This window comes from Companilactobacillus sp. FL22-3 (genome assembly GCF_054881455.1).
Window position 1 is genome coordinate 57672 of the sequence record NZ_JBTYYZ010000009.1, and the last position, 57671, is coordinate 115342.

Genomic DNA, 57671 nt, shown 5'->3' on the forward strand with positions numbered 1-57671 from the left:
GGAATCAAAGTTCGAGTATCTTTATTCTCATAATATTGAGCTGACTCTTGAAATACTGCCAACATCGAACGTTCACCTTCGGCAAGATGCTTACCGTCAGATCCGTTCTCACGAATGGCCGTTAGGGTTTGCTGCAACAATACAAACTGATATGGTACGAATGGATAAACACTTGCAAACGCTTGAGCGTCATCATACTTTTTGCGCTCGACATCCCCATCAAAATCAATCAAATTATTAATAGAATGTCGTTCGTCATTATATGTTTTTTCCAAAAGATTTTGACTTTCATTTGTTTTAGCTAAAAGTCGCTTTTTAATAACTTCATCAACGTTAGCTGATGACATTGAAATTCTAGTATGAAAACGTCCTTGAATTTTTGAGAAATCTTGGCCATTGATATTATTAGTTACTTTATCAATTGCTTGTTGACTTGTTACAATCACCCACGCCTTACCTTGAGTATAAGTACCTAAGTCCTCAACAATACTTTGTAAATTCAACATTCTTTGCTGTGAATCACCAATGTATTGACCAATTTCATCGACTAAAAAGATCATATGATAATCATTAGATTGTTTCTTAATATACTGATTAACCATTTTAGCAAATTCTTCAACACTGATTGAATAATCTGAAGAAAGACTATCAACGAATCCCTGAGCATCGGCATCTGACATGTAATCAATATTAACTAAAGTTTCTTTAATAGTCCCCTTCATAAAGGCAAAGCCATTTCTTGTTTCAATCCACTCCTTATGATCATCATTAAGTCGTTTAAATTCTGCTTGAAAGTCCTCATAACGGCCATCATTAATCATTCGTCTTTCTAAATCGGCCAACCAAAAACTTTCTCCAGATAACCCTAACTGTTCGTTAAAGACTTGTAGAAAGACATTCAGAATTGCATTTCTTTGTTCCTTATTGTTATCCCGGGCTTTGGAATCAATATTGAATAGCATGACTTCATTATCAATTCCTGTAGCTTTCTTCATATTACTGATAGTTTCCGTATCGGTTATTTTATTATCATCGGTAAAATAATCGAGTGCTCTTTTACCTTTGACTTCACGGTTTTCTAAGAGATATGAAAGAATCTTCAAGAAGTGAGATTTACCTGATCCGAAGAAACCAGATATCCAAACCCCCATATTTGTGGTGTTATTACCAATACTATTGGCATATGCCTCGAAAAAATCCTTGAAATGCCCTTTTAGTTCTCTTGTAACAACATATTCCTCAAGTTCCTGCTTAATATTATTATCTTTTTCATCACCAATCGTGATAACACCTTTAATGTTACGATCAATTGGTTTAGCAAATATATCTCTGATAATCATTATTATTTTCCCCTAATTTATTTGAAATGCACGATAATAGTTGTCTTCTTTTAGTTCTCCAAACATACTCAAACTCAAACTATCATATTTTCCTGGGTAAAATAATACCACAGGTACATCTGAAATAATTTGATGCATAGTATTTAATATTTTATGTGCCCTTATTAATGGATAGATTTGACCTATTCCCGTCAAAAAGACTATTGTATCAGCATTTATTTGTTCCTTAATATACTTAACTAGCTCATTGTCAGAACTAGTCATTCTCAAAACATTATTTATTTGTTCAGAGAGATATTCAATTCCGTCATCTTTTTCCATTTTAAAAACAGCTTCTTTAATACCTCTCTTTTCAAGTAATTCCCACATAATGCGATAAAGATTAAATTCTTTAATCTCATGGCCGATAGTTTCCACGTTATAATCTCGTTCAATACTATCGATCTCCCTACGCAAGATTGGATAATCTTTAGGATCATATGCCAATATATAATAAGACACTTCATTTGATAGTCCTTGACTATGTTGAAAATCCTTATTTTTTAACTTATTTCGTAAATGTTCTAACTTGGTTACTGTTGAGCTCATTTTTATCTCCCTAAAAAGATGGCTAATATCTTATTGTCATTATTAGACGTCATTAAATCTTCCAATCGATAATCCATGATTGGACGGATCACTTCATCATATTCACCTTGATCTTTCATTAGATCGGCTTCACGAATAAATGTTTTAAAAATCCCGGTCAATCTTTTAATTGTTTGATCGGTCCAATTTGCTATTTGTACACTTTCTTGCTGCTTGCGATTGAAAAATCCAGCAACTTCATAATCATAGAGTTTTGCATCCCCTACAATTAATTCATCTCGATATGTTTCGTACATAAAATCTTCGAATAGCGGGTTCAATTTAAGAATCGACATTAAATTGATTAGCTTCTTGTCAGCCAACAGTAATGAAGGATAAATTTCAATATAACTCGAATCTAATTTTGCAATTCTTCTTTTTAAAACATTGTTCAAGTCCCTCGATCTGGCTTCACTTGTTTGATGAAAATAGTTATCATTAATACTCTTATTTCTTATTTCATCAGCGGTTAAGCCATTATTTAACAAATCAATATATTGAGAAAATTCATCTTGCCAAAAAGAATGCGACACCATTCCGGCACTGTACTTTTTCATTCGTCCACTCTTTCTAAAACAAATTTCGAAGCTATACTCCTTAGTATATATTATAAATTGCTTATTTAGACATAAGAAAAGCCACTCCGTCGAGTTTCTGCAACGTGAGTGGCTTAAATTTATACAATTCTTTTCTTAAAACAACCCTATAACTGCAATCGCCACAATAGGTACCAACAAAGCCGGCAACAAATTCAAAACTTTGATTTTCTTAATATTCAACAGTCCTAATCCTGAGGCAAAAATCAAAATTCCACCGACAATCGTCAATTCCGTGATCATGTTGTTATTGATTGAATTTTGTAACAACATAGCTATCAAATAAATACTACCTTGCCAAGCAAATACTGCGATTGCTGCTAGAGCCATTCCAAAACCAAACGTTGAGGCCAACACGATTGAAGTAATTCCATCGAGCATCCCATTAGTGAACAAAAAAGTGTAGTCCTTATTCAAGGCTGCTTGAATCGGCCCTAAGATCGACAATGAACCAATACAATACAACAAGACGGCAGTTGCTAACCCTTCAGCTAAATTTGCTTCTCCATTTGCAGAAGGTTTAGAAAACTTCGCAACTAAATTATCAAAATGTTTTTCCAGATCAAGCCACTGACCAAACAGTCCTCCCACGGCCAGACTAACAATAAACAATACGGGATAGTGACTTTTAGGCATATATTGAACGACCGCATTTATACCAACGGCTATAGCAACAAGTCCCAGGGCCTGTGTCAAAATGGCATTATATTCTGCTTTGATACCTTTTTTAAAATAGCTTCCTAAAAAACTCCCAATTAAAATCATTCCCACATTAAAAAATGTACCTATCATAAGATCCTCCATATTTAAAATTATGTTGTTAATTAAAAATTATAAACTCTCAAACTACTAGAGGGTCAAAAAAATTATTACTCATTTGTACAGTTACTCTTGTTTCGGTAGCATACTTGGTTAGATCCATCCGTAATACCATACCAAATCAATTCAAAATGATAGCATCTGCATCCCCAACCTGAGCAATTTGCACATTTGTCCGTTCAAATTATTCAGTTGAATAACATCGGTAATTATTATCTGAGTTAATCTTTGCTGGCTTCAACAAGCCTATCTCATCGTAATAGCAGATGATAAGTATTCTTATTCGAAAAAAACTCGATACCTGTGCAATTGTGATAATTTCTCGATTCTATACCTCTCTGAATCTTATTGGGAATATTATGTTCAATTTTAGATAAAAAAACAATTAATTATCGATACATTATTTTATTTGTTATGAGGTATAATATACTTGTTAATTGAATATTTAGCATCATTTTATATTTCTAGGGGGGAGGAGTATTAAATGTTGAACTCTTACAAATGTATCCAAAAATTCTTTGGTATATTTTTTATAGCATTATTTTGTTTCCTAGTTTTTAATAATAATTCACTTACCGTTAAAGCTGTTTCGGAGAGTGATGTTATTAATAACCTCGGTTATTACGTTGATGACGGCGTAACTAACTGGAGCCCTGTTTATAAAAATATAATTGGATCTATCCCTATCAGTGACAATGTCTCATTGGACTATACTTTTGGATCAGCGCGTGACAGTTCCGGTAATGTTATGAGTGGTGACCCAACCGTCACTACAACCAATACCAACCTAAATTCTGGTTATGGTGCTGGATATAGTTATTATTCAAAAATAAATGTTTTCATAAATTATAACGGTAAATATTATAGTATCGTACATCAAGGTAAAAATTCCTACATTTCTTCAAATCCTGAAAGAGCATCTGACACTTCAATAGACTTTAGCCTCCCCTATGGGCAATCAGATTCATATATTTCAAGTTCAGTATTGCTCAACTTAAGTCCTAAGGTTTTATTCTCCGGTACAGAAAATGGTCGCAGAGTATTGAAAATAGGTGGCTATTTACAAAAGCAAGGGGTCTATGCAGAGGTTCTTTTACGCCCCTCTGCTACTGGCGCCCCAATAGTTCAAAGAGAACTTTATGTATATAAAGCTGATAATTCTAAAACTACTCAGTTTCAAACTTTCTTTGGTGAAGATACTGCAATGACTTCTGACAGTTCAATCTATGACAATGTTCAAAACCCTACAGATTTCACTAATGGTGACGATGTACCATTATACGCTATTGGTGGTGGACAAGGATTATACATAAATAGTTCCGCATCCAGTAATGGCATTAAATCAAAGCTATTTGTTACTAATAATGTAGCGGATGGATTCAAAGATTTTATGGGATTAGCTTTTGCCAATCCTTATAGATGGTATGAAAAAGGTAAACAATCTAAATCATCAGGTGGCGGATTTATTTCCCATCCTACCCTGAAAGTCGGAGATCATGATCCTGATGATCCGGATAAAAATGGTGATACCGATAAAGTAGCTGGTACTCCTTTGCTTTATGGTCAAACTTCTGCTAACAGTGCAATCTTCCCAGTTGTTGATGAGAATGGAAAACAAAATTCCGCCTACCTTTTAAGATGGCCAGCTGTAAATGGTATGGCGTCCGGAGAAACTATGCATTTTTCATCAACCATAGGTTCAACGATTTCTCCATATGCTATACCAGTTGTAAGTAAAACTTATACCAATACCAAACAACAAAATGGACTCAATCATGTTGGTGATACCCTTCACTTTAAACTAAAGGTCAATAATCAAGGCTTAAATTCAAATTGGTCTTTTAATAATCTAGTTGATAATTTACCCGCTGGACTACAGTTAGATACAAGTTCTGTTAAATTTAGTTCAACTTACTTCTCTGGAACTACAGGTTCGGGTGATAATCAGCATGATATTATGAAAGATGGTCCTTCTGGTTCATTTATTAACGATTCAACAAGTCAGTTGAATATTACCCCAAATGCGATAATCCATGATAAAGGGACATATACAGTAACTTTCGATGCTACAGTTACCCTAGATGCTCTCAGCAATTTGACCAATGGCGCTTTGACCAACACCGCAACTTTCACCGGTAACAATAAGAATACTAATGGAACTAATGTTGATAATAATAGAAATTATACCGATAGCGTTAAGATTCCAATTGCTTCTTCTACTTACGTTCCAAAGTTTATAAAAACTTTACGTAATAACACAACTAATCCTAATGGTTCTTTTACTACTGCAGCTACTGCTAAAAAAGGCGATGTTATTGATTACAGAATTCAACTCTCAAATACTGGTACTGATAGTTTAAAGAGTGCCACCTTTAGTGATACTTTGCCAGAAAGTCTTAAATTAAATGATGGATCAATTAAAGTAACTAATAACGGTATTGTTACTCAAACTCCAAGTTCATTATCATTCAATTTAAGCTCATATAGTTCTCCTATTACCATCGATTTTCAAGCTACAGTCACGAGTGTCAAAAAAACAACCTTTTCTAATATTGCGGTCCTAGACAATATCAAAACTAGTTCTGGCTTATCATACAATAATTATGAATCAAAGGCTGCAGTGTTAAATATCACTGAAACTGCACCAACTATGTCAATTGACGATTTTCCGTCATCCATTGATTTTGGTAGTATCAATTCGGATGGGCCAAAAAGAATGTTATCAAACATAAAAACTAACGGTAGGTTAGTGGTCACTCATACCAGTGACACACCATTCCAAATCACTGTAGGTTATGACAATGATGGCAGTGCGGCTATAGCTACCCATGATTCCAATGGTGATATCATACAGAAACTTGTTCAAACTAATAACGATGCTCTATATTTCAATCAAAACAGAAATAACTATGAAGAAAATTGGACTCCAATTTCCACTACTGGTATTCCAATTAAATCTGATGGTTTCTCAGGCTCGGTTAATCAAGAAGATTTAACCCAATATATCGATACTGGTAAATGGAAATTACTAGTTCCAGCTGGAACTAGTGCGGGACAGTACAATGGTACAATTACATGGGGGATTGCTGACTCGCTTTAAAAATAAAAGGGCCTAAATCAAATCGTGTTGATGAGAACCATTTCTAAGAATCATGCCTTAATTGATATGATTCTTTTTTTTCGCCCTTATAAATTGAATTCATATAAAAAATGTCTTCGACTCTTAAACTCAAAATGACCACGCTTTAGTAACTTGCTTTTTCTATTGATTCTTTAAAAAAATATTGTACAGAGCTGGTACCCCCCTTACTTTTCTTGGCTGTTAAGTAATTGTACCTACTATATTTTTTATTCAATTATGTTTTGAACTTCGATCGTAACTTTGTGGTAAAAAAAAACGTGTCGATAAAATAATCTACCAACACGATAAAGTGTAAACCAATTTTTAGTTTGCCTGTTTCACCATATCAACATTAATTTCAGCTTCAGAAGAAATCAAGTTGATGACATATTCAATCGTCTCACTATCATCCCAATCAGCAGAAAGGTCAAGATAAGCCTCTCGTCCATCCTGCAAAGATACATCTAAATAATAAGGTGTTGGTAAATGAAACATAATTTTAGTTGGAGCATTGAACGATCCGCCAAGAATATTAGCCGGCGCATTCATCTCCTGACCCACAACCACTGTTGCGCTTTTAATATCAGTTAATTTGAAGCTTTCCTGACTCTCACTAAAGGGGAATAAAACTGACTGCAATCTAACGCTATAATTTTGATAATTGAAACTACGGATCTCTTCCTCATTGATATCCCAATATCCGTAATAATCGACCATACTACGTGCATACAGCGACGCCACGATAACTACTGCTGCAGCACCTAAAATCACGGCTAAGAGCATTAATTTGGTAAATATGAACACTACGATTCCTATTATTAATCCGATAGCTAAACTAACTATCATTGGTACATTATTGATCTTTCGACCAAAGGCAATCCTATCCATTAATAATTCTCTCTTCTAATAATTGTTTGCTAAAGTATAATTTTATACTTTTCAAAGCTCGATTGGAAATATAAAAATGCCAATTTAGATATAATAGAAAGATAATTTAAGTTAAAGGTGGCAATCGCATGCGCTCAATTTTAATTTTCCCCGAAATGTATAACTACGAAGCAATTCAAAAAGTCAGACAGCAATTTGATCCGTTATCCGAAAATATTCATCCCCATATCACGTTAGTCTTTCCTCTTGAAAGTAATTTAACTAATGAAGACCTCGCTCAAATCGTAACTCAACGAATAAAAGGCACAAAATCATTTCCAGTTACTTTTGACAAGTTAGGTTCTGATGGCAATGGTTATATCTGGTTGGAGGCTAGTCACGGTCAAGAACGTTTAATTAAATTACATGACTTACTCTATCAAGATGATAATTTGAAACCATTTTTACAGACTGACTTAAAATACATCCCTCACATCACCTTGGGAAAAGTTGATCCACTTCAAAGTGCCCAAATACTCGCTAATTTAGCAATCAAAGAATTAACCTTCTCTACTTATATCGACCAAGTAGAAATCGAAACTATTTTAGATAACAATGATTCCAAAATCATTTTTCGCCAATCGCTAAAAGATTGAACATACTTGATATTAATCAATTAATAACTCTCCAAGTTACTTTATACTCAGTTTATCAATTAAAAGCGAGGTAAAGGACATGTCACAAATCAAAGATTACTTAACCGAAAACAAAGATCAATTGGATACATTTACATCAGCAATCACTCGAGCTCATGGTAAGAATCATCCGGAAGTCTTCGAAGTGAGAGATATCTTCGTCAACATCGAACAAAAAATTGCTCACGGCGATGAAAACTTAACCGCTGACTTCAATCGCTTAACTGATGTCACAAATAACTTTGCCATACCTAATGATGTTTGCCCTGTATTTCAGGCAACCTACCAAATGCTTTCAGAAATGAACCATCTGGTTGCATAAAAAACTAAAAGAGCAGTCGATAATTTCCAATCTGGATTTTATCGACTGCTCTTTACTATTGATATTTATTTTAAAGGGAACGAATTACATCATTCCGCCCATACCACCAGCAGCTGGGTTAGCAGCAGGTGCAGCAGGTGCATTTTCGTCAGGTTTGTCAGCAACAACAGCTTCAGTTGTCAACAATAATGAAGCAACACTGGCTGCGTTTTGTAAGGCTGAACGTGTAACCTTAGTTGGGTCAATGATTCCGGCATCAACCATGTTTTCCCACTTGTTCGTAGCGGCATTGTAACCAATTTCGTTCTTTTCATTCTTGATATGTTCAACGATAACTGAACCTTCCATACCGGCATTTTCAGCGATTTGGCGAAGTGGTTCTTCAAGAGCACGGGCAACGATGTTGATACCTGTTTGAACGTCTCCTTCTTCGCTAAGAGCGTTAACCTTGTCCAAAACGTTCATCAAAGCTGTACCACCACCAGCAACGTAGCCTTCTTCAACAGCGGCACGTGTAGCGTTTAGGGCATCTTCAATTCTGTACTTACGTTCTTTCAATTCCGTTTCAGTAGCAGCACCAACTTTAACAACGGCCACACCACCAGCTAATTTAGCTAGACGTTCTTGAAGCTTTTCTTTGTCAAAGTCTGAAGTTGTTTCACTGATTTGTTTCTTGATCAATTCAACACGTTCACTGATAGCATCTTTGTCACCAGAACCTTCAACAATAGTTGTGTTGTCCTTTGTAACTGTAACTTTACCAGCTTGACCTAATTGGTCCATAGTTGTGTCTTTTAGTTCAAGGCCAAGATCAGAAGTAATAACTGTACCACCAGTCAATGTAGCGATATCTTCTAGTTGAGCCTTACGACGGTCACCAAAACCAGGAGCCTTAACAGCAACAACGTTGAAAGTACCACGAATCTTGTTCAATACAAGTGTTGGCAAAGCTTCACCTTCAATATCATCAGCAATGATCAAAAGTGCTTTACCTTGTTGAACAATCTTTTGTAGCAATGGCAAGATATCTTGGATATTTGAAATCTTCTTGTCAGTAATCAAGATATAAGGGTTATCAAGGTCAGCTTCCATCTTATCGTTGTCTGTAACCATGTATTGTGAAATGTATCCACGATCGAATTGCATACCTTCAACAACGTCAAGTGTTGTATCAATACCTTTTGATTCTTCAATTGTGATAACACCATCGTTACCAACTTTTTCCATAGCGTCGGCAATCAAATTACCAACTTCTGGGTCAGCTGAAGAAACTGAAGCTACTTGAGCAATATCTTTCTTACCTGAAACTTTGTGTGAAATATTGTGAAGTTCGTCAACAGCGGCGTTTGTAGCCTTTTCGATACCTGTTCTGATACCAACAGGGTTAGCACCGGCTGTAACGTTCTTCATACCTTCTTTAACGATTGCTTGTGTTAAAACAGTAGCTGTAGTAGTACCGTCACCAGCAATATCGTTAGTCTTTGAAGCTACTTCGGAAACTAACTTAGCACCCATGTTTTCGAAGTGGTCTTCCAATTCAATACTCTTAGCGATTGTTACACCATCATTTGTGATTTCTGGTGAACCATAGCTCTTTTCAAGAACAACGTTTCTACCTTTAGGTCCGATTGTTGTCTTAACTGTGTCAGCTAGTTTGTTAACACCATCTAGCATCTTTGAACGTGCATCTTCTGAAAATTTAATTTCTTTAGCCATTAATTTTCACACTCCATAATTTAAAATATATTTTTTCTTGTTTAATTTCGATTAATCAACGATTGCCATGATATCTTTTTCATGAAGGATCAAATATTCGTTATCTTCGTATTTAACTGTTGAGCCTGAGTACTTGTCAAAAAGAACTTTGTCACCCTTTTTAACGTTCATTGGCAACTTAGTACCATTATCAGCAACTAAGCCTTCACCAACGGCAACAACCTCTGCTGTTTGAGGCTTTTCTTTAGCGTTGTTTGCTAAAACAATGCCACCGACTGTCTTTTCTTCTTCTTTATCGACTGTTACAATGACTCTATCTCCAAGTGGTTTTAACAATTTAAATACCTCCAATATATTACCTTAATGTTTTTTTAGCACTCAACTATCTGTTGTGCTAATCACAAGTTTTATATTAACATTATATTGTGAAGTTGCAAGTATTTACCTTTAAAAAAATGGAGGAAATTATGTCCTATCGTACAAATCAGTTTTTCACATTGCTGGCCTATATTTTGTTGCTGTCAGTTGGTAGTTTTTTATCGATCCTCAAAATAACTGGCACAGCATATTTTGCCACAATCACCGTTGCGGCTTTGGTCGTTACTGGAATCATGATGTATTTGGTCAAACAAAGTGGTCCATTAGAGTTTGAGAAAAAAACTGACCTGAATCATGCTCTCCAATGGATAATTATCGGAACCTTGGGGGCATTGGTCGTTCAATTTGGAATTGGCTTTGCGGATAAATTAATTTTTCACGTCAGTACAGAATCACAAAATACGCTCAACTTGTTATTGATGGTCAAAGCTTATCCATATTACTTTCTTTACGTTATGATTGCCGCCCCTATCATGGAGGAGATCATCTTCCGGCGCGTCTTCTTTGCTAACTTGATCAAACCAACTAATATTTACGTTGCTGCGATTATCGCTGCGTTTCTCTTTGCTTTTATGCATCAAGACACTCGGTTCTTAGTATATGTCTGTATGGGACTTTGGTTCTCATATGTTTACTACAAATCTCAAAATATTTATATCAGTGCCGGCAGCCATATCGTTATGAATGCAATTGTTTTAACTTTGCAGATCATCTAAAAAAAAGCCTACCGATTTTTCTCGGCGGGCTTTTTGTGTGTGTTTAAATTGTTTCTAACTACACGGAGTTTTCTCATCAGTCCCCACGTGTATAAGCTGCAACGTACTTGGCACGTTTTTCTTCGTCAAATTCCTTCTCACTTTTGGCAATAATGACGGTCGCAAGTGAATTTCCGACAACGTTAACGGCAGTACGTCCCATATCTACGAGACGGTCGATACCCGCAATGAAGGTCAAACCTTGCATTGGTACACCGATAGTCGATACTGTGGCTAGGAGTACAACAAACGATGCTCCAGGAACTCCGGCCATCCCCTTAGATGTTAACATCAATACCACCACAAGGGTAATTTGTTGCCCTAAAGAAAGGTGAATATTATACGCTTGAGCTAAGAATAAAGCGGCTAAAGATTGATAGATAGCAGAACCATCTAAATTAAAAGTATATCCGGTCGGAATAACGAAAGATACGATTCCCTTTGATGATCCATAGTCTTGCATCTTTTTCATCATCTTTGGTAAAGCAGCTTCCGAACTGGCAGTAGTAAAAGCTAACATAACTTCATTTTCGATGATCCTAAATAATTCATAAAATCTTACGTGGAATAAGTGTCCTACGGCAGCCATTATCACAAAGACAAAGAATGCCATCGTTGCGTAAGCTATCACGATAAAAAGTGCCAAAGGTTTCAAAGAATTGAAGCCCATTTCTCCAACTGTAACTCCAATCAAAGCACAGACACCAATCGGTGCTAAACGCATTACCCAGTTAGTAACTTTAAACATAACATTGGCAACGGCATTCAGCGTATCGGTGATAATTTGACCTTGCTTGCCGATTGAAGCTGTTCCTAATCCAAACAGAACTGAGAAGAAAATAATTGGTAACATGTCACCCTTACCGAGTGATGCAAAAATATTGGTTGGGATAATACTCATGAGAATCGACCAAATTCCCGAATGTTTAGCTGTTTTGGCAGTAGCAGCATATTGACTAATATCCGAACCTTTTAGGCTGTGAATATCAATATATGTACCAGGATGCGTAACATTAGCAACTAAAATACCAATAATGATCGCTAATGTTGTCATAATCTCAAAATAAACTAAAGTCTTTAAACCGATCCGACCTAATTTTTTGATATCGCCCATATTGGCAATACCCACGGTCAAACAGGAGATAACAATTGGCAAAACAATCATTTGAATCATTGAGATAAACATAGTCCCAATGTTCTGCATTACTTGAATGGCGGCTTTATTTTGATAAAAAATTTGTCCTAAGACAATTCCCAAGATCAGGCCAATAATAATTTGCCACCCTAAACTGACTCGAAAAAATCGTTGTTTCTGCAATTTTAAGTCCCCTTTTTTGAAATCTTAATTTTAATTATAGATGACTTTTTAAAGAATGGGGAATTGTTAACGGTTCCAAATTAAATATTTTTTTATTTTATTAAAATGTACGAACTAAATAAATAGTCTTTACCAAGATAGTTCTACTTTTGCTTAAATTTTCATTAAAAAAATACAGAATATACGGATTTATTTTTCCGCTATTCTGTATTGATGAACGATTTTTAGTTTTTTTCTTAAAATTGAGTTTACTTTTCGCCAGATTCTGAAGCGATGATATCCAAGTCACCTGACAAAGTCCAAGCATCAACTGTGGCTGGAACAATCAAGTGGATACCCTTCTTCAAATCATAATCTTGGCCATCAACTGTAATCTTACCAGTACCATTTAGAACTGAGATCAAAGTGTATTTGCCAATTTGATGGTGAAGCTCAACAGGTTCTTTGATCTCCCAGTGATAAACTGAGAAGAATGGTGAAATTGGTGGTTGAACAAAGGTTGTGAACTTGTTTTGGCCGACTTGTTTGGATTCAATATCAAGTTGAGGATCTTTATGAGGCACGGTAATAGTATCCTCAGATTGTTTGATATGTAGATCACGTTTCTTTCCAGTAGTCTTATCAACCCGATCATAGTCATACAAACGATATGTTGTATCACTGCTTTGTTGGGTTTCTAAGACCATGATCCCCTTATTTAAGGCATGAACCGTTCCACTTGGTACATAGTAGAATTCGCCCGCCTTAACTGGGACTTTTCTCAAAAGATGATCCCAATCGCCTGATTCGATCATTTGGTCAAGTTCAGCTTTATTCTTAGCATTGTGACCATAGATCAAATATGAATTAGGCTCAGCATCGATGATATACCAGCATTCTGTCTTACCTAATTCATGTTCATGCTCAGCTGCATAGGCATTGTCTGGATGAACTTGAACTGAAAGACTGGCTTCAGCATCTAAGATCTTAGTTAACAAAGGAAAAACTTTGCCTTCTGGATTACCAAATAATTCGCTGTGATTTTTCCAAAGGTCATCAACATATTGTCCAGCAAATTCGCCATTTTCGACTTGTGATCTACCATGTGGATGTCCAGAAATTGCCCAACATTCACCAATCGTGCCATCAGGAATATCATAGCCAAACTTAGTTGCTAATTTTCTGCCACCCCAGATTTTTTCGTGGAAGACAGGTTTCAAGAATAATGGTTCACTCATTATAATTCCCCCCAAAGGATTTTAATTTGTTTCTTCTGTCATTGACTTATCACGGTCTAAGAAGAAGATCAACGTCTGCAATTCATTTGCCAAATCGACATAATGAACGCGGATACTACTTGGTACATTGATAATAACCGGTGTAAAGTTTAAGATACCGCGAACGCCAGCCTCGGCTAACTGATCAGCGGTCGTTTGGGCAGCGTTAGATGAAACTGTCAAAATGCAGACATCGATCTGTTGCAAGTTAAGTTGTTCTTTCAGTTCGCTAATATAGTAAACTGGTACGCCACTCTTAACTGTACCGACAATTTCCTTATTGATATCAAAAGCTGCCGCAATTCGCACATTATTAGTCCGAGAAAAGTTATAATTTAGTAAGGCGTTACCTAAATTACCAACTCCCACTAATGCGACGTTGGTTCGTTTATCTTGATTCAAGAGCTTCTTAAAGAAAGCCACTAAATCGTTTACATCGTAACCGTAGCCACGTTTCCCAAGTGCACCTAGATATGAGAAGTCACGTCTAATTGTAGCACTATCTATCTTGACCCCTTCTGATAATTCGCCAGAGGAGATTTTTTTTGTGCCTTCATCCTTGAGAAATTGAAAGTAACGATAATAAATTGGTAAACGCTTTATTGTTGCGTTTGGAACTGTTGTTTTTGTCATAATTTACCACCATATGTGTGTCATTTCACTAACATTTATAGTAAATAAAAATCCAAAAAAACGCAATACGTTAAACCTATAAAGGCACAAATTATTAATTAATGATAAAATTGTGAAGACATAAAGGAGTTATATTTTGATTTTATTACAAGCACAGAACATTACGAAAAATTTTGGTACCAAAAAACTTTTTTCCAATGTCAGTTTTGAAATCCAAGACAATAGCCGAATCGGTTTAGTTGGACGTAACGGCGTTGGAAAATCTACTTTGCTGAAGATCATTTCAGATCAAGAAAGTTATAACAGCGGCAATATTGCGTTGAAAAAAGACACCAATATTGGCTATTTAGCACAGGATTCAGGTCTGAACAGCGATAATCAAATTTTCTTAGAATTGGAAAAGGTATTTGACTACCTCAAAGAACAAGAAAAAAGGATGCACGCACTTGAAGAAAAATTAGCTGATCCTAATGCTGATGATTACGAAGATATCTTAAAACAATATGATCAACTACAAAATACTTTTCGCCAAGAAAATGGTTACGGTTATCAATCAGAAATCCGCAGTGTCCTAAAGGGCTTCGGTTTTGAGGAAGAAGTTTGGCAAAATAAAGTCTCGACGCTTTCTGGTGGTGAAAGGTCACGTTTAGCGATGGCTAAAATGCTCTTGGAACACCACGATATCTTACTCTTGGATGAACCGACCAACCATTTGGATATCAACACGGTTGAATGGCTAGAAAATTATTTAAAGGGCTATCGAGGTGCTCTAGTCATCGTCTCTCATGACCAGTACTTCTTAGATAAGGTCGCCAATGAGATCGTCGAGATCAATCAGCATTCCTCAACTCACTATTCCGGCAATTATAGTTTCTACCTGCAAGAAAAGAAAAAGAATCAAGACATTGCTTGGAAACATTATGAAGAGCAACAGGCTGAAATCAAGAAGGCCGAAGAGTACATTCAAAAAAATATCGTTCGTGCATCAACTACTAAGATGGCTCAAAGTCGTCGTAAAAAGTTGGAACATATGGATGTTTTGGAAAAACCTGGCAGTGACCAAGGCTCAGTCCACTTCTCATTCAATATCGATAAAGAAAGTGGTAATGACGTGCTTTTGGTTAAAGATGCAGCCATTGGCTATGATGATCAGATCATGTCTGAGCCAATCAATCTGGATGTAAAAAAAGGTGAACGAGTTGGTATCATTGGTCCTAACGGAATCGGCAAGTCAACTTTTCTCAAATCAATTTTGAATAAGATACCTTTAATCAAGGGTACTAGCCAATTCGGCGCCAACGTTCAAGTCGGTTACTACGATCAAAATTTGAAGGGCCTAGATCCTAAAAAAGACGTGTTGCACGAAATCTGGGATCAATACCCACGTCTCGATGAACAAGTTATCCGCAATAAATTAGGTGCCTTTCTATTCAGTGGCGACGATGTCTTGAAACCTGTCGCGGGACTATCTGGTGGTGAAAAAGCACGTTTGACGCTCACTAAGTTGTCGATGGAAAACAATAATTTCTTGATTATGGATGAGCCAACTAACCACTTAGATATTGATAGCAAGGAAGTGCTTGAAGATGCCTTAAAGAGCTTCCCTGGCACCGTCCTCTTCGTTTCACATGATCGTTACCTCTTGAACACTTTAGCCAACAGGATCGTCGATATTAGCCCTCACGGCAGTACAATTTATCTGGGTGATTATGATTATTATCTGGAAAAAACGACTGAACAAGCTGCTCCAACTCAAACAGCTCAAGCTTCCAACAACGTTAGTGAGAAAAAAATTGAGTATCAACAATCAAAAGAGCAACAAAAACAAGAACGGAAGTTGCGTCGACAAGTTGACGATTTGGAACAACAATTAACTGAACTAGAAGATAAAACTAAAGCTATTCAGGCCGAAATGACTAAAGAAGAAAATATCACTTCGTACAGTAAATTAGCTGATCTGCAAAAAGAGTTGGATGAAGTCTCGGCTAAACAAGATCAGATTGAAGAAGAATGGACTGAAAAGTCGATTGAATTGGAAGATTTCAAAGATCAAGAATAAATTACAATCATTACCAACAAATAAATTCTTTGAACGATGACTTTTATTTGCTATAACAATTTTAATTTGATATTGTGAATAAAATTATATTAATAAAGAGGACCTATGAAAACAAAACGAGATAACTTTATCATTCGCTTTTTTAAGGGTGTGATCATCGCTTTAGGATTCATTCTTCCGGGGGTTTCTGGGGGCGCTTTAGCCGCAATTTTAGGAGTTTATGAACGGATGCTGACCTTTATGGCTCATGTCCGCGACAACTTCAGACGAGATTTTCTCTACTTCGTTCCTATTGGTATCGGTGGAATCGTCGGTATCGGCCTATTATCAAATCCTTTAGAATATTTATTAGAGAATCACCAAATGGTTGTTCTCTGGGCTTTTGCCGGGATCATCTTTGGAACCTTGCCAACCTTGGTAATTGAATCAACTTCACGGACTAAACGAGACCGAATCGATCTGCTTTGGTTCTTCTCCATGCTGATTGGTGGCGGAATATTCTTATTCTTCATTAGTGAGATCTTAGGCACAATTCCTGCCAATTTCTTCGGTTTTATCGTTGCTGGGGCTCTGATTGCTTTAGGAGTATTAGTGCCCGGATTAAGTTCTTCCAACCTTCTTCTGATTATTGGGTTATATGGACCAATGTTAAAAGGCTTTAAGAACTTTGACTTGGGAGTCTTTTTACCAATCGCCATTGGTGGAGCGATTACCGTTTTGACCTTTTCCAAAGCTATGGAAAGTATTATCCGCCATCATCACTCACGGGTATACCATTTTATCCTTGGTATCGTCATCGCTAGTACGATTTTAATTTTGGTACCTAATCCTTATATCAATGGTGGTATATCCTATCAAAATACCTCGTTGATCGATTGGACCATTGGCCTAGTTTTATTCTTGATTGGAATCATCTTAGGTTTATTGATGAGCCGTTTTGAAAATATGGCTAAAAGCTAATCAAAGCAAAAGCACTGTATTTACTCGAGTTTTCGAATAAACGCAGTGCTTTTTTAATTGCCTAAGTTTCCCGGTATTCCTAATGAGATTCTCGCATACCGGCTCATCATTGAAATATCCCAGACTGGATACCACACTAGTTCCACTACACACTTATCGATACCATCGACTGATTCACTGGCCTCTTTGATCGCATCATCTAACATGTCACTCAAGGGACAACCCATTGTCGTCAAGGTCATGGTTACAGTTGCCTTGTTTCCTTCAACTTTTACACCATAGATCAACCCTAAATTAACTAGGTCAATTCCTAGTTCCGGGTCGATCACATCTTCCAGTGCTTCCATGACCAGTTTTTCTTTTTCTGTCATTTTCTCTGTCATAATAATATCCTCTAGCCGATCGAACCTTCCATTTCATAACTGATCAAACGGTTCAATTCTACGGCATATTCCATTGGCAGTTTTTTGGTGAATGGTTCCACAAAGCCCATCACGATCATCTCGGTAGCTTTAGCTTCCGAAATACCACGGCTCATCAGATAATAAAGCTGTTCCTCTGAGATCTTCGAGACTCTAGCTTCGTGCTCCATCGAAACATTCGCATTATCGATTTCATTATAAGGGATCGTATCAGATGATGACTGATCATCCATGATGATCGTATCGCATTCAACGTGAGCTTTGGAGCCATCAGAATGTTTCCCAAAACGCACTGTTCCACGATAATCGACTGAACCTCCAGTTTTAGCGATTGACTTGGAAACAATCGAACTAGAAGTATTCTTGGCATTATGAATCATTCTAGCTCCAGAATCTTGATGGATACCGTTACTAGCTACGGCGATTGAAAGCATCGTTCCTCGGGCATTTTCACCATTCAAATAAACACTGGGATACTTCATCGTGACTTTGGAACCTAAGTTACCATCGACCCACTCCATGGTGGCGTTCTCTTCGGCTGCGGCTCGTTTAGTCTCTAGACTATAAACATTATCCGACCAGTTTTGAATCGTCGTATAACGGCAATAAGCGTCCTTTTGAACATTAACTTCTACTACTGCCGCATGCAAGCTATCCGAAGAATAGTTAGGAGCAGTACAGCCTTCAACGTAATCGACTTTAGCTCCCTCATCAACGATGATCAACGTCCGTTCAAATTGTCCAGAGTTCTCTGAATTCAAGCGGAAATACGACTGGATTGGGATATCAGTTCTAACGCCTTTTGGCACATAGATAAAGGAACCACCAGACCAAACAGCACCGTTTAAGGCCGCAAATTTATTATCTGTCGGTTGGACTAATTTACCGAACCATTTCTTGAATAACTCTGGGTACTCTTTTAGAGCAGTATCAGTATCGGTGAAGATGATCCCTAATTTGGCAAATTCTTCACGCATGTTGTGATAGACAACTTCTGATTCATACTGGGCAGAAGAGCCGCCTAGATACTTCCGTTCAGCTTCAGGGACCCCTAAGCGGTCAAAAGTTTCTTTCATCTTGTCAGGTACATCGTCCCAATCACGATATTTTTTATCGGTCATCTTTTGATAATAAAGCATATTCTCAAGGTCTAAATCCGATAGATCTGGTCCAAACGGTGGCATGGCCATCTTTTGATAGGCCGCAAATGACTTCAAGCGATAATCTAACATCCACTGAGGTTCATTTTTAGCGGCTGAGATCTCTCTGACTGTCTCTTCTCTTAAACCACGACCAGTTGAGAATTTAGGCTTGATATCATCATGAAAACCATATTCATAATCAGAATCATTTAGATCAATCATCGCTCTCATCTCCTAACGCTTTTCGTAAAGCCCACCAACACAAAGTGGCACATTTGATTCGGGCGGGGAATTGCATGATGCTCGAAAGGATCGCCGCATCACCTAGTTTATCTAATTCAGCTTGTGAGTGTTCTTTGCCCATGACCATATCGGAAAAAATATGGGCCATCTCCAAACTCTGTGCCTTAGTTTTATTCAAGACTGCATCAGTCATCATACTAGCTGAAGATTGACTGATCGTGCAGCCTTCACCAGTAAAGCCAATATCGGTGATCGTGTCATCGGTAACTTTTAATTCTAAGTTGATCACGTCTCCACAAGTTGGATTTTTCAAAGTTATTTTATTAGTCGCTTCAGGTAAGCTCTGTTTGTGATGAGGATGTTCTGAGTGGTCCAAAATAACTTCTCGATATAAATTATTCAAACCTTTTAAACTCATACTTTAAAGAACTCCTTTGTCTCACAGATTGCCCGAACTAATGTGTCCGCATCCTGCTTATTATTATAAATATAAAAACTAGCTCTAGCCGTGGCCGTCACATCCAGATACTTCATCAAAGGCTGAGCACAATGATGGCCAGCTCGAATGGCTACTCCCTCCATATCTAACGCTGTGGCTAGATCATGTGGGTGCAGATCAGCTAGGTTAAAGGAAATAACGCCACTGTGTAATTGAGGATCATGTGGGCCATAGACGGTTAAACCATCGATATTCAACAGTTTAGGTAAAACGTAACTGACTAACTCTTGTTCATAGTCGACGATCTTGTCCATACCGATTGCTTCCAGATAGTCAATGGCCTGTCCTAAACCGATCGCACCAGCCACATTTTGAGTTCCCGCTTCAAATTTCCAAGGGATATCGGCCCAGGAACTCTGAAATTTCTCGACGAAATTGATCATCTCACCACCGTATTGATAAGGCGGCATCGCGTTTAGAAGTTGAGCTTTGCCATATAAGACACCAATACCCATCGGTGCTAACATCTTATGTCCAGAGAAAGCATAGAAATCAGCGTCTAGTGCTTGAACATCTACTGGCAAATGGGGAACTGCTTGAGCACCATCTACGACTATCACCCCACCATTTTCATGCGTTAGAGCGGCCAATTGCTTGATATCATTTGTGACACCTAAAACATTACTAGCATGGGCAACGGCAACGATCTTCGTCTTAGTAGTGATCTTATCTTTTGCATCGTTCATATCTAACTGTCCATCGGCAGTCAGTTTGATATATTTCAACACCGCTTTTTTACGTTTTGCCAGCTGTTGCCATGGAATTAAATTACTGTGATGTTCCATATAGGTGATCACGATCTCATCGCCAGCGTGGATATTTTCTTGTCCGTAAGTACTAGCGACTAAATTCAAACTATCAGTGGCACCTTTAGTAAAAATAATTTCTTTACTCTCTTTGGCATTGATAAACTTTTGGACTTTTTTTCGAGCTAATTCAAATGCTTCAGTTGCTCTTTGTCCTAGAGTATGAACGCCTCGATGAGTGTTGGCATTGTCATTTTTATAATAGTGCATCAATTCATCGAGCACTTGATTTGGTTTTTGACTGGTCGCAGCACTATCTAAGTAAACTAATGGTTCATCGTTTACGGTTTGATCAAGAATTGGGAAATCACTTCGTATTGTCTGAAATTGTTTGTCCATCAGCTAATTTCCTCTCAATCGTTTCAATTAATTGTTCCCGAATAGTCTGGGAAGGGATCGACATTAAGACATCTCCTAAGAAGCCTCGAATGACCATCCGTTTGGCCGTATTCCGATCGATCCCCCGACTCATCAAATAGTAGAGCTGCTTTTGATCAACTTGACCGACACTAGCGGCATGACCAGCTAAAACATCATTTTCATCGATCAATAAGATTGGATTAGCATCACCGTGAGCTTTGGATGACATCATCATCACTCGATTTTGTTGTTCGGCGTTAGCACCAGAAGCACCCTTGATAATATGGCCGATCCCATTGAAGATCAGTCTGGAACGATCCATGATCACGCCCCGTTGATTGATATTGCCGATTGAATGTTTGCCATAGTTAGTCACACGAGTATTTACGCCCTCTTGTTGGCGACCAGTTGTGATATCAACAACTTTGATCTCTGAATGAGCACCTTCGCCATACAGATCCGTATCAAAGTCAGCCACCGTATCGCCTGAATTCATCAAACCAATCGACCAGTCAACATAGGCATCACGATCGACATAAGCTCTACGGCTAATAACGGAAGTCACATTCTCACCAAGTTCATCGACTGCCGCATATTTAACGATACTATTAGGCATGGCCATGATCTCAACGATACTATTGGTGACACTCTTAGTTTCGCCACGAGTAGTTGTCTTTTGGATGAAAGAAAACTTCGAATTTTCACCAGCAATTATCAAAACATGTGCGACATTGGTCCGATCAGAATCTTGTTGTAAATTGACCTCGATCGGTTGTTCAACCACGGTATCCTTTGGTACATAGAGAAAGATACCTTGATTCAAATAAGCGGTATGGTAAGCAGTCAGTTTATTTTCATCAAACTTGACGACTTTTTCCATGTAATATTGCTTGATCAAATCTGGATAAACTAAAAGTGCTTCGAAGAGATCCATCAAAACATAATCTTGGTGGTCAGATGAAACTTTTGTAGCAATCTGACCGTTAGTTTCAGGCGTCAATTGCCAATTACGAAAATTGAATCGTTGAATTTGAGGCATGGGTAATTGCTCGATCAAAGCTTTTGCGGACTGTCTTTTTTGAGCAAACCAAGCCGGTTCATTACTTGTCATTGTCATAATATCCCCTTAATCATCGATCAAATTAACATCTAGTCCTAATTCATCTCGCAAACCAGCATAACCTTCATCTTCCAGCTTCTCGGCCAATGTGGCATCACCAGTTTTAACGATCTGACCATCCATCATTACATGTACGACGTCAGGTTTGATGTAATTCAATAATCGTTGATAATGCGTGATGATCAAAGCTCCAAAGTCACTGCCCCGCATCGAATTGACCCCTTTTGAGACAACTTTTAGAGCATCGATATCAAGTCCTGAATCGATCTCGTCTAGTAAAGCAAAACTAGGTTTGATCATCAGTAATTGTAAGATCTCATTACGCTTTTTCTCGCCACCAGAAAATCCTTCATTGAGATAACGTTCCGTCATCGCTTCACTCATATCTAATAAGGCCAAATTCTTATCGAGTTCTTTAAGAAAATCCATCACCGAGATCTTGTCATTTTCTGGTCTGCGGGCATTGATCGCTGCCCGTAAAAATTCGGCATTAGTGACACCAGGTATCTCAGCTGGATATTGCATCGCTAAGAAAAGCCCTTTTCGAGCACGTTGGTCGACAGGCATATCCAAAATACTTTCACCGTTCAAAATAATATCGCCCTGAGTGACGTGATAGTTTTTTTGACCCATGATCGTTTCGGAAAGCGTCGATTTACCAGTACCGTTTGGACCCATGATCGCATGGATCTGGCCCGTCTTCATCGACAGATTGACCCCTTTTAAGATCTCTTTACTAGTTTTTTTCTCTTCATCGATAACTTCAACGTGAAGATTTTTGATCAATAATTCGCCCATTTTTGTTCTCCTATTAGTAAGTCGTCATATAAATATTCTATTACAAACGCTTAGCTTAAAATAGCCATGAATAAACCATTCTAGATTTATTCATGACTATTTATTTTTGTAAAAAACTATTTTTAATTTTATAGGAAGTAGTTAACCGATTGTCGTCAATTATTTGAATTGAACGCGAATACTGACTTTCAAACGTTGCGTTGTTACCAGCCTTCAGCGTCTCCATCCCTAATAGGTCCTGATAGTGAAATACTTGTTTCATCGTAAATTGATTGCCTGACATTAATCCCAGAATAGGAAAATCATCCGTTTGATTGAAGATAAAGTGCATGACATTATTGAAAGTTATTTCATCGCTATTTTTAGGATTTGCGACAAAATCATTCACAGACACATCGGGAAACTTAAAATCAGTCGGATCAGTCAAGCCGCTGCCCCAATTCAATTCCCAGAACTTCAATTGACGATCGTACTTCACACGATGCCAAGATTCATAATTCAACGATGAAAAAGCATCCTGCGTTGATTCAAAAATTACCGCCACGTAATTATAAATTATCGAATCTTTGGAAAATGACACCTTAACAAAAGGAATAAAAATATGATTGGCATCAATAAAAGTATCAAAATCAACGATTTTTTCTAACAAGTAAGTTTTAATATCCGAAAGCTTTGCATCACGTTTTTGAATAAAATTAAACGCTGGAATTTCATAAACATGATGCTCATTGTTAGAAGTCTTGGTATAAATATTATCAGTTTGATCGTCATACTTCAAAATTACGTAAGAAATTTTCGTACTTGTTTTCATGAATACACCTACCACATATTAAACGATTCGCTATATATTTGAAACACACTCATTGGAATTATAATTCTTTGAAAATGAAAAAACTATTCCTGAGGAAAAATTAGTTAGAATCTTAATAGTTAGAAAATAAAAAAACCAAAGTTGTTATAACTTTGGATAGGTGGATTAGATGTTTTTATCGATTGGAATTATCTTACTTGGATGTTTGTATATTTACTTAAATCGTACGAAGGGCGATACTTAGGTATTTTGTAATGGCTTTGAGTTTTACTGTTTCTAAATCTTTGAAGGTACAAAAACAGGAACAACGAATAGTTAGCCAGCACAATCGTTTTACTGTTTCTTAATCTTTGAAGGTACAAAAACACTTCGATGGCTCGATCATTAAAACAGTCCGTTTTACTGTTTCTAAATCTTTGAAGGTACAAAAACCTCTCGTTCTTTTCAGATTCAGACTCAATCGTTTTACTGTTTCTAAATCTTTGAAGGTACAAAAACGGGGCTGGCGTCCAATCAGTATTAATATTTGTTTTACTGTTTCTAAATCTTTGAAGGTACAAAAACTAATAGATACTGATACTGCTAATGCTCATGGTTTTACTGTTTCTAAATCTTTGAAGGTACAAAAACGAAAGTTTGGAATTTAAGCCTTCATGTAACGTTTTACTGTTTCTAAATCTTTGAAGGTACAAAAACTTGTTTCGAATCGCTGATTATCGAAAAAGTGTTTTACTGTTTCTAAATCTTTGAAGGTACAAAAACCAAGCAAAAGTACGCTTAGTCATTCGCCCTGTTTTACTGTTTCTAAATCTTTGAAGGTACAAAAACAGCGACACTGGATAAATTGTCTTCAGCTGAGGTTTTACTGTTTCTAAATCTTTGAAGGTACAAAAACATTCGCTGTTATAAACTCGTAAGGCACTGTGTTTTACTGTTTCTAAATCTTTGAAGGTACAAAAACAATTGCTAGCACATTCGCTAGTTCATACATGTTTTACTGTTTCTAAATCTTTGAAGGTACAAAAACACGACAAATAATTCAACGACACTATTTGATGTTTTACTGTTTCTAAATCTTTGAAGGTACAAAAACAAGGAACGAAGCAAATTAGCACACGACAATATTTTACTGTTTCTAAATCTTTGAAGGTACAAAAACGTTTCTGGATCTGTAAAATTATAATCAGTAGTTTTACTGTTTCTAAATCTTTGAAGGTACAAAAACGCACCATTGATAAAATCATCAGCAGTGAATGTTTTACTGTTTCTAAATCTTTGAAGGTACAAAAACCTCTCGTTCTTTTCAGATTCAGACTCAATCGTTTTACTGTTTCTAAATCTTTGAAGGTACAAAAACGGGGCTGGCGTCCAATCAGTATTAATATTTGTTTTACTGTTTCTAAATCTTTGAAGGTACAAAAACATGGACATGTCGGCAGTAGAAGACATATCAGTTTTACTGTTTCTAAATCTTTGAAGGTACAAAAACCAGCAAACGATTATTAAAATGCTTGCATTAGTTTTACTGTTTCTAAATCTTTGAAGGTACAAAAACATCGGACCTTCCAGATGGAGACGTTGGAAAGTTTTACTGTTTCTAAATCTTTGAAGGTACAAAAACCTTGTCAGTTTTGAAGCTAACCCATTTTCTGTTTTACTGTTTCTAAATCTTTGAAGGTACAAAAACAGGTCTTTATTATCAGTTGCAAATAATGCTGTTTTACTGTTTCTAAATCTTTGAAGGTACAAAAACAAAAACCATTTTCTTATTTTGTCTAACTCTGTTTTACTGTTTCTAAATCTTTGAAGGTACAAAAACTCGGCTTGTATCTCATGCAGCGCATTGATTGGTTTTACTGTTTCTAAATCTTTGAAGGTACAAAAACTTACTGACGGTTACTTGACCATCAGACTTTGTTTTACTGTTTCTAAATCTTTGAAGGTACAAAAACTAGGCGACCGTTATAAAGACTTGGCAATTGGTTTTACTGTTTCTAAATCTTTGAAGGTACAAAAACATGCTTGTCTATCAAGATGAGGACAGTAACGTTTTACTGTTTCTAAATCTTTGAAGGTACAAAAACTGTATGGACTAACTGGTCATATTGGCATAAGTTTTACTGTTTCTAAATCTTTGAAGGTACAAAAACCTATAGGTTTAAAACTCGTGCTACTTGCTCGTTTTACTGTTTCTAAATCTTTGAAGGTACAAAAACCTCAAATTAAAAAAATCAACAAAATCAATCCTTCAAATATTTAGTTTCTGCATCAGAAATCAACTGTGAATCTAGGTCATACGACGTCTCGTAACCTAAAATTTCATTGATCACCTTTAATAATACCAAATCTTTATTAGAAATAAACACTTGGTTATCTTTTCCTACGAATGGCACTATTCTTTTCATAGATTTAACAAATTGATTTTCTGTTTGCAACAATTCATTAGGATAATGCATTTTAACAGAATTAAATAATTCTGGATTGGGTAATAATTGATGAAAATCTTTACTAGCAATTACCACTTTTTCAAGATCACTAGCTCCAATCGGTACTGAGTCCAAATTGTTGCCAAGATAAACAACTTTTAAATCATATTGATCAACCAAGTTTTGAATACGTTTCATAAAATCGAATTGGGCTGACTTTGAAATAAAACTATCCATATTATATAAAATCAACCAAACTGGTGTCCCATTATCCTGTAATTTGAACTTCAAAAAATTGAGAAATTCATCTAATAACACTTCGGTATCCATTAATTCCAATGGATAACTGGCAGATTTAGTTTCATAACTAATCAACAAATTATTTTTTAAGAATTCCAAATATGTATTGTTCTTAAACTCAATTCTCAGGTTATTAGAATATGTTTCTAACAATTTTTGTACAGCTATTTCCAATTTAAGTTGTTGGTTATTAATATTTTCAATTGAATAATCAACTTCTAGATTGCTATCAAGGCTATTCAAAAGATCAAACAATAATGACTCTTTCTTATAAATCATCTGATGATAAATGCTTTCTCTATTGTTTAAGAAATAAACAGTGTTGTTCTTCTTTGAAATTGGCTGTTCATCTACGAGTAATTCAATAGAATTTTCTCCATAAACATTTTCCAATAACTGTGGATCCTTATTGAAATAATAATAAAAGCTACGAAAGACTCGCCATAACTTTAACTGATCCATTCCAACGATATAAATGATGTCATCAAAATCAATATCCAGAAAATGACCATCTTCCAATTCAATTTTTAATCTCATATACTAACCAGCTCCTTATTTCCAACAAGGACCTCTTGCTTACTTCGACTTCCAACCAATATCTGCATATCATTGAATTGTTTTTCGCTTACTGCTATTAATCTGACTTCACCATGAACTGGAAGAAATTGTTTTAGATTTCTTTCATACTTTTTACTGGCTGCCCGATTTTGAATGGCTCGATAATAAACAGAATACTGCAACATTGTGAAACCACTTCTGATGAGTTCTTTTCTAAAGATTCGATACTGTCTTCTTTCATTTGGTGTATCAACAGGTAAATCAAACATACATAGCATTCTCATATTTTGATATTTCAACTTCTTTCACCCACAAAATTATTCAAATCAATTTTAATTAAAAGTTCTGGATCGTGTTCCTCCATTGATTCAATGAAACTTGCAACATATTCTTGCATTGAATTATCAATTGTCATTTTTTTATTCTGAATCTTAATTTTTTGATTCATAAATTCGATGATCTTTAGTCTCGACTCATAACTCAAATAATCTTGATCAGTAATTACAAATTCATTGATCCAATAATCCATTAACGGACGATACGGTTCCATCAAGTCATCCACTAAATTAAAACTATTAAATTCATTTCGATGAAAAATTCCTAACATGGTGACTAAGCCATTTCCAACCACGATTCTAGCCATGCAGGACCTAACAATCGCATAGCCAAAATTCATAGCAGCATTAATCACATTGTCATCATCCCTGGTAAACGATTTCCCATACAATGAGTCAAAATAAACTTTTGCGACATGACCTTCACGATTACTTGTATCTCCAACTAAAAGATCCTTGATTAAATCTTCCATCAAAAGTAATCTGCTCGCTTCAACTCCTGAATATCTCGCATAGTCAACCTGATTGTTCATTTTTTGTTCAATTACTTTTTGCCAAATCATTCCTTTTAAATCTGCGGTCCAACTTGCCTGCTTAATTACACGCTTAGAATAATGGTGATATTGTCCATAAGGTAAATATATTCCTACTGGCAAATATTTATCATCACAGATTACTAAACCAACATTATTTTGGCTCAAACTAGATAATAGCTTGGTCGTAATCAAGGTGCGATTTCCTTCCAAAACAATCATTGTAATATCGGACAAAGGAATATATACCTTAGTTTCTTTCTTTCTAACTTCCAGGTTATCTAGGCGCAACCTTAAAATATCTCCTTCTTTTACATGAACTATTCTCCATCCCAAAGCAATCACCTCCAGATTTTTTCGAAAAAAAAACCATCTATTTTTTCAAATAGATGGTAAATTCGGAATAAATCCTTATTTTTGTAGATCTTCAAAGATTTAGAAACAGTAAAACTAAATCTAAGTCGAATGAACGTTCAAACATATAAGGCGTCCCTTACGCCAATAATATTATCAATTTTAAAACAATTAATCAAGGATATCTTTAGGATTTTCGGACTCTTTCTCAAGATAATATGGATCACCTAAAATATTCGTATTAATTTTCCAAATTTTACAATTTTTAGGAACTAATCTTTTCTGAATCTGTTTTTTTGCATTTCCATATACTGGCCAATTTGTATCCTCATTATCCATCCGATCCACAGGTTTTAATTCGGCGTAGCCCTTTTGAGCGTCCTTTGTACGTGACCAGAACAGTAACTCAACTGCTTCACCTGTTTCCATATTCTCAACTTTAATCCGATCCTTACGATATAAGCTGAACATAAATTCTGAATCATCAGAGACTTTTTCATGTCTCTTAATGGATAGGTACTTATTCTTCTTGATGCCATATCCTTCATGACTATTGAATTTAAGGTCTGAATATTTAATACCCATTATTTCATATTCATTAGTTGCATGATTAAAGTATACGTCCGTTCGCCAAGGTTTTAATGATTGTAAAACAACATGTTTGCCTCTAGCATTTTCAGGTGTGATATCAATGTGAGAGCCTAATTTTTTATCTAGGTACTTGAGTTGCTTTATCACGGGGCCGTTACCATGTTTGGAATACTTTTTTAATAATCCATGATTTTGTCGATACAATTCAAATGGACTTATGTCTACCGATTTGACCTTGCCATTTTGCTGGGTTTGATCAATTTTTTCTGGATAATCAACTAGAATCTGTTCTATCATTTCAAAAGTTCTGGGATCATATTTAGCGAGCAAGAACTTTGTTTTATCTTTGTCGTAAACTTTCTTGAAATTCTTAAATCCATCCACCGAATAGATATCTTTTACTTTGGAGACAATATATTCTGCCGATTTTTTATCCTTAGAAAGTTGTCCCATTCTAGTGGAATAAATCGTTGCATCACTGACTTTACGATTCATTTTTTTATCAACTTGATGTGAAAACTTGATACGTTCATCAGCTGTCATAATTTCAGAAACAAAACCGTTATATGGCTGCTCATACATTGCCTTATCAAACTCTTCATCATCTAGTATTTCTCCAGTTTCAATATCGATTGATTTTTCTCCAACTTTAACTGGAAAAATGCTGGCACCTTTTTTCCACATTCTCAAGAATGGAGTCGCAGCAATTATTGAAGCATCAATAGCATGATGATGGAAAGTTTCTCTTGTCTTATCAATATGCCAATGTTTACGCATATTAGAAGTAAATTTTCCTCTAATCACGGTAACCTTAGTTTCTTCATTCTTCTCATTAAAGAATTCTTGCAAACTATTCAGTACAACCCTGGAGGAATAACGAGTATCGACTAAATTTCTAGCTATAAATCGCTTTCTGGTCTCGATATCACTAACATTCTCATTAAACAAATAGTTATGACGTTTATTTTTATCAAATCGAGGATTACCCGAAACAATCGCTTTAAATTTATCAAAACCAACACCATGACCTTCATTGAGAAATTCAAACGGAGTCTTTTGACCCTTGATTTGATTCATTGAGGAGAAACATAAAGTTTTATTGCTCAGACTATCATCAAAAGATATCGATTGTGGAATAATATGGTCAATCTCAAATTTGTCTGGATTATCGATCATTTCAACTGGATTGATTGTTTCTCCATTGTAAGGATCAATTTCATCTTGTTGATACCACAATCGAATAGAAGTTTGTAGCTTTCTACTCTTACTCAAAGCTATCTTAACTTTTCTCTCATCACCAACAGCAGATACGAAAGCTTCATATGCCTTATCTTTGGCAACTCGATTATTTTTTGGAATGTCTCAATTTGCTTTTTCGCATCGTCTAAATTCTTATCCCTAGGCATTTCGACAACCAAATAGTCTATGTGACCATATTTTTTCAAAACCGCATTTACTATTTTTAAAGCCTCTCTAACAGCCTTAGCAGCCACAGGATTATAAATATCACGAGCAATTTGTCGATAAGGTAAATACTTATTTGCAGCAAATTTCTTTGTATCTTTTTTAACTAATCCCAATTCATTTAATAGCGTCATTTGTTCAACTGGTCGTGACAGCATCGTTGGAATCAGCTCATTCATTGTCTTCAATGAGAAACGATGCCATTTATTATTCGTAGTAACATCAAAACTAGCTTTATTATCAACAATAAGTTGAACCAAATTCTCATCCAAAAAGTCATATTTTGAAACTAATTCTTGATTGATTCGTTTACGAATTTCTGCATTTTCTGTATTCAAAGTCAAAATAGGACTAAGTTCATCAATAAATTGCACTGGCCATTTATTTACATCAACATCAGCTTTGAGAAAGTCCTTATGAACCTTTCGATAAATCTTCATTGAGCTTATTTCAGGCTTATTTTGACTATCGATTCGATATCCTTTGATATCATCCTTTTCACAGCCAGTTATTTTTCGAATTAAATTTATCATATTTACACTCGTAGTGTTATGTCTTAATTCATCAATAATATCTTCTTTATCTGTCTGTGTAAGTTTTTCATCCTCATAACTTAAGATTCGTAGATTATTTAAATCATTTAAAACATTAAATAGCTGGGCGGTGTATGAGGCACCTGAAGCCCTCAATTCATCGGGGAAAATTTTATCATGACCAATCAATTCCTCAAATAAATTCTTTAAAGTTCGGCCATCTTCTTTATATATTCCATAATCTGTTCTTGATTTTTCACTACCCGGTCCTACAAAATAATCACGTTTTCGTGTCAAAATATCACAATATTGATCCTCAAAATCAGTTGTTAAAATATCTGGATAAAATTCTCTTTGCTTGGAAATAATCCGACGTGCTTCCTTTTCATAGTCAGCAGTTGGAAAAACATTCAGTAATACTTTCTGAGAATCAAGATCTTGATTGACAACTACTTTGCCACGAACTTCACCGAGCTCATTCAACCGTTTCAATTGAATTTCAGCAGGCGTTTTAGTTTTTAATTCTTGATTATTCAATCTTAGACTACTTGAATAATCCGTGCCAGTACCGTCGAAATCCGTATCAGCATCTTTCAAATCATAACTAATGCCCCTGTGCTTGACGATTTGATATAAACTTTCAGCTAATTCTTCTTTGGCTAATTGTTCAGACAATCCCTTAACTCTCAAGGCATAAGGATTAGCATTATTATTAGTCAATTCATCCACTAGGCCTACTTCTTTAAAGAGCTTCAAAGTATCTAGGCGACGTTGACGATTACGATTTAAAAGCCTTCTGGAACCACGCATACTACGGCGATCTTGGTTACCCTCAGCAATTTTAGCGTTAAACAATCTAGCGCCTAATTCAACTACCTTTCCTTGATCAATATTCAATACGCTAAAACCAACTGAAGCCACGCCAATATCTAACCCTAAACTGATTCTATCTCCCATCATATCAACCTCTAACAACAATTTTTTATAAGCTATAAGTAAAATATATCATAAAAATTATTGAATTTAGTAGGTTATTAAAAAAATGTCCTCGATTAAAAAATCGCAGGACATTTTTGGTTTATTCCATATCAAAATCTAAGCTAGGGTCAGCATTCAAATCTAAATCAGCAAAGTCTTTTTTATCATACTGAATCTGTGCCATTGCACCGATCATTGCCGCATTGTCGCCACAAAGTCTCAGTGGCGGGAAGACTAGTTCCATATCTAGATGACGGTTCTTGATTTCTTCTGCCAGTCGTTTTCTCAAGCCTTGATTAGCTGAAACTCCACCACCGACGACAAGTTGCTGAACGGGGTGTTGTTTCAAAGCTCTAAAGGTCTTATTCGTTAAGATATCTAAAACTGCTGCTTGAAAACTTGCTGCCAAATCATCTTTATTCAACTCTTGATGAATTTGATCGGCATGGTGAACAGTATTGATAAAAGCACTCTTCAAACCGCTGAAACTAAAGTCCAAATTATCTTCTTGAACCATAGCCCGAGGAAAATCAAAGGTATCTTGACCAATAGCAGCCATCTGATCGACTTTTTTACCAGCTGGATAGTTGATACCAAGTACCCGACCAATCTTGTCATAAGCTTCACCAACGGCATCATCTCGTGTATCGCCTAGGGTCTTAAAAACTCCTGGTGCAGTAACTAAGACTAATTCGGTGTGACCTCCGGAAACTAACAGTGACATGAATGGATATTTTAATTCTGTCACAAAATTAGCCGAATAAATATGGCCTGCTAAATGATTGACCTTGATCAAAGGTAGTTCATGAGCAAAGGCGACCGTTTTGGCGGCCATAATACCGATCAAAAGTGAACCTACTAATCCAGGTCCGTAAGTGACGGCAACGGCATCTAAATCATTATATCCGACCTTAGCTTCATCCAAAGCTAAATTGATGCACTTAGTAATCTCTTCAACATGATGGCGACTAGCGACTTCTGGAACCACTCCCCCAAAACGTTGATGACTTTTGATTTGTGTTGCAATAATATTTGCTAAAATCTCGTTACCGTTTTTGATGACTGCAACTGAAGTCTCATCACAGCTGCTTTCAAACGATAATATTAAGGTATCCTTTTTCACAATAATCTCCTCACAGATCAACCACCATTTCCCACGCATCATGATGATTTCTCAAATAATACTTTTTATGAACAGTCCGTACTTTAAAGCCAAAAGCATCGTATAAGGCTAAAGCTGAACTATTAGTAACATCTACTTCTAAAGACATTTTTTGATATTCGCGTTGTCGACAATACTTGAAAACTTGATTCAACAGTAAATGACCGATTCCTAAATTATGGTAATCTGCATGGACCGCTAAATTTGTAATATGAGCTTCTTTTTTATCACTCAAGGAAACACCAATAAAGGCAATCACTTTAGCTTGATCGACTAGCGACAAATAAAGTGCATTGCGATTATCTATTTCCATTTCCACAATATCAACTGGCCAAGGAACAGGTATCGGATAAATAGTCTCTTGGATTTTCATATATTGAATCGCATCTTTTTGAACTGCTTTTCTTAAGATAAAATGCTGGTCAGCTAAACGGACTTGTTGTTCTTCAAAATCAAATTTCGCTTTTTTATTAGAGAAAAAATTTTTAAACTTCTTCAACATAAGAAACATTGCCATTGTCCTTATGTCCTTGTTCATACCAATCATGTTCAGCTTGTGTCAAACGAAGGTAAGTTGGTACAAAGCTATCAATGTCAGTGACTGGTTTCTTCGACTCAGCTAACTGGGCAAGTTTAGCTGCATCAGGCAATGAATCTTCAGTTGTAAGGATCTTAGCGTTCGGAAATTGATTTTGAATTAATTCTTGGAGTCTTGGCGTTGCATTAATGAACTCTAATTGATCTTCATTATACTGTTCCAATTGGGCAAACAACTTTGCCATTGAAGTGTGATGATCACCAACAATGCTGACGAATTTATCACGTGAATTTTGATAAACTCCAGCAAAGGCATTGTCATTTCTAGCATCCATTAATGGCACTAAAATATGAGCTTTATCGCCATTGGCAGCTAAGAGTTCCAAACTGGAAACGCCAACTAGCTTTTTATTTAAGGTATCAGCTAGTGTCTTGGCGACTGTCACAGCAATTCTAACACCGGTATAAGAACCTGGTCCTTTAGCTACGGCAATCATATCAAGATCATTCACTGATAAATTGGCTTCACGCAAAGCCTTTTTAATATCTGGCAAAATAGTAATACTGTGAGTCTTCTTTTCGGTCGACTCCAAATGAGCTAAAACTTTACCATCAACTACGACCGCAACGGATAGCGGCTTATTAGATGTATCAAATGCTAATATTTTCATAATTATCCCTCATTCTTCATAAGACCTATTTTAACACAGAATTTTGCACAAAAAAAAACCGACCTTAACGGCCGATCTTACTAAACTTTGAACTATCGATCCACTTAAGGATGATATATAAGATACCAGTCTGGTAAATCAAACTGAATGCCTCTTTAGGAAGCCTTGGTACCAATAATGCTGGATATGGAACATGTGTCATCATGTGAATCCAAACTGTATTCATTCCGGTATTTACAATCAAAACAATTAAGAAAACTGCTAAGAAAGTTCTTAAGACGGTTACTTTGTGATTGTAAAGCACCAAGCCATAAATCAAACCTGCTACTAAAGCCGAAAAGGTGAATCCAATAAAGAAACCACCGGCTGAAGGCAACACTACGTTACTGATAATATCAGCTAACACATTTGCCAAAGCTGCTTTAAAAGGTCCAAAATAATACCCTAATAACCCAATTGAAAGAAAGCTAAACCCTACTTTCAAGATGTTACTTCCAAATGTTAATTGCGACAAGACGATCTGTAAAGCGATCAACAACGACATCCAGGTAACTTCTTGCACACTAATACTTGTACTTCTACTGTTCATAATCGACATCTCCTAAACGGAGCTGCCACCAGATATAGGCAAAAAGAGACATATATAAAGTGGCGAATGCGGAAACAAGATCGCGAGAAAACTCTTTGTCCGATGTTCACATTCCGTTCCATCAGCACTTAACGCCTTGAATCCTACCCCAAATTTTTATTACTCGTAAATAATACCACTTTTTTGAACACTGACAAGTGATTAGTTTCGGAAATTATTTATTTTTCCACTCTAATTGTGCTACAACGTTCAGAACGTCCCCATCCTTAATCCAATGAATAGATTTATTATTCGTATTATCAATTTTGGCATAAGCCACTGGTTCACTCTCCATATTTAACTCTTTATCATATTTGATATCCATGCTCTTTAAGCTGTGACTGCCGATAAAATCGAAGTCTAAGGTATCAACCATCCAATCGAAATAATATGAATTATTAACATGTTTATTAACATCAATATTGTAGTAACCGATATGTTGCGGTTGCTCAAAGTCGTAGCTGTCTGGAACTTTCAAACGATTAAACCGCTTCAGTTTGCTTGTTTCCTCGGCACCAAACTTATCAGCCAATCGGTCAGCAGCACTGACGATTTTACGTTCCTTGATATCGATCAAAACAAAAGCACTCTCAGCCTTTACAATCGTTGCACCAGTTTCATCTTCGATCCAAAAGTTTCGGTAGAAGAAATATTTGTTATAGCTAGTTGCTTGAGTAGTAATTTTCAGTTTCTGTCCTAGCTTAGGCATTTGCTCGATATCCATGTGATATTGGACGACGACCCAACCAAGACCTTCGTTTTGAACCATTTCAGTACTGTCAACGTCAGACTGATGTAATTGCTTCTCTGAAGTCAAGAGCATGATGTCGATCAAAGCAGATAGACGCATCTCGCCAGAAAAGTTAACGAAGTAATATGGTACTTCCATTTCGATAGAATATGTTTGTTTCTCAGTCACTATTCTTCCTCTCCAATTCCGTGATAAAGATTATAGACCGCTTGCTTTTTCAAACCATTTTGCAAAGCGACTTCTTTAATAGCCTTGTTAGGCTTTTGGCCTTGTTCAATTAAATCGTCGATTGCGGAAACTAAATCAGAATCTGATTCTGCCTTGATTGCTTCAACTGGTTTCCCAGAAATAATCAAAACATACTCCCCTTTAGGATCATTTTCTTGATAATAATCAGCCACCTGTTCAAGCGTACCTCGTAAAAAGGCCTCATGAATTTTGGTCAACTCACGAGCTAAGGTTATCTGGCGCTTAGGACCAAAGTTTTCGATTAAATCTTGGATCGTTTTCTTCACACGATAAGGTGATTCATACACGATCGTTGTTTCGAAACGCTGAGCCAAATCAACTAACACTGCAGTTCTTTCCTTACCCTTGCGAGGCAAAAAGCCATAAAAATAAAATGGCTGTGGAGCAATTCCTGATGCAATTAATGCTGTCACCGAGGCAGTAGCTCCTGGTAAAGGCACGACTGGAATTTTTTCCTTGATAGCTGCTTTGACCAATTCTTTACCAGGATCACTGATTGAAGGCGTACCTGCGTCACTGACTTGAGCAATTTTTTGACCAGCATTCATTTTTTCTATTAATTCTGGAATTCTCTGTGCAGTATTATGTTCATGAAAACTTATTAATTCTGTTGATATTTCAAAATGATTTAATAAGTTTTTGGTATTACGGGTATCTTCTGCCGCTACCAAATCTGCTTCTTTGAGCGTGTTAACAGCCCGAAAAGTCATGTCCTCTAAGTTACCAATTGGTGTTGGCACTAAAAAAAGGCAGCCCTTCGAATTATCAACAAAACTCCTTTGTTCTTTCATTCAAATAGCTCCCCTTATCTAATTTTAACTTTTTTGTGACCCTTGTCATTACTGCCATAAAGAACATTTGTACAAAAGATACATTCTTCTTGATCTTTACGATGGGTCCCATAGAATTGCTGACATACATGGAATCCCTTGCGATATAAACTCTCTAAGTTTAACCGTGAGTATGACAATTCATTTCCTTTAACATCTTTATCCTCATAACCCATTTTTTCCAAATGCTTACGAAGATTTTGGTTCTCAATCTTCAACTCTTCCTTTTCCTCAAGAGTCTTAGATAGCTCCTCTTTTAGCAAAGAAACTTTTTTACTTATATCATTCAATTGATTAGTAATCGTCTCAAATTCATCATATAAATCCTTCTCTGCCATATTTTCACCTACTAATCTACATATTTTAATGATAAATCTTCTAGAATAGCTTGAAATGATACGTTACTTTTCCACATCTGTTCAGCTGTGAATAATTCATCGGACATTTTAACCAATTGTGGTATGCTCTTTTGGCTCAAGAGATCAACTTTGGTTAAAATCGATTTTTCTAAATTGTACCTAATTGATAATATATCACTAAATATTTGATTCAACATGTCGAAAACCAAATGTTGTTGATCTTTATTCTCGACTAATGGCATGACATCAGTCTGTATGTCGACAAAACAATTTATTTTTTGATTGTTAACTTCTTTCAACCAATTGGTGAGTGCTGTAGTTAACGATTGATATTTTTCACCAGTTATAGCTTCTAAATATTTTATATCCGAACTCTTCAAAGCACGCAGTGCCTGTTCTTCTTTAAAACCTTGCTCAACTAAACTAGCAATTTCATCGCTATTACTCTGATTCGATAGGTGAAAAATCTGCACACGCGACAAAATAGTTGGCAAAATTTGTTTAGATGAATCGGCCAATAAAATAATCATCAAGTTACCTTCTGGTTCCTCAATCGTTTTCAACAAGTTATTCGCAGCTTGCACTGTCATCTTCTCAGCTTCATCAATGATCAAGATTCGTCGATTACCTTGGGTAGCGGCCATATTGGCTTCTTTTTTGAAAAACTTCACGTCATCCACACCGATACTCTGCTTGTCGGTCTTGATCTCCAAAACATCAGGATTATCCCCAAGAGCAATCGTCTGACATTTTTGACACGTTTGGTCAGGAAGTCCACCTTGCAAATGTTCGCAAAACTGACTCTGGGCCAACCAAATTGCCATTTGTTGTCTAATTTTAGAGGAAGCATTGTCGATCAAATAAGCATGTGACAACATCTTGGCAGAAATAATTTTTTGAAATTCGTGAACAACCTTAGGTTGCTCTTCAATAATTTTTTCCATTCTAAAATCTCACAAATTTATCAACAGGCAAGATGAAGCACGTTGCTCCACCGACTTGAACTTCAACTGGTTCACTCAAACTAGAAGCGGCTTCTGGCATAAGAAATGTTGGTGTAACGAATTGAGATCTTGTGTGACAAGTTTTCTTGATGATTGCCAAAGCATCATCGATTTTTTCCTCTTCCACACCGATTAAGAATGTACAGTTACCGGCCTTTAGAAAACCACCAGTTGATGACAATTGGGTAGCTCTAAAATTATCTTTCACAAGATTTGCTTGTAATTGTTGACTATCTTTTGATTGAATAATGGCTACAATAAGTTTCATGATTATTCTCCTTGATTAAAAATATTTGGAAACTTTTTAACAATGATATCTAACGTCTCAGCAACAATTTGGTCCGGACTCTGCTGAGCATCGATTACCTTAATACGCTCTGGATTAGCCTTGACGATTGTCATATATGAGTCATAGACCCGCTGATGGAAACTGATAGCTTCCTTCTCCAAACGGTCCATAGCGCCTTCATGGTCTTTTCTGATCCGAGCTAAGCCCACCTCTGGAGTAACATCAAAGTAAATCGTCAAGTCAGGTAAATGACCATCGATGGCAAAATCATTGATTTCACCGACCGCTTTCATTCCGATTTCACGACCACCGCCTTGATAGGCAATAGAACTATCGACAAAGCGATCACTCAACATAACCTTATCTTTTTCCAAAGTTGGTAAAATCACATCGATCAAGTGTTGTCTTCTTGCCGCAGCGTATAATAAAGCTTCAGTTCGGGAGTCCATTTCTTCATCATGAATATCCAAAATAATCTTGCGGATTTTTTCAGAAATGGGACTACCCCCAGGTTCACGAGAAAGCACAACCTCACGTTTTGTTTTAGCCTGCAATAGTGGCATAAGTTTCTTCAAAGCAGTTGTTTTGCCTGCTCCATCTGGTCCTTCAAACGAAATAAAAATTCCTGACATAAGTTAATCTCTCCTAATGATTACTACTATTTTACTTGAAAATTCAAATAAATGAAAGATTATAGAAGAAGAGACGGGGGTGTATGTTCACTGCCGTCATCCGCTCCAGTTCTGGGGGATATGGAACGTGGTGGGCCGACTTGGAGCCAAGAAGACCGCTTGTCTTCAAGTTCGACCTTTTACTAAATTGGCAAAAGACGCCAATTAAGTAAAATTTCACCACTGATATCCCCCAGAACTTCCGCTCCTGACTAGGATACTGCATATTTGATTTGTTAGTGATATTTATAGGAATCCTCCATTGCTTATTTTGCTTGGTAGGAGTGGAAGCTGGAAAACCTTAGTGCTTAAGGGAAAAAGATAAAGGATAAGACAAAAAATGTATTGAACTGACATAATCATATCAATTCAATACATTTTCTAATTTCTATTAAAGATATTAATTCATTTAAAGACACCAGTTCATTTTATCTTTTAAGATTTAAGTTCTTGACCCTAATCTTTAGCCTTTGAACTTGCTATTGCCCTTGAACTTGTTCACTTGAGGGATATCCAAACATGTTTTAACATCCTAGGCTGTAGTGAGAGCTCTGAGGGGTCTAAGCCATGAAATTGTTCTTAGTGGGCGAAGCACACTTAGAACAAGGCTCGACTTTGAAACAATTGCGCATTTCAATTGTTTCAAAGCGATGCCCATGGCGTTCCAGACCCCTCAGAGCCGAACGGAAGCCGGCAGTGAACCCACACACAACCAATTAAAATTATCAGATTAGTGGTTTACCAGTGCTTTTCCGCACGACTAGGCTGCTTCAAAAAAGTATCCTCATCACCGAAAATAATATTGGTCGTTGACTTAGCTTGAGCCTTTCGTCTCCTAGCTTCCAAATACAAAAACTGATACTTGAGCTTGTCAAGTTTCAAATGAAGTCTAGTTTGATCATCAACATCCACTGAATTGTTGATCATCCTTTGAGTATTACTGATCCGTTGTTGGATCACATGGATATTACTGAGAAGACGATCGTCTTCTTTTTTTTGCACGGTTAATTTTTTTCTACCAAACATGTTAAATCTCCCTGCGTCCTAGAACGGCACTCTTTAGAGTCATCTCATCAGCATATTCGATATCTGAACCGACGGCTAATCCATGTGCTAGTCTAGTTACTTTTATTCCGGCTGGCTTAACTAATTTGGCTAAATATTGAGCCGTTGCTTCACCTTCTGGAGTCGCATTGGTGGCGATGATCAATTCCTTGACGTTCTTGTTCTCCTTCAAGCGATTCAACAACAACTTGATATTCAAATCTTCTGGACCTACACCATCGATTGGTGAAAGGACGCCTCCAAGTACATGGTACAAACCATTGTAACCATTAGTATCATCAAGCGACATGATATCTTTGGCTTGTTCAACAACTAAAATCGTCGATTGATCACGGCTCTTGTCGCTACAGATCGGACAAATCTCTTCAGTTGTGATATTTCCACAAATTCGACATGATTTCAGGTCAGTTTTAGCGGAAATTAAATTGTTGGCAAACTCTTGCACTTGTTCTTTATCCATCCCAAGCGTAAAGAATGCCATCCGGGTAGCAGTCTTGCGGCCAATACCTGGTAACATCATGTAACTATCAATTAATTTAGAAATTGGTTCTGGATATTTCATTACATCAACCCATTTGTGTATTTACCTAATTTAGCTTGCTTATCTTGATCTACGGCTTCAAAGGCATTGTTTAAAGCATCGATTAACATATCTTGTAAAGTGTCAGGATCATCCGGATCAATGATCTTTTCACTGATTGTTAAGTCAGCTATTTTCTTGTCACCAGTAACCTTAACTGTGACAAAGTTATCTACTGAACTTCCTGAATATTCAGTCTTGTTCAATTCTTCAGTAGTAGCTTGAACTTCTTTTTGCATCTTTTGAGCTTGGCGCATGATGTTGGCCATGTTGCCACCCATTCCGCCCATATTTGGCATTCCTTTACTCATTGTAAAAATTCCTCCTAGTCATCTTTAACATCAACTATATCGTCACCAAACAGTTTAAGAGCTTCATCAACGGTGGGATTAGTCTTTTTAGTTTCTGTATTTGATTTTACATTTTTTGGTTGTTTAGAATCAATATTATTAGCAATATATTCTTTACGAATATTAGGCCAATCTTTTTTTGGTACCAAGACGATTTGGCAATCTTTTTTCAAAAGCCGGCTGGCATTGTCAGTCAACTCATTCAAAAACTTGCTATCTTCTTGAACTTGCTCGAACCACAAGGCGTAATCAAAGGCAACTACGATACCATCTGCCGAAGCAGCAACTGGTTCTGAGACTTTCATCATAGCACGTTGTGAGATAGAAAGCATACTCATTAAATCGGGCCAAATATCCTTAGCAGAATTTAAGTCATCTTTGGTTGCACTACCTAAGACTTTATAAATCGCAGTCTTATTCAAACGGGTATTGTTGTTTGCACGGCGGCGAGTCTTCGGTTTAGTCGTAGCTGTCGGTTTAATCGTTCCCGCGGACAAATCTTTGACTTCATTTTGTAAATGCGACACTTCATCTCGCAGCTTATCTAATTCAATATTTTCGACCTTCGTCTGCTCGGTATCACTTTCAGTGCTTGATTGGGTCAAAGCACTCACAACTGCTGGTTCACTAATTTTAACAGTTAAAATTTCCATATAAATATCAGTTTGGTTAGAATTCTTGAGATTCTTTTGCGTGGCACTGACTTGATCGACGATATAAAATAAGCGACTATTGTCAAACTTATCCGCAATCGCCAATAAATCCTTAGTCATCACCGAACCATCCATCTGCTTTGATAAATCTGAATTGGAATTATACAGGATCAAATTACGGCATACCCGAATCAACATTTCCGTAAAACGTAACGCTGACCGACCACTAGCTAAAATTTGATACAGACTAGTCAGCGCCTGGTCAGGTTTATTATCGGCAATTGCAGTCATATACGAAACAATCTGTTCATTACTCAAAGCACCTGTAACTTCTTGAGCATTTTTGAGCGTCAATTCATCGTCGCCGTATGATAACGCCTGATCCAAGATACTTAAAGCATCACGCATTCCACCTTCAGCCGAGGCTGCGATAATATTCAGCCCTTCTTCATCATACTTGATATGTTTATCATTCAAAATATAAACCATGCGGTCCAAAATATCTTGCGACGAGATGCGACGGAAATTAAAGCTTTGAGTTCGAGAAATAATCGTCGCTGGGATCTTTTGCGGTTCAGTTGTGGCCAAGATAAACATGACATTAGCTGGTGGCTCTTCCAAAGTTTTCAACAGGGCATTGAAAGCCCCTTGTGAAAGCATGTGGACTTCATCAATAATGTAAACTTTAAACTTGGCTTCAGTCGGTGCATATTTAACTTTGTCACGAATATCACGGATCTCTTCGACACCATTATTTGAAGCGGCATCGATTTCGATCACATCATTCAAACGATTTTCATTAGCTGCCTGACAAATCTCGCACTCATTACAAGGTTCGCCATCGTGCGGGTTCAAACAGTTAACAGCTTTGGCTAAAATTTTGGCGCAGGATGTCTTTCCCGTTCCACGAGGACCACTGAATAAATAAGCATGACTGGTCATATGACTAGCCACGGCATTTCGTAGTGTCTGGGTGATGACATCTTGACCGATTACATCAGAAAAAGTTTGGGGACGCCAAACTCGATAAAGTGCTTGATATGCCATTTTTACTCCTTCAAAAAAACTGATATATAAATTTTAACACAAAAAAACTCCTAATCCTGAACAGATTAGGAGGCTAATATACATAACAAAAGGCACATGGCACACCTTACTTAGTGCTGCTTTCTTCCGAACCTGACACGATTCACAAGAGCACCATTGCCCTAAGGCCTTACGGCAATAACTATAGTACTATAAAATTCTATAAAATGCTACTTTTTGCGTCGAATTTCTCGAAAGAAATTCTGTAAAAGTTGTGCAGATTCCTCGGCTTTGACACCACTTAAGACTTCTGGCTGGTGATTATAACGGGTTTCTGCCAAGAGATTATTGATTGAACCAACTGATCCAGCCTTGGGATCGAAGGCTCCATAAATAACCTCTTCAATGCGACTGTTAATAATCGCACCAGCACACATTGGACAAGGCTCGAGTGTCACAAATAAGCTAGTATGCTCTAAACGCCAACTACCGACTTTTTCACAAGCTGCCTCAATCGCAATTATTTCTGCGTGTTTGATGGCATTTTGTGTTTCCTCACGTTCATTAGAGCCATGAGCAATTACTTCACCGGTTTGATTGTCGACGATGATACAACCAATTGGAACCTCTCGCCTTTTCTCAGCCTCTCTAGCTTCAGCAAGTGCTAAGTCCATATATTCATTTATTTTTTCTTCTGAAAATATCATTTTTAACTAATTAAATTGGTTACTTTCTTTTCTAAGTATTTGGGGAAAACTGGAGCTTTGAGCTTGAGCTGATTTTGTTCTTTTTGAATCTTGTCAAGAATATCCAATAATTCTTTAACTTGCTCATCTGACAAAGTTCCCACGAATTCCATTAAACTTTCATTTCCATGTAAATATTTTTCAACATAAGATTCGAGTCTTGCCCGTTCTTTGTTGATTTTCTTATTCTTCATGAATTTGACAGCGGCATAGATTGCCAACGGTACTCCTGCCAAAACTAACGATAATATTGTGACAATTACGATTTTCTTTTTCATCTGCAAGCGCCTCCAATATGAATATAACACATTGCAAAATATTTTAAATCAATTTACTTTTCAAAATGTAATATCCTTTATCACGAGTAACAACTTCAACATTGCCAAACGTCTGATCCATCAATTTCTTTGCAGACGGTGCGCCTTGTTTCTTCTGCAAGACAATCCACAATTCACCATTAGGTTCTAAATAATCCTTTGAATCGGCCAAAATTGATGTGACGACTTCTTTTCCTGCCCGAACTGGTGGATTAGATACGATCAGTGCATACTTGCCTGTAACGCTTTTATACGTGTCAGACTCATAGATTTCAACGTTAGTAACTTGATTATTAGAAGCATTTTTCTTTGCTAAATCTAAAGCCCTTAAATTAACGTCGACCATGGTAACAAGGCGTTTAGGTTGGTCTTTTGCTAAAGCTAAACCGATTGGACCATATCCACAACCGACATCAAGAATATTGCCGTTTGGGATATTTTGAAAATCAATCGCTTCGATCAAGACACGTGAACCGTAGTCGATCGTTTGTCTGGAAAAGACGCCACTGTCAGACATAAAGTCAAAATTGTGCGTACGTAATGTGAAATTAAAGTTCTTTAGTTCATGTTCCAAATTAGGATCATTTTCAAAATATTGATTAGCCATAATTTCCACCTATCCTTTTGAGGGTAAAAAAAAACCCTCTTACGAGGATTAATTTTATCATTAAAGTGTATTACTTCAATGTAACTGTTGCACCAACAGCTTCTAGTTTTGACTTCATGTCTTCAGCGTCAGCCTTAGCAACGCCTTCCTTGATAACCTTAGGAGCGCCATCAACAAGGTCCTTTGAGTCCTTCAAGCCAAGTCCTGTGATACCACGAACTTCCTTGATAACCTTAACCTTTTCTTGACCTGATTCTGTAAGTTCAACGTCAAATGAGTCTTTTTCTGCAGCAGCATCGCCACCAGCAGCACCGGCAGCAGCAACTGGAGCAGCAGCCTTAACGTCAAATTCTTCTTCAATAGCCTTAACAAGGTCGTTAAGTTCTAGAATTGAAGCATCTTTTAAATCATCAATAATCTTTTGTGTATCTAAAGCCATTATTGTATCCTCCAAATATTGAGTTTTATTTTTTTAATTAATTAAGCGGCAGGTTCGTCGTCTTTTGAGTCTGCAACGGCCTTAACAACCATAGCAAAGTCGCGAACTGGAGCTTGTAATACAGATACCAACATTGATAGCAAGCCATCTCTGTCTGGTAATGTTGCAAGTTCTTGAATTTGATCAAGAGTTGCTGCTTTACCTTCGATGATTCCACCCTTGATTTCAACGGATTCAACATCTTTGGCAAATTTAGCTGCTACTTTAGCAGGTCCAACAGGATCTGTTTCTGAGTAAGCAATAGCTGTAGGTCCAACGAAGTATTCTTCTAGGCCTTCAACACCGGCTTTTTCAGCTGCACGTCTCAAGATAGTATTCTTGATAACTTGCATTGTAGCACCTTGTTCACGTAATTCAGCACGCATTTCAGTTGCTTGTTCAACTGTAAGACCTAAGTAATCGATAACGATTACTGACTTTGCGCCTGTAAGTTGTTTAGCAATTTCATCAACTTGTGCTTGTTTTGCTGCTAATACATCTTGCTTCATTATTACGTTTCACCTCCACAATTTTTTAGTTAATATCTACAAATTTCGGCTTAAAAATAATAAAATCTCTGTGCCCAAGGGACACAGAGATTAAGTGAAATAATCTTCTGGCCTCGGCAGGATATTAAGACTTTCATCACCTGAGTCTTCGGTAGAAATCAACTATATTAATCTATCATTATTTTGGTAGTTAGTCAACACTAATTAAGCGTTGATCTTTAGACCAGGTCCAAATGTAGATGTCATGTTAACACTTGTTACATAGTTACCTTTAAGTGAGGCAGGACGTGCCTTCAAGATAGCATTGTAGAATGTGTCAAAGTTTTCAGTGATCTTGTTTGTATCAAATGAAATCTTACCGATTGGTGCGTGGATAAGACCGTTTGAGTCAACACGATATGTAACTTGTCCGGCTTTAATATCATTAACAGCCTTTGTAACATCCATTGTAACTGTACCTGTCTTAGGGTTAGGCATCAAACCTTTAGGTCCAAGAACACGACCTAAACGTCCAACTTTAGCCATCATTGGTGGTGTTGCAACAGCAACGTCAAAGTCTAGCCAACCGTCTTGGATCTTTTCAACAAGATCATCTGAACCAACAACATCAGCGCCAGCTGCTTCAGCATCTTTAGCTTGTTGTCCTTCAGCGAAGACGATAACCTTTTGTGTCTTACCAGTACCATTAGGTAGTACGATAGCGCCACGAATTTGTTGGTCAGCTTGCTTTGGATCTACAGATAAATTGATAGCAACTTCAACAGTTGCGTCAAATTTAGCAAAGTCAACCTTCTTTAATAACTCAACAGCTTCTTCAGCAGTATAGTTTTTGTTTTTATCTACTTGTTTTAATGCTTCAGTATATTTCTTTCCATGCTTAGCCATGCTAAGTTCCTCCTTGCTTTGTGGTCTATGCGGAGAATAAGATTTTCTCCTCCCACTTGTTAAGAATGTTTTCACATCCCTGTAACCTGCTTAAATCTAGTCTTTTACTTTACTTCAAAGCCCATACTTCTTGCAGTACCAGCAACCATACGCATTGCAGATTCAACATTTGCAGCGTTTAGGTCTTTCATCTTGGTTTCAGCAATTTCGCGAACTTGGTCTTCAGTAACTGTGGCAACCTTGTTTGTGTTAGGTTCGCCAGAGCCCTTTTCAACGCCAGCAGCTTTCTTCAATAGAACAGCAGCTGGTGGTGTCTTTGTAACGAAATCGAATGAACGGTCTTCGTATACTGAGATAACAACAGGGATAATCATACCCTTTTGATCTTGTGTACGTGCATTGAAGTCCTTTGTAAAGGCAACAATGTTAATACCAGCTTGTCCTAAAGCAGGACCAACTGGAGGAGCTGGAGTAGCCTGTCCAGCAGGGATTTGTAATTTTACTACGTTAGCAACTTTTTTAGCCACGGTGCATACCTCCTTGTTCCGTGATGTGGTCATGATGAGAATATAAATTTTCTCTCCCACATGTATGTCTCAAAAACATACCGTTATATAGTAGCACGGTCTACTAGTTCTGACAATAACTAATTTTGCTTTTCAACAGCTGTAAAGTCAACTTCTGCTGAAGTCATACGACCAAACATATCAACGTCAACTTTAAGTTTTCTGTGTTCATCATCTACTTCGGTGATCTTACCAGTCATATCTGAGAAAGCACCGTCAGTGATCTTAACTGTTTCACCAACTTCAAAGTCAGATGGCTTTTGAGCATCCATACCAAATTCGCTCAAGATGTTATCAATTTCTTCTGGTAATAGTGGTGCTGGCTTACTACCAGAACCATGACTGCCGACAAATCCGGTAACACCTGGTGTATTACGAACAACGAACCATGATTCGTCAGTCATAACCATTTCTACAAGAACGTAGCCAGGGAAAGTCTTTTCCATTTCTTTCTTTTCTTTACCGTTTTTAACTTTTGTTTCTTCTTCTTCAGGAACAACTGCACGGAAAATGTAATCTTCCATACCCATTGATTGAGCACGTGACTCGAGATTTTCTTTAACTTTATTTTCGTATCCTGAATAGGTATGCAATACATACCATTGTTTTGCGCCAGCTTCAGCCATAATTTCCTCCAAAATTCAAAATAAAAAAACTTCGAACAAGTCGAAGTTTTCTCTCATTACTCATATCATAGCAAATTTTTATTGTTCTTACAATCTATTTAGCCATGATAAAGTGTTGCAATAGTGCAATGATACCCCAATCAACTAAAGCAAAGAAGATTGCGTACATTAGTGATGTTGCGATAACAGTCCATGTATCACGTCTGTTTTCTTTAAATGTAGGCCAAACAACTAATTTCATTTCTTTATTGACACTACCAAAAAATTTAAATAGTTTCATTTGTTCCTCCAGGTTATCTTGTTTCTTTATGTAATGTATGTTTACCGCAGTGCTTGCAGAACTTTTTAACTTCTAGACGTTCTGTTCGATTAGGGTTTTCAGTAATTGTGTAATTACGTGAACCGCAAACTGTACAAGCAAGGGCAACTTTTCTTAATCCCATGTTTATCTCCAAAGTCCAATTTATATCTTAATCTTATTAATTGTAAACTCTGTGGGATATTTTGTCCATTGCAATCTTATGACAAATCTTTTTCGTTAGCCTTTTGGATTTTCTTTTTACACTTGGAAGCTGCTGACCGTAAGCTCTTATCTGAACATTTTGCTTGCTTACAAGCCTCATCAAGATTCAAATTGCCGAAGGTAAAGCGTAAAGCTACTAGCTCACTATGATTCATCTTACCTGCAGCTTTTCTAACTTGCTCCACAAATTCAATCATATTTTTTTGACTGGGACTGACCATTGTCGATTGATCCACTTCATCAAGCGATTCCGTCATTCCATTTACCTTCCGCTTGGTGGCATTCTCGTATCTGATTAAGTCGATCACATGATGCTTAAATTTCATTTTGAAAAAACTACCGAATTTTGATCCGGTTGAGCCATCAAAAATTTTGCAGGCATCAAAACAAGTAATAAAGGCCTCTTGATACCAATCATCACGGTCAAAACTAGTAATGAAATATTCACTAGCCAAATTGTCAATCATTGGATGATACTTTTCCACCAGTTGAGCCAAAGCCTCAGAATCGTCGTTTCTTCTTACTTCTTCAACCAAAAGCAATTCGTCTTCGTAGTACATAATTTCAATATATTACGGACAGCAACCTTATAAATATCAGCTTACCTGACTTATTTTTCAAATAATAGCGAACATTTGTTTACAAAAAAAACGAATGAAAATTAATCATTCGTTTAATAATTTTTTAAGCATGACGTGAGGCAAAAGCTTGATACAACAAGATACCCGTTGCCACTGAAGCGTTCAAACTTTGGACGTGTCCAACCATGGGAATATTCAAAGTTTGATCTGCTTGTTTAAGCACAAGTGGTGAAATGCCTTTACCTTCGTTACCAATAATTAGAGCCACAGCTCCTTTGGCATTCCAGTTACGGTAATTGTCACCTTCCATAGCGGTACCAAAAACCCAAATATTACGTTTCTTCAAGTCCTTGATAGTATTGACCAAGTTAGTAACTCGGACTACTGGGACGTGTTCAATTGCACCTGTCGAAGTTTTGGCTACGACAGCAGTTAGTCCAGTTGAGCGATGCTTAGGAACAATAATTCCATGCACACCAACAGCGTCAGCCGTTCGCATGATTGAACCTAAGTTATGAGGATCTTCAATCTTATCCAAAATTAGAATAAATGGATCTTCACCTTTAGATTCAGCATTCTTAAAGATATCGTCCATTTCTGCGTATTGATAAGGGGCAATATAAGCTGCCATTCCTTGATGGTTGCCACCTTCACTAATATCATCTAGCTTATTCTTCGGAACTTCTTGGACGATCAAACGGTCACGTTTAGCCAATTTAATAGCCTCGGCAATGTGCTCACTTGATAGTCCCTTTTGGACTAGGACCTTATTGACCCTTTGATTGGCCGTAGCCGACTTTAGTAGTTCCATTACGGAATGGACACCATATACTAGTTCTTTTGCTTCTGTATTATTTGAATTGTCTGTCATCAGCTGCTCCTGTCTCCACTTCATTTATGCACCAAAGTGCCAGTTCTTTAACGCGTTCTTTGTCACCAGTAATATCTAAATAACCAAAGACGGCTTCAAAACCAGTCGACATATGATATGTGACAACACTCGTATTTTTGGCCTTTGTTTGCTTTTTAGCATTGCGACCATTCTTGTAAACTCGAATCTCCTCTTCTGTCAAAACATCCTTATCCAGCATCAAAGTTATCAATGAAGCTTGAGCTTTGGCGGAAACGTAATGTTTGGCTTGGTGTTGGAGTTCATTGACTTTAACAATATTTTTAGAAAGCAAATGTTCACGCACAAAAACTTCGTAAACGGCATCCCCTAAATAAGCTAAAGTTACACCATTAAATTTTTTAACATCAGTCATTAATATGCCACCGTGTTCCTTGTGGTGTATCCTCTAAGATCACACCCATATCTTTTAGTTGGTCACGCAATTTATCACTCGTGGCAAAATCTTTATTTGCCCGAGCCTGCTCACGTTCATCGACCATCTTCTGGATCTCAGCTGATAAGTCTTGCTGACTATCTAGTTGTACACCCAAAATACTTGTCAAATTAACCATAGCTTCTAGGATAACATTTGCACTATTTTTCGCAACTATATCTTGGGTAGCATAGCTGTTAGCTAAGCTTACTAAATTGAAAATCTCAGTAAGGCCATTTTGAACGTTGAAATCATCATTCATGGCAGCTTTGAAGGCGTCAACTATCACAGCAACTTTGGTAAACATACCACTGTCATCGTCGTCTTCGTCAGCATTGTCCAATCTGAACTTCAAGTTGTTATAAGCTGTTTTGATCTTACTCAAATTATCGTCAGCTTTTTGCAGGTTCGATTGTGAATATTCCAAAGGTCGACGGTAATGGGTTGATGAAAGGAAGAATCTCAAAACTTGTGGGTCAACCGTCTTAACCAAGTCGTGTACAGTCACAAAGTTGCCTAAAGACTTACTCATCTTTTCGTTATTTTCAACGGTCACAAAACCATTATGCATCCAATAATTTACAAATTTTTGACCTGTTTTAGCTTCGCTTTGAGCGATTTCATTTTCATGGTGAGGAAATTCCAAATCTTGACCACCACCATGAATATCAAAAGTATCACCTAAGTATTTCGTTGACATAACTGAACATTCGATATGCCAACCTGGACGCCCTGCACCCCAAGGCGAATCCCAATTGATCTCACCTGGCTTAGCTTTTTTCCAAAGGGCAAAATCGATTGGATCTTGTTTCTTATCGAATTCAGAATCACCAACGTGTTCACTGGCACCTTCTACCAATTGGTCGATATTTTGGTCAGACAATTCACCGTAGTGCTTGAACTTTCTAGCTCGATAGAAAACATCGCCATCTGATTCATAGGCATAATCTTTCTCAATCAAATCTTTAATGAAATCAATAATCTCCGCGATATTATCAGTTGCCCGAGGATTGATGGTTGCCTTTTGTACATTGATCTGATCAATATCTTCATAAAAAGCTTTGATGAAACGGTCAGCCACTTCCGGAACAGTGATTCCTTCACGCTTAGCTTCCTTGATCATCTTGTCGTCAACATCGGTAAAATTAGAGACGAATTTAACTTGATAGCCTAAAAATTCCAAGTAGCGGCGAACTGTATCAAAGGCTACGATTGAACGGGCATTACCGATATGAATATAGTTATAAACAGTGGGACCACAGACGTACATATTGACTTGATTAGGTGTTATTGGTTTAAATTCTTCTTTTTGACGCGTTAAGGTATTAAAAATTTTCAACATAATCTTCACCTATAAAAAAGGGTTGGAGGCAAACTAAGTTTTCCTTCAACCTCTTTTAACTTTTATTTTTATTTGAGCCTATTTCATTTCTTTCAAAGTCTTGTCGATGTTTGCCAAGGCTTTTTCTTTACCAAACAATTCAATTGTTTCAGCAATTGCTGGACCATGCATAGTTCTAGTTGTGGCAATACGGGCAGGCATATAAAGCTTTCTACCTTTGACACCAGTATCAGCACGAACTGATTGGATCGCAGCCATAATTTGTGAAGCAGTGAAACGGTCAAGTTTTTCTAACTTACCTTTCAAGTCTTCGATAGCTGTTCTGGAATCGTCATCTGTTAATTCTTTTTGTTCATCATCCGTCAAGTGTTCTGGCTGATTGAAGAAAATATCTGACAATTCAACGATCTGTTGTGTATAACTCATTTGTGGCATGTATAGTTCTGTCAAATGACGAACCCATTGGATCTCATCAGTTGAAGGGTTAGCCTCGATTCGTTTTGCTTCAATCAAGTTGTTCAAAACCAAGTCAGTGATTTCGCTAACGTCAGCGGATTTGACATATTGGTTGTTGACCCATTCAAGTTTCTTTTGATCAAACTTAGCAGGTGACTTGCTCAAACGATGTTCATCAAAGATCTTGATAAATTGTTTTCTTGTAAAGAGTTCATCTTCACCAACTGGTGACCAGCCAAGTAATGTAATGAAGTTAAACATAGCTTCTGGCAAGTAACCTAGTTCACGATATTGTTCGATGAATTGGAGAATTGATTCGTCACGTTTACTTAACTTCTTACCAGTTTCAGTATTGATGATCAGTGTCATATGACCGAACTTAGGAGCTTCCCAACCAAGTGCTTCGTAAATCATCAATTGTTTTGGTGTGTTAGCAACGTGGTCATCACCACGAAGAACATGTGAGATTTCCATCAAATGGTCATCAATAACAACGGCAAAGTTGTAAGTTGGCATACCATCACGCTTTTGGATAACCCAATCGCCACCGATAGTATCTGAACCAATGGAAACTTTACCCTTTACGATATCGTCCCATTCGTAGTTCTTACCAACTGGCACGTGGAATCTGACAACTGGTTGTAAACCAGCATCTTCAGCTTCCTTGATTTTGGCAGCTTTTTCTTCTTCAGACATACCTTCGAATTCATATTCGTAATGAGGCATTTGTCCGTGAGCTTCCTGATCTTCACGCATCTTTGTTAGTTGTTCTTCAGTCAGATATGATTTGTAAGCTAAACCTTTTTCGAGTAACTCATCAATATACTTTTGGTAGATATCTTTTCTTTCTGATTGACGATAAGGACCATAGTCACCACCGACATCTGGACCTTCGTCCCAATCAACGCCGAGCCACTTTAAGTTTTCTAGTTGACTCTTTGTTCCACCTTCGACGTTACGCTTTGTATCAGTATCTTCAATTCTAATTACGAATGTTCCCTTGTGGCTACGTGCAAACAAGTAGTTGAAGATAGCTGTTCTAGCATTACCAATGTGTAAATGTCCTGTTGGACTTGGTGCATATCTTACTCGAATTTTATTATCTGACTTTTTTGCCATTTTTTTGTTCTCCCCTTTTGTTTCTTGAGTTGTTTTTATTCGAATTCCGGTTACCATTGTTGCGGTTACGGTTGTTATTGCGGCCATTGTTGCTGTTTCCGCTGTTGTTACTGTTATGGTTTGTTGAATTCTCCTTGGCACTACTCTTTTCCTGGATACCATGCATTGAATGCTTAGGCTTTGCAAAAATCATTTTACCAGCATCAGTTTGCAATGCACTAGTTACGATAACTTCGATGTCCTTGTTAATGAAGTATTTACCTTCTTCAACAACGACCATCGTACCGTCTTCTAGGTATGCAACACCTTGCTCTCTTTCAGTACCCTCTTTAATAACTTTAACAGTCATCGTTTCTCCTGGCAAAACCATTGGTTTCAAAACTTTGGCTAACTCGTTAATGTTAAGTACTTGAACATTTTGAAATTCACTTACCTTACTTAAATTATAATCATTTGTGATGACAGCACCACCGATTTCTTTGGCTAATTTAAGTAATTTCATGTCTACTTCTGGAATATTATCATAATCTCTAGTTGTTGTTTCATAGCGAATCGTCTGATCCATCTTGATTTCATTCAAAATATCTAGTCCACGACGACCACGCTCACGTTTTTGATTATCACTTGAATCCGAGATCAATTGCAATTCGTGCACCACAAAATCTGGAATCATTAATTTTCCTTCAAGAAAACCAGTCTGAGCTAATTGATGAATCCGGCCATCAATAATAACTGAAGTATCAAGAATCTTGTAAGGATAAAAATCCTTCTTGGCTGATCTACGAGTAACTTGACCTTCAGAAGCTATTTCATCGCTCTTTGATTCTGACTTACTTGCATTGCTACGCTTTGAAAGTGAAAAATTACTCCAATCGCTTCGGCGGCTAGTTCCCATTCGAAAACCGATCCAACCGAAAACAATCATCAAGATGACGGGAATAACATTAGAAAACATGTTGTGCATCATATAAAACGGAATCGAGATAATATTAGCTAATACCAATCCTCCAATCAGAAAGACTGAACCATAAATGATCCATCCTGGTGATCTCGAATTAAGATAACGTTCGATCTGCTTATTTAAATCTAAAATTGGTTTAACAAATAAAAACGACACGAAATAAAAAATGATACATCCAATAAGTCCGTCAAAATAGTTGTTATTGATAAAGGCAATTCCTGTTAAACCTGATAATTCCCACAAAATTGGTAAAACGGTAATCCCAACCGCAATACCTAAGAGTGCGAAAATAATATTAATTACAATCTTTCGCATAAAAACCTCCTCATTTAAAAAATCTTATTCATTGCATCTAAAACTGTGCTGACACCGATTATTTTAATCTTATTATTTTTGGACCAATCACCCAAATTATTTTTAGGAATAAAGATTCGTTTGAAGCCTAATTTTTCAGCTTCATTAACTCTTTGGTCGATACGATTGACTCTTCTGACCTCACCAGTTAAGCCAACTTCACCGACAAAACAATCTGTTCCAGCAATACCAGTATTTTTGTAGCTTGAAGCAATCGACATTGCTAATGCTAAATCAATTGCCGGCTCGTCTAATTTTACACCACCGGTTGATTTCAAATAAGCATCTTGATTCTGCAACATCAAATTGCCTCTTTTTTCCAAAACCGCCATGATCACGGAGACACGATTATGATCTAGGCCAGTAGCGGTCCGCTTCGCATTACCAAAAATCGTCGGCGTGATCAATGACTGAATCTCAACTAAAATCGGTCTAGTACCTTCCATTGAAACGACAACGGCTGAACCATTGGCATCCACCAGCCGTTCCTCTAAGAAAATCTCTGATGGATTAGCAACTTCTACCAAACCTTTAGTCCGCATCTCAAAGATACCAATCTCATTAGTTGATCCAAAACGATTTTTAACCGAACGTAAAATTCGATAACTATGGTGAGTGTCCCCTTCAAAGTATAGAACAGTATCCACCATATGTTCCAAAATTTTTGGACCAGCAATTGCTCCACCTTTAGTCACATGACCAACGACAAAAACCGTGATATTTTGTTGCTTGGCGATGTTCATCAATTCAGCAGTAACCTCACGAATCTGAGAAATACTACCAACTGCTGAGGTGATTTCTGGTTCATCCATTGTTTGAACTGAGTCGATGATCAAATAATTGGGCTTCATTTCATCTATCGTCTGGCGAATGTAACTCATGTCTGTCTGTGGATACAAGTACAAGTTATCACCAGTGATACCTAAGCGATCTGCCCGCATCTTGATCTGAGAAGCACTCTCTTCACCAGAAACATAGAGCACCTTACTACCATCTTTGGCCAACTGACCGGATACTTGCGTCAGTAAAGTAGACTTTCCAATTCCCGGGTCCCCACCGATTAAAATCAGTGAACCAGGGACGATTCCTCCACCTAACACACGGTTCAATTCACCTAAATCAGTCTTAACACGAGGCTCCTTTTCAAATGAAACTTCGCCCAACTTAACTGGTTTAGCCTCTAGATCACTGACCCGTCGACTAGGAGTTGCACTAGCTTTAATGGCTTCTGGACGGTCAACTTCTTCAACCATCTGATTCCAGACACCACAATTAGGACAACGTCCCAAATACTTAGGTGAAACGTAGCCACAATTTTGACATACAAATTTTGTTTTAGCTTTTGCCAATTAAACAGTTCCTTTCTATTATATTCCTGAAGAACCAAATCCTCCATGACGTTTCGTTAATCCGCCTTCATCATCATCAGTTGTTAAGTATTTCAAGAAAATACCTTGAGCTAAACGTTCGCCCTTCTTAACTTTGTAATCGACAGGGAAGAAATTGATCAACTGCACAAATAACTCGCCCTCATTACCATCATTATTATAATAGTCAGCGTCAACTACTCCAATACCATTCGGGATCGATAAACCACGCTTTAGTGGATTGCTTGAACGACTAGCAATGATCAAAACTTCATCCGATTGCATAAAGGCCTTGATACCAGTCGGTACTAATACTGGCTTAATTGATTTCTGAACTTCTGCAATTTTATCGTCGTCCATTTTGCCTTTATTCAAAATAAATTTCAAAACATTGAGCACACCGAATTTCCAAATGGAAGGGACCACGAAATCTTCAGCACTTTCAATATCATAGCCAGCCGCATTTTTAGTTTGACGAATTGGTAAATTGATTCCTTTATCCTCGTATTTTTTTACAATTTCAAATCCACGTTTTTTAGTCAAATCGAAAACTCCTTCAGCATTAGATAAGTAAAATGATAGCATTTTAGACGCTATAAAACTATTCATTCCACTGACTTTCTTCTTATAATAGGGTAGTATAAGATTAAAATAAAAAAGCAGGAGGTAATTTTTATGGAATTAAAACATGAGGATGGCCGTTTCTTTTATGAAGAAAACGACAAATTAGTCGGTGAGATCACTTATTCCAAAGTGAAAGATGGTGTTATCTCGCTTGACCATACTTATGTCGATGATGTTTATCGTGGACAAGGCATCGCCGGTAAACTGTTGAATGCAGCTTTAGACTTTGCCGACTTGAAAGGTCTCAAGATCGTGCCAGTATGCGAATATGCTAAAGCAGCCTTTGAAAGAGACCCTAAAATCAGGTTTTTATTGACTGAAAATTACCAAGAATTGCTCAAGGGGGAAAAGTAATTGGATCAAAATGAATTGAAACAAGCGGTTGGTATTAAATCAGTCGACTTTATCCAAAGTGACTCAGTCGTAGGCCTTGGTACTGGCTCAACGGTTTATTATATGATTGAGGAATTAGGTAAAAGATACCAAGCAGGACAAATCAAAAATATCGTTGCCGTAACGACTTCATCACGTTCAGAAAAGCAAGCACAGTCGCTAGGCATCCCTACTAAAAATTTAAACGATGTTGATCATATTGATCTAACGATTGACGGTGCTGATCAAATCGACAAAAATTATCAAGGTATCAAAGGTGGCGGTGCAGCACACTTATTGGAAAAGATGGTTGCCATCAACTCCACCAAGAATATTTGGATCGTCGATCAATCTAAATTAGCTGACAGTCTGGGAAGTTTTCCTTTGCCACTTGAAGTGATTCCGTTCGGTTGCGAAAAAACTTTCACAGACTTGCAAAGAGAAAATCTTCAACCAGAATTTCGTTTGGACGATAATGGTGAACGTGTCTTGACGCACAATAAAAATTACGTCATTGATTTAAAGATGGGTGAAATCAAACATCCTCACCTACTAGCCGATTGGTTAGATCATCAGGTCGGAATTGTTGCACACGGCCTATTTCTTGATATAGTTAATACTATTATCGTCGGTTACCCAGATGGACCAAAAGTAATCGATAATATCAGATAGAGGAGAATATATTGTATGACAAAAGAAATTACTTCACAAGAATTAGATAACTTTAAAACTGCATTCGAAAACACACCTGGCTCTTCGGCTATTAAAAACGCTGTAGCCAACAATGGTCTATTTAAATCAAGTGAAACTATTGCTTCTAAAGTAGCGATGGACCCAACTTTTTCAGTTGAAATCGATACTGGTAGCGTAGCCGATCAAAAGCAATCAGGACTTTGCTGGGTCTTTGCAGCCTTAAATACGATGAGACACCCTCTTCAAAAGGAATTTAAGATCAAGGGCTTTGAATTGTCACAAGGCTACATGCTCTTTTGGGACAAACTAGAGAAATCAAATTATTTCTTTGAAAATGTTATTAACACAGCAGCATTGCCAACTGGCGACCGTAAAGTTGACTTCCTAATGGCAACCCCTCAACAAGACGGTGGTCAATGGGATATGGTCATGGCTCTAGTTCAAAAATATGGTGTCGTTCCTAAGGCCGTTATGCCAGATACATTCAGTCGTACAAACTCCTCTGAACTCAATAACGTCCTCAATAAGAAATTACGTAAAGACGCTATCATCTTGCGTGACTTAGTCAACAACAATAAATCTGAGGAAGATATTGAACGTAAGAAAAATGAATTACTAAGTGAAATTTACAAGATCCTAGTTTATACAGTTGGTGTTCCA

The 57671-nt window shown here is 37.0% G+C and carries 63 protein-coding genes, 1 other RNA gene, 1 CRISPR repeat array, 1 riboswitch and 1 other annotated feature (2 of these 67 cut by a window edge); of the genes, 9 read left to right on the forward strand and 55 right to left on the reverse strand.

Going from position 1 to position 57671, the window contains the following annotated elements:
* The 4 genes from brxC to ACYT32_RS09195 all read right to left on the reverse strand — a co-directional run.
* Nucleotides 1-1340, reverse strand: the start of a protein-coding gene (gene brxC / locus ACYT32_RS09180) for a BREX system P-loop protein BrxC (protein WP_395265852.1). It extends 2314 nt beyond the left edge of the window; only the first 1340 of its 3654 coding nucleotides appear in the window; its start codon is at nucleotides 1338-1340; the stop codon falls past the left edge of the window.
* A gap of 12 nt (nucleotides 1341-1352) precedes the next feature.
* Entirely contained in the window at nucleotides 1353-1928 is a 576-nt protein-coding gene (locus ACYT32_RS09185) for a DUF1788 domain-containing protein (protein ID WP_395265851.1), read from the reverse strand.
* Nucleotides 1929-1930: 2 nt separating this feature from the next.
* Nucleotides 1931-2524, reverse strand: a complete 594-nt coding sequence (locus ACYT32_RS09190; protein ID WP_395265850.1) for a DUF1819 family protein — start codon at nucleotides 2522-2524, stop codon at nucleotides 1931-1933.
* 135 nt (nucleotides 2525-2659) lie between these two features.
* Nucleotides 2660-3355: a DUF554 domain-containing protein gene (locus tag ACYT32_RS09195; protein WP_395265849.1), complete on the reverse strand. Its 696-nt coding sequence runs from the start codon at nucleotides 3353-3355 to the stop codon at nucleotides 2660-2662.
* A gap of 511 nt (nucleotides 3356-3866) precedes the next feature.
* On the opposite strand from ACYT32_RS09195, the gene ACYT32_RS09200 reads away from it, so the two are divergent.
* Nucleotides 3867-6482: an isopeptide-forming domain-containing fimbrial protein gene (locus tag ACYT32_RS09200; protein ID WP_395265848.1), complete on the forward strand. Its 2616-nt coding sequence runs from the start codon at nucleotides 3867-3869 to the stop codon at nucleotides 6480-6482.
* A 345-nt stretch (nucleotides 6483-6827) separates the two neighbouring features.
* Here ACYT32_RS09200 and ACYT32_RS09205 read toward each other — a convergent pair whose 3' ends face one another.
* Complete coding sequence (locus ACYT32_RS09205; RefSeq protein ID WP_395265847.1) at nucleotides 6828-7391, reverse strand: hypothetical protein; 564 nt, start codon at nucleotides 7389-7391, stop codon at nucleotides 6828-6830.
* A 128-nt stretch (nucleotides 7392-7519) separates the two neighbouring features.
* Here ACYT32_RS09205 and ACYT32_RS09210 point away from each other — a divergent pair, with 128 nt between their 5' ends.
* Together ACYT32_RS09210 and ACYT32_RS09215 are read left to right on the forward strand one after the other, a co-directional pair.
* Nucleotides 7520-8026: a 2'-5' RNA ligase family protein gene (locus tag ACYT32_RS09210; RefSeq protein WP_395265846.1), complete on the forward strand. Its 507-nt coding sequence runs from the start codon at nucleotides 7520-7522 to the stop codon at nucleotides 8024-8026.
* Nucleotides 8027-8105: 79 nt separating this feature from the next.
* Nucleotides 8106-8387 carry an iron-sulfur cluster repair di-iron protein, ric gene (locus tag ACYT32_RS09215; RefSeq protein ID WP_461793419.1) on the forward strand — a complete coding sequence of 94 codons (282 nt, stop codon included), beginning with the start codon at nucleotides 8106-8108 and terminating at the stop codon, nucleotides 8385-8387.
* Nucleotides 8388-8471: 84 nt separating this feature from the next.
* On the opposite strand, the gene groL is transcribed toward ACYT32_RS09215, so the two are convergent.
* Together groL and groES are read right to left on the reverse strand one after the other, a co-directional pair.
* Entirely contained in the window at nucleotides 8472-10103 is a 1632-nt protein-coding gene (gene groL / locus ACYT32_RS09220) for a chaperonin GroEL (RefSeq protein ID WP_395265844.1), read from the reverse strand.
* A gap of 51 nt (nucleotides 10104-10154) precedes the next feature.
* Nucleotides 10155-10439 (reverse strand): co-chaperone GroES, encoded by a 285-nt coding sequence (gene groES / locus ACYT32_RS09225; RefSeq protein ID WP_395265843.1) that lies wholly within the window; start codon nucleotides 10437-10439, stop codon nucleotides 10155-10157.
* Between the two features lie 131 nt (nucleotides 10440-10570).
* On the opposite strand from groES, the gene ACYT32_RS09230 reads away from it, so the two are divergent.
* On the forward strand, nucleotides 10571-11197 hold the full coding sequence (locus ACYT32_RS09230) for a CPBP family intramembrane glutamic endopeptidase (RefSeq protein WP_395265842.1): 627 nt from the start codon (nucleotides 10571-10573) through the stop codon (nucleotides 11195-11197).
* 76 nt (nucleotides 11198-11273) lie between these two features.
* Here the strand turns inward: ACYT32_RS09230 and ACYT32_RS09235 are convergent, their stop codons facing one another.
* The 3 genes from ACYT32_RS09235 to ACYT32_RS09245 all read right to left on the reverse strand — a co-directional run bounded on the left by ACYT32_RS09235 (nucleotide 11274) and on the right by ACYT32_RS09245 (nucleotide 14443).
* A complete protein-coding gene (locus ACYT32_RS09235) occupies nucleotides 11274-12554 on the reverse strand; it encodes a cation:dicarboxylate symporter family transporter (protein WP_395265841.1) in 1281 nt (426 codons plus the stop codon).
* 248 nt (nucleotides 12555-12802) lie between these two features.
* The gene (gene manA / locus ACYT32_RS09240) at nucleotides 12803-13771 is read right to left on the reverse strand and encodes a mannose-6-phosphate isomerase, class I (RefSeq protein WP_395265840.1); all 969 of its coding nucleotides are present in this window, start codon (nucleotides 13769-13771) and stop codon (nucleotides 12803-12805) included.
* 21 nt (nucleotides 13772-13792) lie between these two features.
* Nucleotides 13793-14443 carry a redox-sensing transcriptional repressor Rex gene (locus ACYT32_RS09245; RefSeq protein WP_395265839.1) on the reverse strand — a complete coding sequence of 217 codons (651 nt, stop codon included), beginning with the start codon at nucleotides 14441-14443 and terminating at the stop codon, nucleotides 13793-13795.
* 136 nt (nucleotides 14444-14579) lie between these two features.
* On the opposite strand from ACYT32_RS09245, the gene ACYT32_RS09250 reads away from it, so the two are divergent.
* Nucleotides 14580-16502 (forward strand): ABC-F family ATP-binding cassette domain-containing protein, encoded by a 1923-nt coding sequence (locus ACYT32_RS09250; RefSeq protein ID WP_395265838.1) that lies wholly within the window; start codon nucleotides 14580-14582, stop codon nucleotides 16500-16502.
* Between the two features lie 105 nt (nucleotides 16503-16607).
* Nucleotides 16608-17462: a DUF368 domain-containing protein gene (locus ACYT32_RS09255; RefSeq protein ID WP_395265837.1), complete on the forward strand. Its 855-nt coding sequence runs from the start codon at nucleotides 16608-16610 to the stop codon at nucleotides 17460-17462.
* Between the two features lie 53 nt (nucleotides 17463-17515).
* Here ACYT32_RS09255 and ACYT32_RS09260 read toward each other — a convergent pair whose 3' ends face one another.
* The 45 genes from ACYT32_RS09260 to ACYT32_RS09480 form a co-directional block, all read right to left on the reverse strand.
* The gene (locus ACYT32_RS09260) at nucleotides 17516-17845 is read right to left on the reverse strand and encodes a metal-sulfur cluster assembly factor (RefSeq protein WP_395265836.1); all 330 of its coding nucleotides are present in this window, start codon (nucleotides 17843-17845) and stop codon (nucleotides 17516-17518) included.
* 11 nt (nucleotides 17846-17856) lie between these two features.
* Nucleotides 17857-19248, reverse strand: a complete 1392-nt coding sequence (sufB, locus tag ACYT32_RS09265) for a Fe-S cluster assembly protein SufB (protein WP_395265835.1) — start codon at nucleotides 19246-19248, stop codon at nucleotides 17857-17859.
* Entirely contained in the window at nucleotides 19241-19687 is a 447-nt protein-coding gene (sufU, locus tag ACYT32_RS09270; RefSeq protein WP_395265834.1) for a Fe-S cluster assembly sulfur transfer protein SufU, read from the reverse strand. The genes sufB and sufU overlap by 8 nt, the downstream gene beginning before the upstream one ends.
* A complete protein-coding gene (locus tag ACYT32_RS09275; RefSeq protein ID WP_395265833.1) occupies nucleotides 19684-20913 on the reverse strand; it encodes a cysteine desulfurase in 1230 nt (409 codons plus the stop codon). Before ACYT32_RS09275 ends, sufU begins: the two co-directional genes overlap by 4 nt.
* Complete coding sequence (gene sufD, locus ACYT32_RS09280; RefSeq protein WP_395265832.1) at nucleotides 20882-22045, reverse strand: Fe-S cluster assembly protein SufD; 1164 nt, start codon at nucleotides 22043-22045, stop codon at nucleotides 20882-20884. The genes ACYT32_RS09275 and sufD overlap by 32 nt, the downstream gene beginning before the upstream one ends.
* A 15-nt stretch (nucleotides 22046-22060) precedes the next feature.
* On the reverse strand, nucleotides 22061-22852 hold the full coding sequence (sufC, locus tag ACYT32_RS09285; RefSeq protein WP_395265831.1) for a Fe-S cluster assembly ATPase SufC: 792 nt from the start codon (nucleotides 22850-22852) through the stop codon (nucleotides 22061-22063).
* 100 nt (nucleotides 22853-22952) lie between these two features.
* Nucleotides 22953-23663 (reverse strand): hypothetical protein, encoded by a 711-nt coding sequence (locus tag ACYT32_RS09290; protein ID WP_395265830.1) that lies wholly within the window; start codon nucleotides 23661-23663, stop codon nucleotides 22953-22955.
* Nucleotides 23664-23927: 264 nt separating this feature from the next.
* Nucleotides 23928-25879: a CRISPR direct-repeat array (repeat unit 36 nt; unit sequence GTTTTACTGTTTCTAAATCTTTGAAGGTACAAAAAC).
* Between the two features lie 24 nt (nucleotides 25880-25903).
* Entirely contained in the window at nucleotides 25904-26926 is a 1023-nt protein-coding gene (csn2-St, locus tag ACYT32_RS09295; RefSeq protein ID WP_395265829.1) for a CRISPR-associated protein Csn2-St, read from the reverse strand.
* On the reverse strand, nucleotides 26923-27231 hold the full coding sequence (cas2, locus tag ACYT32_RS09300; protein WP_395265906.1) for a CRISPR-associated endonuclease Cas2: 309 nt from the start codon (nucleotides 27229-27231) through the stop codon (nucleotides 26923-26925). The genes csn2-St and cas2 overlap by 4 nt, the downstream gene beginning before the upstream one ends.
* Before the next feature lie 11 nt (nucleotides 27232-27242).
* Entirely contained in the window at nucleotides 27243-28151 is a 909-nt protein-coding gene (cas1, locus tag ACYT32_RS09305; RefSeq protein ID WP_395265828.1) for a type II CRISPR-associated endonuclease Cas1, read from the reverse strand.
* Between the two features lie 189 nt (nucleotides 28152-28340).
* Nucleotides 28341-30032 (reverse strand): type II CRISPR RNA-guided endonuclease Cas9, encoded by a 1692-nt coding sequence (gene cas9 / locus ACYT32_RS09310; RefSeq protein WP_395265827.1) that lies wholly within the window; start codon nucleotides 30030-30032, stop codon nucleotides 28341-28343.
* 2 nt (nucleotides 30033-30034) lie between these two features.
* The gene (cas9, locus tag ACYT32_RS09315) at nucleotides 30035-31717 is read right to left on the reverse strand and encodes a type II CRISPR RNA-guided endonuclease Cas9 (protein WP_395265826.1); all 1683 of its coding nucleotides are present in this window, start codon (nucleotides 31715-31717) and stop codon (nucleotides 30035-30037) included.
* Between the two features lie 118 nt (nucleotides 31718-31835).
* Nucleotides 31836-32897, reverse strand: coding sequence for a tRNA (adenosine(37)-N6)-threonylcarbamoyltransferase complex transferase subunit TsaD (gene tsaD, locus ACYT32_RS09320; protein WP_395265905.1), 1062 nt, complete (start codon nucleotides 32895-32897; stop codon nucleotides 31836-31838).
* Nucleotides 32869-33414, reverse strand: coding sequence for a ribosomal protein S18-alanine N-acetyltransferase (rimI, locus tag ACYT32_RS09325; protein ID WP_461793426.1), 546 nt, complete (start codon nucleotides 33412-33414; stop codon nucleotides 32869-32871). The genes tsaD and rimI overlap by 29 nt, the downstream gene beginning before the upstream one ends.
* Complete coding sequence (gene tsaB, locus ACYT32_RS09330) at nucleotides 33383-34105, reverse strand: tRNA (adenosine(37)-N6)-threonylcarbamoyltransferase complex dimerization subunit type 1 TsaB (RefSeq protein WP_395265823.1); 723 nt, start codon at nucleotides 34103-34105, stop codon at nucleotides 33383-33385. Before tsaB ends, rimI begins: the two co-directional genes overlap by 32 nt.
* Before the next feature lie 64 nt (nucleotides 34106-34169).
* Nucleotides 34170-34694 (reverse strand): folate family ECF transporter S component, encoded by a 525-nt coding sequence (locus ACYT32_RS09335; RefSeq protein WP_395265821.1) that lies wholly within the window; start codon nucleotides 34692-34694, stop codon nucleotides 34170-34172.
* Between the two features lie 58 nt (nucleotides 34695-34752).
* A riboswitch (THF riboswitch) is annotated at nucleotides 34753-34847 on the reverse strand.
* A 61-nt stretch (nucleotides 34848-34908) separates the two neighbouring features.
* On the reverse strand, nucleotides 34909-35652 hold the full coding sequence (locus tag ACYT32_RS09340) for an acyl-[acyl-carrier-protein] thioesterase (RefSeq protein WP_395265820.1): 744 nt from the start codon (nucleotides 35650-35652) through the stop codon (nucleotides 34909-34911).
* Nucleotides 35652-36524, reverse strand: a complete 873-nt coding sequence (gene rsmI, locus ACYT32_RS09345) for a 16S rRNA (cytidine(1402)-2'-O)-methyltransferase (protein WP_395265819.1) — start codon at nucleotides 36522-36524, stop codon at nucleotides 35652-35654. Before rsmI ends, ACYT32_RS09340 begins: the two co-directional genes overlap by 1 nt.
* 14 nt (nucleotides 36525-36538) lie before the next feature.
* The gene (locus ACYT32_RS09350) at nucleotides 36539-36901 is read right to left on the reverse strand and encodes an initiation control protein YabA (RefSeq protein ID WP_395265818.1); all 363 of its coding nucleotides are present in this window, start codon (nucleotides 36899-36901) and stop codon (nucleotides 36539-36541) included.
* A gap of 11 nt (nucleotides 36902-36912) precedes the next feature.
* A complete protein-coding gene (locus ACYT32_RS09355; protein ID WP_395265817.1) occupies nucleotides 36913-37866 on the reverse strand; it encodes a DNA polymerase III subunit delta' in 954 nt (317 codons plus the stop codon).
* A 1-nt stretch (nucleotide 37867) separates the two neighbouring features.
* Nucleotides 37868-38194 carry a cyclic-di-AMP receptor gene (locus tag ACYT32_RS09360; protein WP_395265816.1) on the reverse strand — a complete coding sequence of 109 codons (327 nt, stop codon included), beginning with the start codon at nucleotides 38192-38194 and terminating at the stop codon, nucleotides 37868-37870.
* Nucleotides 38195-38196: 2 nt separating this feature from the next.
* Nucleotides 38197-38847 carry a dTMP kinase gene (gene tmk, locus ACYT32_RS09365; protein ID WP_395265815.1) on the reverse strand — a complete coding sequence of 217 codons (651 nt, stop codon included), beginning with the start codon at nucleotides 38845-38847 and terminating at the stop codon, nucleotides 38197-38199.
* Nucleotides 38848-39624: 777 nt separating this feature from the next.
* Nucleotides 39625-39912 carry a YaaL family protein gene (locus ACYT32_RS09370; protein ID WP_395265814.1) on the reverse strand — a complete coding sequence of 96 codons (288 nt, stop codon included), beginning with the start codon at nucleotides 39910-39912 and terminating at the stop codon, nucleotides 39625-39627.
* Between the two features lies 1 nt (nucleotide 39913).
* Nucleotides 39914-40513 carry a recombination mediator RecR gene (gene recR / locus ACYT32_RS09375; protein ID WP_395265813.1) on the reverse strand — a complete coding sequence of 200 codons (600 nt, stop codon included), beginning with the start codon at nucleotides 40511-40513 and terminating at the stop codon, nucleotides 39914-39916.
* Nucleotides 40513-40821: a YbaB/EbfC family nucleoid-associated protein gene (locus ACYT32_RS09380; protein WP_395265904.1), complete on the reverse strand. Its 309-nt coding sequence runs from the start codon at nucleotides 40819-40821 to the stop codon at nucleotides 40513-40515. The genes recR and ACYT32_RS09380 overlap by 1 nt, the downstream gene beginning before the upstream one ends.
* Before the next feature lie 35 nt (nucleotides 40822-40856).
* Nucleotides 40857-42581, reverse strand: a complete 1725-nt coding sequence (dnaX, locus tag ACYT32_RS09385; RefSeq protein WP_395265812.1) for a DNA polymerase III subunit gamma/tau — start codon at nucleotides 42579-42581, stop codon at nucleotides 40857-40859.
* 83 nt (nucleotides 42582-42664) lie between these two features.
* An RNA gene (gene ffs, locus ACYT32_RS09390) (signal recognition particle sRNA small type) lies at nucleotides 42665-42747 on the reverse strand.
* A gap of 43 nt (nucleotides 42748-42790) precedes the next feature.
* Nucleotides 42791-43267, reverse strand: coding sequence for a nucleoside deaminase (locus ACYT32_RS09395; protein WP_395265811.1), 477 nt, complete (start codon nucleotides 43265-43267; stop codon nucleotides 42791-42793).
* A 2-nt stretch (nucleotides 43268-43269) separates the two neighbouring features.
* Nucleotides 43270-43584 carry a hypothetical protein gene (locus ACYT32_RS09400; protein ID WP_395265809.1) on the reverse strand — a complete coding sequence of 105 codons (315 nt, stop codon included), beginning with the start codon at nucleotides 43582-43584 and terminating at the stop codon, nucleotides 43270-43272.
* Nucleotides 43585-43627: 43 nt separating this feature from the next.
* Nucleotides 43628-44230, reverse strand: coding sequence for a class I SAM-dependent methyltransferase (locus tag ACYT32_RS09405; RefSeq protein ID WP_395265808.1), 603 nt, complete (start codon nucleotides 44228-44230; stop codon nucleotides 43628-43630).
* A 70-nt stretch (nucleotides 44231-44300) separates the two neighbouring features.
* Complete coding sequence (rplL, locus tag ACYT32_RS09410; protein ID WP_395265807.1) at nucleotides 44301-44669, reverse strand: 50S ribosomal protein L7/L12; 369 nt, start codon at nucleotides 44667-44669, stop codon at nucleotides 44301-44303.
* 41 nt (nucleotides 44670-44710) lie between these two features.
* Entirely contained in the window at nucleotides 44711-45217 is a 507-nt protein-coding gene (gene rplJ / locus ACYT32_RS09415) for a 50S ribosomal protein L10 (RefSeq protein ID WP_395265806.1), read from the reverse strand.
* Between the two features lie 50 nt (nucleotides 45218-45267).
* Nucleotides 45268-45387, reverse strand: a sequence feature (ribosomal protein L10 leader region).
* Between the two features lie 34 nt (nucleotides 45388-45421).
* Nucleotides 45422-46102 carry a 50S ribosomal protein L1 gene (gene rplA, locus ACYT32_RS09420; RefSeq protein WP_395265805.1) on the reverse strand — a complete coding sequence of 227 codons (681 nt, stop codon included), beginning with the start codon at nucleotides 46100-46102 and terminating at the stop codon, nucleotides 45422-45424.
* Nucleotides 46103-46206: 104 nt separating this feature from the next.
* A complete protein-coding gene (gene rplK / locus ACYT32_RS09425) occupies nucleotides 46207-46629 on the reverse strand; it encodes a 50S ribosomal protein L11 (RefSeq protein WP_025085249.1) in 423 nt (140 codons plus the stop codon).
* 119 nt (nucleotides 46630-46748) lie between these two features.
* Nucleotides 46749-47294 carry a transcription termination/antitermination protein NusG gene (gene nusG / locus ACYT32_RS09430; protein ID WP_395265804.1) on the reverse strand — a complete coding sequence of 182 codons (546 nt, stop codon included), beginning with the start codon at nucleotides 47292-47294 and terminating at the stop codon, nucleotides 46749-46751.
* A gap of 94 nt (nucleotides 47295-47388) precedes the next feature.
* Complete coding sequence (gene secE / locus ACYT32_RS09435; protein ID WP_395265803.1) at nucleotides 47389-47574, reverse strand: preprotein translocase subunit SecE; 186 nt, start codon at nucleotides 47572-47574, stop codon at nucleotides 47389-47391.
* Between the two features lie 13 nt (nucleotides 47575-47587).
* Entirely contained in the window at nucleotides 47588-47737 is a 150-nt protein-coding gene (gene rpmG / locus ACYT32_RS09440; RefSeq protein ID WP_075887434.1) for a 50S ribosomal protein L33, read from the reverse strand.
* A gap of 76 nt (nucleotides 47738-47813) precedes the next feature.
* On the reverse strand, nucleotides 47814-48353 hold the full coding sequence (locus ACYT32_RS09445; RefSeq protein ID WP_461793428.1) for a sigma-70 family RNA polymerase sigma factor: 540 nt from the start codon (nucleotides 48351-48353) through the stop codon (nucleotides 47814-47816).
* 148 nt (nucleotides 48354-48501) lie between these two features.
* Nucleotides 48502-49269, reverse strand: a complete 768-nt coding sequence (gene rlmB, locus ACYT32_RS09450) for a 23S rRNA (guanosine(2251)-2'-O)-methyltransferase RlmB (RefSeq protein ID WP_395265801.1) — start codon at nucleotides 49267-49269, stop codon at nucleotides 48502-48504.
* Nucleotides 49250-49663, reverse strand: coding sequence for a Mini-ribonuclease 3 (locus tag ACYT32_RS09455; RefSeq protein ID WP_395265800.1), 414 nt, complete (start codon nucleotides 49661-49663; stop codon nucleotides 49250-49252). The genes rlmB and ACYT32_RS09455 overlap by 20 nt, the downstream gene beginning before the upstream one ends.
* A complete protein-coding gene (gene cysS / locus ACYT32_RS09460) occupies nucleotides 49656-51065 on the reverse strand; it encodes a cysteine--tRNA ligase (RefSeq protein ID WP_395265799.1) in 1410 nt (469 codons plus the stop codon). Before cysS ends, ACYT32_RS09455 begins: the two co-directional genes overlap by 8 nt.
* Nucleotides 51066-51143: 78 nt before the next feature.
* On the reverse strand, nucleotides 51144-52640 hold the full coding sequence (gene gltX / locus ACYT32_RS09465; RefSeq protein ID WP_395265798.1) for a glutamate--tRNA ligase: 1497 nt from the start codon (nucleotides 52638-52640) through the stop codon (nucleotides 51144-51146).
* Nucleotides 52621-53916 carry a PIN/TRAM domain-containing protein gene (locus tag ACYT32_RS09470; RefSeq protein WP_395265797.1) on the reverse strand — a complete coding sequence of 432 codons (1296 nt, stop codon included), beginning with the start codon at nucleotides 53914-53916 and terminating at the stop codon, nucleotides 52621-52623. Before ACYT32_RS09470 ends, gltX begins: the two co-directional genes overlap by 20 nt.
* Nucleotides 53917-53930: 14 nt before the next feature.
* Nucleotides 53931-55304: a DNA repair protein RadA gene (radA, locus tag ACYT32_RS09475; RefSeq protein ID WP_395265796.1), complete on the reverse strand. Its 1374-nt coding sequence runs from the start codon at nucleotides 55302-55304 to the stop codon at nucleotides 53931-53933.
* 18 nt (nucleotides 55305-55322) lie between these two features.
* Nucleotides 55323-55907, reverse strand: coding sequence for a dCTP deaminase/dUTPase family protein (locus ACYT32_RS09480; RefSeq protein WP_395265903.1), 585 nt, complete (start codon nucleotides 55905-55907; stop codon nucleotides 55323-55325).
* 90 nt (nucleotides 55908-55997) lie between these two features.
* Here ACYT32_RS09480 and ACYT32_RS09485 point away from each other — a divergent pair, with 90 nt between their 5' ends.
* The 3 genes in view from ACYT32_RS09485 to ACYT32_RS09495 are tightly spaced (at most 15 nt apart) and all read left to right on the forward strand, a layout consistent with a single transcriptional unit that may run on beyond the window.
* Entirely contained in the window at nucleotides 55998-56300 is a 303-nt protein-coding gene (locus tag ACYT32_RS09485) for a GNAT family N-acetyltransferase (RefSeq protein ID WP_395265795.1), read from the forward strand.
* Nucleotides 56301-56990: a ribose-5-phosphate isomerase RpiA gene (gene rpiA, locus ACYT32_RS09490; protein ID WP_395265794.1), complete on the forward strand. Its 690-nt coding sequence runs from the start codon at nucleotides 56301-56303 to the stop codon at nucleotides 56988-56990. It begins immediately after the preceding gene.
* Between the two features lie 15 nt (nucleotides 56991-57005).
* On the forward strand, nucleotides 57006-57671 hold the 5' end (the start) of the coding sequence (locus tag ACYT32_RS09495; protein ID WP_395265793.1) for a C1 family peptidase. 678 nt of this gene lie beyond the right edge of the window; only the first 666 of its 1344 coding nucleotides appear in the window; the start codon lies at nucleotides 57006-57008; the stop codon falls past the right edge of the window.

Excerpts from the sequence above, each read along its gene's own strand:
- ACYT32_RS09470 (WP_395265797.1), bottom strand. The coding sequence starts at position 53,916 with ATGCGAAAGATTGTAATTAATATTATTTTCGCACTCTTAGGTATTGCG.
- rplJ (WP_395265806.1), bottom strand. The coding sequence starts at position 45,217 with ATGAAGCAAGATGTATTAGCAGCAAAACAAGCACAAGTTGATGAAATT.
- rimI (WP_461793426.1), bottom strand. The coding sequence starts at position 33,414 with ATGGCAATGTTTCTTATGTTGAAGAAGTTTAAAAATTTTTTCTCTAAT.
- ACYT32_RS09200 (WP_395265848.1), top strand. The coding sequence starts at position 3,867 with ATGTTGAACTCTTACAAATGTATCCAAAAATTCTTTGGTATATTTTTT.
- sufU (WP_395265834.1), bottom strand. The coding sequence starts at position 19,687 with ATGAGTTTAAAAGGTTTGAATAATTTATATCGAGAAGTTATTTTGGAC.
- ACYT32_RS09290 (WP_395265830.1), bottom strand. The coding sequence starts at position 23,663 with ATGAAAACAAGTACGAAAATTTCTTACGTAATTTTGAAGTATGACGAT.
- ACYT32_RS09380 (WP_395265904.1), bottom strand. The coding sequence starts at position 40,821 with ATGGGCGGAATGGGTGGCAACATGGCCAACATCATGCGCCAAGCTCAA.
- ACYT32_RS09350 (WP_395265818.1), bottom strand. The coding sequence starts at position 36,901 with ATGGCAGAGAAGGATTTATATGATGAATTTGAGACGATTACTAATCAA.
- cas9 (WP_395265826.1), bottom strand. The coding sequence starts at position 31,717 with ATGATGGGAGATAGAATCAGTTTAGGGTTAGATATTGGCGTGGCTTCA.
- ACYT32_RS09230 (WP_395265842.1), top strand. The coding sequence starts at position 10,571 with ATGTCCTATCGTACAAATCAGTTTTTCACATTGCTGGCCTATATTTTG.
- sufD (WP_395265832.1), bottom strand. The coding sequence starts at position 22,045 with ATGACAAGTAATGAACCGGCTTGGTTTGCTCAAAAAAGACAGTCCGCA.
- groL (WP_395265844.1), bottom strand. The coding sequence starts at position 10,103 with ATGGCTAAAGAAATTAAATTTTCAGAAGATGCACGTTCAAAGATGCTA.
- ACYT32_RS09215 (WP_461793419.1), top strand. The coding sequence starts at position 8,106 with ATGTCACAAATCAAAGATTACTTAACCGAAAACAAAGATCAATTGGAT.
- sufC (WP_395265831.1), bottom strand. The coding sequence starts at position 22,852 with ATGGGCGAATTATTGATCAAAAATCTTCACGTTGAAGTTATCGATGAA.
- gltX (WP_395265798.1), bottom strand. The coding sequence starts at position 52,640 with ATGGCAAAAAAGTCAGATAATAAAATTCGAGTAAGATATGCACCAAGT.
- rpmG (WP_075887434.1), bottom strand. The coding sequence starts at position 47,737 with ATGGGATTAAGAAAAGTTGCCCTTGCTTGTACAGTTTGCGGTTCACGT.
- tsaB (WP_395265823.1), bottom strand. The coding sequence starts at position 34,105 with ATGAAAATATTAGCATTTGATACATCTAATAAGCCGCTATCCGTTGCG.
- ACYT32_RS09195 (WP_395265849.1), bottom strand. The coding sequence starts at position 3,355 with ATGATAGGTACATTTTTTAATGTGGGAATGATTTTAATTGGGAGTTTT.
- rplA (WP_395265805.1), bottom strand. The coding sequence starts at position 46,102 with ATGGCTAAGCATGGAAAGAAATATACTGAAGCATTAAAACAAGTAGAT.
- tmk (WP_395265815.1), bottom strand. The coding sequence starts at position 38,847 with ATGTCAGGAATTTTTATTTCGTTTGAAGGACCAGATGGAGCAGGCAAA.
- ACYT32_RS09485 (WP_395265795.1), top strand. The coding sequence starts at position 55,998 with ATGGAATTAAAACATGAGGATGGCCGTTTCTTTTATGAAGAAAACGAC.
- cas2 (WP_395265906.1), bottom strand. The coding sequence starts at position 27,231 with ATGAGAATGCTATGTATGTTTGATTTACCTGTTGATACACCAAATGAA.
- ACYT32_RS09405 (WP_395265808.1), bottom strand. The coding sequence starts at position 44,230 with ATGGCTAATCAATATTTTGAAAATGATCCTAATTTGGAACATGAACTA.
- sufB (WP_395265835.1), bottom strand. The coding sequence starts at position 19,248 with ATGATTGATCTAAATGATTCTGATTATGAATATGGTTTTCATGATGAT.
- rplL (WP_395265807.1), bottom strand. The coding sequence starts at position 44,669 with ATGGCTTTAGATACACAAAAGATTATTGATGATTTAAAAGATGCTTCA.
- ACYT32_RS09360 (WP_395265816.1), bottom strand. The coding sequence starts at position 38,194 with ATGAAACTTATTGTAGCCATTATTCAATCAAAAGATAGTCAACAATTA.
- secE (WP_395265803.1), bottom strand. The coding sequence starts at position 47,574 with ATGAAACTATTTAAATTTTTTGGTAGTGTCAATAAAGAAATGAAATTA.
- ACYT32_RS09370 (WP_395265814.1), bottom strand. The coding sequence starts at position 39,912 with ATGTTTGGTAGAAAAAAATTAACCGTGCAAAAAAAAGAAGACGATCGT.
- ACYT32_RS09210 (WP_395265846.1), top strand. The coding sequence starts at position 7,520 with ATGCGCTCAATTTTAATTTTCCCCGAAATGTATAACTACGAAGCAATT.
- cysS (WP_395265799.1), bottom strand. The coding sequence starts at position 51,065 with ATGTTGAAAATTTTTAATACCTTAACGCGTCAAAAAGAAGAATTTAAA.
- dnaX (WP_395265812.1), bottom strand. The coding sequence starts at position 42,581 with ATGGCATATCAAGCACTTTATCGAGTTTGGCGTCCCCAAACTTTTTCT.
- ACYT32_RS09205 (WP_395265847.1), bottom strand. The coding sequence starts at position 7,391 with ATGGATAGGATTGCCTTTGGTCGAAAGATCAATAATGTACCAATGATA.
- ACYT32_RS09185 (WP_395265851.1), bottom strand. The coding sequence starts at position 1,928 with ATGAGCTCAACAGTAACCAAGTTAGAACATTTACGAAATAAGTTAAAA.
- ACYT32_RS09335 (WP_395265821.1), bottom strand. The coding sequence starts at position 34,694 with ATGAACAGTAGAAGTACAAGTATTAGTGTGCAAGAAGTTACCTGGATG.
- ACYT32_RS09455 (WP_395265800.1), bottom strand. The coding sequence starts at position 49,663 with ATGACTGATGTTAAAAAATTTAATGGTGTAACTTTAGCTTATTTAGGG.
- ACYT32_RS09355 (WP_395265817.1), bottom strand. The coding sequence starts at position 37,866 with ATGGAAAAAATTATTGAAGAGCAACCTAAGGTTGTTCACGAATTTCAA.
- ACYT32_RS09275 (WP_395265833.1), bottom strand. The coding sequence starts at position 20,913 with ATGGACAAACAATTTCAGACAATACGAAGTGATTTCCCAATTCTTGAT.
- ACYT32_RS09255 (WP_395265837.1), top strand. The coding sequence starts at position 16,608 with ATGAAAACAAAACGAGATAACTTTATCATTCGCTTTTTTAAGGGTGTG.
- ACYT32_RS09260 (WP_395265836.1), bottom strand. The coding sequence starts at position 17,845 with ATGACAGAGAAAATGACAGAAAAAGAAAAACTGGTCATGGAAGCACTG.
- nusG (WP_395265804.1), bottom strand. The coding sequence starts at position 47,294 with ATGGCTGAAGCTGGCGCAAAACAATGGTATGTATTGCATACCTATTCA.
- ACYT32_RS09190 (WP_395265850.1), bottom strand. The coding sequence starts at position 2,524 with ATGAAAAAGTACAGTGCCGGAATGGTGTCGCATTCTTTTTGGCAAGAT.
- ACYT32_RS09480 (WP_395265903.1), bottom strand. The coding sequence starts at position 55,907 with ATGCTATCATTTTACTTATCTAATGCTGAAGGAGTTTTCGATTTGACT.
- manA (WP_395265840.1), bottom strand. The coding sequence starts at position 13,771 with ATGAGTGAACCATTATTCTTGAAACCTGTCTTCCACGAAAAAATCTGG.
- ACYT32_RS09395 (WP_395265811.1), bottom strand. The coding sequence starts at position 43,267 with ATGATATTTTCAGAAGAAAAAATAAATGAATATATGGACTTAGCACTT.
- ACYT32_RS09400 (WP_395265809.1), bottom strand. The coding sequence starts at position 43,584 with ATGAAAAAGAAAATCGTAATTGTCACAATATTATCGTTAGTTTTGGCA.
- rlmB (WP_395265801.1), bottom strand. The coding sequence starts at position 49,269 with ATGACAGACAATTCAAATAATACAGAAGCAAAAGAACTAGTATATGGT.
- ACYT32_RS09245 (WP_395265839.1), bottom strand. The coding sequence starts at position 14,443 with ATGACAAAAACAACAGTTCCAAACGCAACAATAAAGCGTTTACCAATT.
- tsaD (WP_395265905.1), bottom strand. The coding sequence starts at position 32,897 with ATGCGTGGGAAATGGTGGTTGATCTGTGAGGAGATTATTGTGAAAAAG.
- rsmI (WP_395265819.1), bottom strand. The coding sequence starts at position 36,524 with ATGAAAGAACAAAGGAGTTTTGTTGATAATTCGAAGGGCTGCCTTTTT.
- csn2-St (WP_395265829.1), bottom strand. The coding sequence starts at position 26,926 with ATGAGATTAAAAATTGAATTGGAAGATGGTCATTTTCTGGATATTGAT.
- recR (WP_395265813.1), bottom strand. The coding sequence starts at position 40,513 with ATGAAATATCCAGAACCAATTTCTAAATTAATTGATAGTTACATGATG.